This is a genomic window from Arthrobacter sp. Y3224198 (genome assembly GCF_059090025.1).
In genome coordinates this window covers 1-57,499 of record NZ_JBNHFG010000015.1, presented here as the reverse complement: position 1 = coordinate 57,499, position 57,499 = coordinate 1, and the positions used below count along the sequence as shown (strand labels likewise).

The window sequence follows — 57,499 nt, the reverse complement described above, 5'->3', positions numbered from 1 at the left end:
GCCCGAGGCGGCCCTGGCCCTCGTCGGCTCCGCCCGCCGCATCGGCATCGCCGCCAAGGCACGCGAAGTGCGCGGCGTGGACCGGGTGGTCATCCGCGACGGGGATACCATTGCCGCGCTCCTGACCCGCATGGGCGCACACGATGCGCTGATGGTCTGGGAGGAGCGCCGCATGCGCAAGGAGGTCCGGGCCACGGCCAACCGGCTCGCGAACTTCGACGACGCCAACCTCCGCCGCTCCGCGCAGGCCGCAGTTGCGGCCGGAGCACGGGTGGAGCGCGCCCTGGAAATCCTCGGGGAAGACGTTCCCGAACACCTGCGCTACGCGGGTGAATTGCGCGTTGCGCATAAACAGGCCAGCCTTGACGAACTCGGACACCTGGCTGAACCGCCCATGACCAAGGACGCCATTGCCGGCCGGATCCGCCGACTGCTGGCGATGGCGGACAAACGTGCCGTGGAATTGGGCATTCCGGGTACCGAATCGAGTGTCACTCCTGAAATGTTGGATGAATAAGGCCAAATGTTGGCGCCTTAGCGGAATTGCATAGGATGGACTAAGCATGCTGCCGTTCGGCGGCACGAAATGTTTCCGGACGGGAAATCCGTCCGGATCATCGATCCGACACATCAACGGAGGATTTTCGTGAACGAATACACACTGCCGGAACTCCCGTACGACTACGCAGCCCTGGAACCGCACATTTCCGCGCGCATCATGGAGCTGCACCACGACAAGCACCACGCAACGTATGTGGCGGGCGCCAACACCGCCCTGGCGCAGATGGCCGAAGCCCGCGAAAAGGGCGAGTTCGGCACCATGACGAAGCTGTCCAAGGACCTGGCCTTCCACCTGGGCGGCCACACCAACCACAGCATCTTCTGGAACAACATGTCCCCGGACGGCGGTGACAAGCCCGAAGGCGAACTCGCCGCAGCCATCGACGAGTTCTTCGGATCCTTCGACAAGTTCCGCGGCCAGTTCACCGCCGTGGCGAACTCCATCCAGGGCTCCGGCTGGTCCATCCTCGCCTACGAACCCCTGGGCAAGAACCTGGTCATCGAGCAGCTCTACGACCAGCAGGGCAACGTCCCCGTCGGCACCATCCCGCTGCTGATGCTGGACATGTGGGAGCACTCCTACTACCTGGACTACGCCAACGTGAAGGCGGACTACGTCAAGGCATGGTGGAACATCGTCAACTGGGCCGACGTCGCCACCCGCTTCGACGCCGCCCGCCAGGGCGCACAGGGCCTGATCCTTCCGGCCTAGTCTTCCGCGCATAACCGCACATTTGTGCGGCGCCCCGGTCCCTACGGAGACTGTGACGCGTAAGATAAATCCGTAGGTCCCCGTCCCGCCGCCCGTCAGGGAGTCCCTCCGTTTCCACGGTCCGGACGCCCCGAACCGGGCGGCAGGACGGGGCTACCGAGCAGCGGCCCAAGGGGTTTCCCAGCGGAACGTGCCAGGCCGCAGTCAGTCCGGTGGCTTCATACCCGAGGTCACACAGTTCTCAATTGACCCCCTATCAAGGAGACAGCAAAGTGACTACTCGTGTTGGAATCAACGGATTCGGGCGTATCGGCCGCAACTACTTCCGCGCCGCCCTGGAGCAGAACGCAGACCTCGACATTGTCGCCGTCAATGACCTGACCAACCCCGAGACCCTCGCCCACCTCCTGAAGTATGACTCCGTGACCGGCCGCCTGGGAGCCGACGTCGAAGTCAGCGAAGGCAACATCGTGGTGGGCGGGAAAACCATCCGGGTACTGGCGGAACGCGATCCGTCCAACCTCCCCTGGAAGGACCTGGGCGTGGACATCGTGATCGAGTCCACCGGCTTCTTCACCAAGGCAGAGGACGCCAAGAAGCACATCGACGCCGGGGCAAAGAAGGTCCTGATCTCCGCACCGGGCAAGGGTTCCGACATCACCATCGTCATGGGCGTGAATGATGGCGACTACGACCCCGCCGCGCACAACATCATTTCCAACGCCTCCTGCACCACCAACTGCCTGGGCCCCCTGGCCAAGGTCCTCCACGAGGCCTTCGGCATCGAGCGCGGCCTGATGACCACGGTCCACGCCTACACCGCAGACCAGAACCTGCAGGACGGCCCGCACCGTGACCTGCGCCGCGCCCGCGCAGCGGCCCTGAACATCGTGCCCACCACCACCGGAGCAGCCAAGGCCATCGGCCTGGTCCTGCCCGAACTCGACGGGAAGCTTGACGGCTTCGCCCTGCGCGTCCCCGTCCCCACCGGCTCCGTGACCGACCTGACTGTCACGGTCTCCCGGGAAGCCACGGTGGAAGAGATCAACGATGTCTACCAGACCGCGGGCAGTGGTCCGCTGGCGGGCATCCTGCGGTACACGGACGAGCCGATTGTCTCCTCCGACATTGTCACCGACCCTGCCTCGTGCATCTTCGACTCGGGCCTGACCCGCGTGATGGGGAACCAGGTGAAGGTAGTGGGCTGGTACGACAATGAGTGGGGCTACTCCTGCCGCTTGGTGGACCTCACCAAGCTCGTGGCCTCCAAGCTTTAATCCAACCGAGTACGCAAAGGTAGACATGACTGTCAAAACACTCTCCGACCTGATCAGCGACGGCATCAACGGCAGGTACGTCCTGGTCCGTTCGGACCTGAACGTGCCGTTGGACAACGGACGGGTCACCGACGACGGCCGTATCCGCGCCTCCATTCCCACGCTCCAGAAGCTGGTGGAGCACGGCGCGAAGGTCATCGTGATGGCGCACCTTGGACGTCCGAAGGGCACCCCGGACGAGAAGTACTCGCTGCGTCCCGCCGTCGACCGGCTCGACGAGCTCTCCGCCTTCCCGGTGGAGTTCGCCGCAGACGTGGTGGGGGACAGTGCACGGGAGCTGGCCGGATCGCTGGCCGCCGGTTCCGTCCTGGTACTGCAGAACATCCGGTTCGATCCGCGCGAGACGTCCAAGGACGACGCCGAGCGCCAGGCCCTGGCACGCGACCTGGCGGCCCTGACCGGCGACGGCGGCGCGTACGTGGACGACGCTTTCGGCGCCGTCCACCGCAAGCACGCCAGCGTCTACGACATCGCGCAGGTCCTGCCGGCCTACGAGGGCGATCTGGTCTCCACCGAAGTCCAGGTCCTCAAGCGCCTGACCGAAAGTCCGGAAAAGCCCTACGTGGTGGTCCTGGGCGGATCCAAGGTCTCGGACAAGCTGGCCGTGATCGAGAACCTGATGGACCGGGCCGACTACCTCCTGGTAGGCGGCGGCATGGTCTTCACCTTCCTGGCAGCACAGGGCCACAAGGTGGGCGCGTCCCTGCTGGAGGCGGACCAGATCGAGAACGTGAAGGGCTACCTCGAACGGGCCAAGGAGGTCGGCTGCGAGTTCGTGCTCCCCACCGACATTGTGGTGGCCGACCGCTTTGCCGCCGACGCCGACGTCGAAACCGTTCCGGCCGAGGCGATGGAAAGCAGCCGCTTCGGCGCCTCGGGCATCGGCCTGGACATCGGGCCCGACTCCGCGGCGAAGTTTGCCGAGCGGATCCGCCACGGTAAGACGGTGTTCTGGAACGGCCCCATGGGCGTGTTCGAATTCGAGGCTTTCGCCAACGGCACCCGTGCGGTGGCGGAAGCCCTGAAGGAATCCGACGGCTTCAGCGTTGTGGGCGGCGGCGATTCCGCTGCGGCCGTCCGCAAGCTGGGCTTCTCCGAGTCGGACTTCGGGCACATTTCCACCGGCGGCGGCGCAAGCCTCGAATACCTGGAAGGTAAAGCCCTCCCGGGCCTTACCGTCCTGGACCAGTAGTTTTTCGGTGCGGGTCCGCGGCCGCCGGCTGCGGGCCCGCACCTGCATGTCCCATCCCGCCCGGCCCCGGAGGCCGGTGCAATGCGAGTTAGAAACCGGAGCAACCATGACAACCTCCACGAACGGCAAGTTCGACCGCACACCCCTGATCGCCGGCAACTGGAAGATGAACATGGACCACGTCCAGGGCATCACCCTGCTGCAGAAGCTGGCCTGGACCCTCAGCGACGCCCGCCACGACTACGGCCGCGTGGAGGTGGTGGTCTTCCCGCCGTTCACGGACCTGCGCAGCACGCAGACCCTCGTGGCCGGTGACAAGCTGAAGGTGGAATACGGCGCACAGGATCTTTCCCCGAAGGACTCCGGTGCCTTCACCGGCGACATTTCCGGCCAGTTCCTTTCCAAGCTTGGCTGCAGCTACGTCCTGGTGGGCCACAGCGAACGCCGCTCCGTCCACGGTGAAACCGACGAACTGCTCAACGAAAAGCTCAAGGCCGCTTACCGCAACAACCTGGTCCCCGTCCTGTGCGTGGGTGAAGGCCTGGAAGTCCGGCAGGCGGGCAATCATGTGGAGCACACCTTGGAGCAGGTACGCCGGGACCTCGTCGGTTTGGATGCCGAGCAGGTGTCCTCCCTGGTGATTGCCTATGAACCCGTCTGGGCCATCGGCACCGGCGAGGTGGCCGGACCGGAGGATGCCCAGGAAATGTGCGCCGCCATCCGCGCGGAAATCGCCGATCTGTATGATGACGCCACCGCCGCCAAGACCCGCCTGCTCTACGGCGGCTCGGTGAAGGCCGCCAACGCGGCCAGCATCCTGGGTGAACGCGACGTGGACGGCGTGCTGGTGGGCGGCGCCAGTTTGGATGTAGGCGAATTTGCTAATATTGTCAGGTTCGAACAACATCTGGTGACTGACTGACCTGCAGCCGAAGGACGCCGCAGCGGCGTCCCCGATCCATGAGTCACCCGAAAGGCCGTAAGTGGAAATTCTGAAGATCATCCTGCTGGTGCTTCTTGCCATCACGAGCCTGCTGCTGACGCTGCTCATCCTGCTGCACAAAGGACGCGGCGGCGGCATGTCCGACATGTTCGGCGGTGGCATGACCAGCAGCCTGGGCTCCTCGGGTGTTGCCGAAAAGAACCTGAACCGCTTCACCGTGGCACTGGCGCTTTCCTGGGGCCTGGTCATCGTCGCCCTCGGACTGATCCAGCGTTTCGCCGGCGAATCCTAGCCCGGCAGCACGCCACACAAAGCAGCAGGCCCCCGGATGGAAATCCGGGGGCCTGCTGCGTTAAGCGCGTGCTGACACTGCGCACCCGTCCGTCCGGCGGGACTACTCGTCGTCGTCGTCCTCGCCGGCGTGTTCCTGGTCGGAGTCCAGCAGGCGGCGGGACAATTGCGCGGCGGCCGCCTGGTCGATCAGCCAGCGGGTCTTGGTGCGTCCGCGGGCACCGGCAGCCGGAACCTGGATTTCGCCGGCGCCGGCCAGCGCCAGGCCCACGGCCCCGGCCTTGTCGTCGCCCGCCACCCCCAGCCAGACTTCCTGTGCCGTATTGATGGCCTCGAGGGTCAGGGAAACCCGTTGCGGCGGGGGCTTGGGCGCGTCCCTGACGGCCACCGTGGTTTCACCGACGGTCCGCACCCCGGCGGCTTCGGGGAACAGCGAGGCAATGTGCGCGTCGGGGCCCACACCAAGGAGCAGCACGTCGAAGCGGGGCAACCGCGGATCAACGGGTTCGAAGCCCGCGGCCAGTTCCTCGGCCGCCGCGGCCTCGGCCAGCCGGCGGGCGTAGTCCGCTGCGGCGTCTTCCACGGTAGCCGCTTCATTGGCCGTAGCCACGGCGTGGATCCGGCCGGCCGGGACACCCAGCGGATCCAGCATGGCCCGGCGGGCCTGTCCGGAATTCAGGTCCGGGTCACCTGCGGGCAGGAACCGTTCGTCTCCCCACCAGAAGTTGACCTTGGTCCAGTCCACTGCGGTCCGGGCCGGGTTGGCCGTGACTGCCTCCAGGGTGGCGATGCCCACCGTACCCCCGGTCAGGACCACGGTGGCCTCCCCGCGGCGGCTCTGCACATCCACCAGCTTGGTGATCAGGCGGGCGGCCGTTGCGGAAACGAGGGCCTGCGGATCGGGGTGGATGCTGACGCCGTTGGGGGAGTGCTTCATGCCGTCGCCCCTTCCTGGGCCAGGCACGCAGCGAGGCCCTCAGTAAGTACTTCTCCGAAGACTTCGTCGGGGTCCAGCCGCCGCAGTTCCTCGGCGAGGCAGTCGCGCAGGGTCCGGCGGGGGAGGGAAATCTGCTGTTCCGGCTGGCCCGGCTGGGTCAGGTGCGCAGTGACCTGGTCCGGCCGGGCGAGTTCCACGTCTCCCTCGGGACGGCGGAACACCACGCGGTGGATGCCCGTACCGGGCTCGCCCTCCACAATCTCCACCGGCACGTCCAGGGCCTTCTTCAGCCAGGCCGCCAGCAGGAAGGTGCTGGCCGAGTCGGACGCACCGCCCACGGTCACGCCTTGGACAGGAGATGATCCGGCGCCGTCCAGCACGGCAGCCAACTGGATGCGCCAGTTGGTCAGCCGGGTCCAGCTGAGGTCGGTATCGCCTGCAGCATAGGTCTCCGCCAGGCGCAACAGGGCCTTCTTGGGGTTGTCCTCGGTGGCGGCGTCGGTAATCCGGCGGTGTGCAATGCAGCCCAACGGCGTGTGCGCGGGATCCTCGGGAACGCCGTGCGGCCACCAGGCCACAATCGGGGCGTCGGGGAGCAGCAGCGCGGATACCAGCGATTCGCTTTCCCCGGCCAGCTCCCCGTGCCCGGAGAGCACAATCACCTCGGACGCGCCGGCGTCGCCGCCCACCCGGATCTGGGCGTCAAGGCGGGTCTTGTCCGCCGGGGAACCCTCGGCCAGCACAATGATCCGGCACGGGTGCTCGCGGCTGGCCTCGTTGGCGGCCGCAATGGCCTCTTCCACGAAGTCCGGCTGGGTGTCGACCACCAGGGTCAGGACACGTCCGAGGGTGACGACGCCGCCGCGCTCCCGCATGGCGACAATTTCCTTGGACACCTTGGAAGTGGTGGTGTCCGGCAGGTCTACTATCACGGCCTTCTCCAGGTCCTTCCGTCTCGGGCAAGCAGTTCATCGGCGGAGTCCGGACCCCAGCTGCCCGGAGCGTACGGCTCCGGCTGGCCCGGGAGCGTTGCCCAGTACTCCTCGAACGGATCTACGATCTTCCAGGACAGCTCCACTTCCTGGTGCCGCGGGAAGAGCGGAGGCTCGCCCAGCAGCACGTCCAGGATCAGCCGTTCGTAGGCTTCGGGGCTCGACTCGGTAAACGAGTGTCCGTAGCCGAAGTCCATGGACACGTCCCGGACCTCCATCTGGGTGCCGGGCACCTTGGAACCGAAACGGATGGTGGCACCCTCGTCCGGCTGCACGCGGATCACCACGGCGTTCTGCCCGAAGTCATCTCCGCTGTGTTCACGGAAGAGCAGATTGGGGGAGCGTTTGAAGACCACCGCAATCTCGGTAACGCGCCGGCCGAGCCGTTTGCCGGCCCGCAGGTAGAACGGCACCCCGGCCCACCGGCGGGTATTGATGTCCAGCCGGATGGCGGCGAAGGTTTCCGTGGTGGATTCCGGGTTGAACCCTTCCTCCTCCAGGAAGCCGGTGACCTTCTCCCCGCCCTGCCAGCCGCCGGTGTACTGTCCGCGGGCGGAACTGCGTGAGAGGTCCTTCGGCAGCCGGACGGCGGCCAGGACCTTCTCCTTCTCGGCCCGCAGGTGGTCCGCGTCGAAGGAGATGGGCTCTTCCATGGCGGTCAGGGCCAGCAGCTGCAGCAGGTGGTTCTGGATGACGTCGCGGGCCGCGCCCACGCCGTCGTAATACCCTGCCCGTCCGCCGATGCCGATGTCCTCGGCCATGGTGATCTGCACGTGGTCCACGTGGTTGGCGTTCCAGATCGGTTCAAACAGCTGGTTCGCGAACCGCAGGGCCAGGATGTTCTGCACGGTTTCCTTGCCCAGGTAGTGGTCGATCCGGAACACCGAATCTGCCGGGAAGACCGATTCCACCACGTTGTTCAGTTCCCGCGCGGAGGCGAGGTCGTGGCCGAACGGCTTCTCGATCACCACGCGGCGCCACTTGCCCTGCGAGGTCTTGGCCAGCCCGTGCTTGGAAAGCTGCTGGCACACCTGCTCGAATGACTTCGGCGGCACCGAAAGGTAGAACGCGTGGTTGCCCCGGGTACCCCGCTGTGCATCGAGGTCCTCCAGGGTTTCCTTGAGGTGTTCAAAGGCTTCGTCGCTGTCGAAGCCGCCCTCGACAAACCGGATGCCTTCGGCGAGCTGCTTCCACACGTTTTCGTTGAAGTCGGTGCGGGCGTGGGCCTGCACCGATTCCTTCACCTGCGCGGCAAATTCCTCGTTGCTCCAGGGCCGGCGGCCGAAACCGACCAGCGAGAAGCTTGGCGGCAGCAGCCCTCGGTTCGCCAGGTCGTAAACCGCCGGAATGAGCTTCTTCCGGGCGAGGTCCCCGGTTACCCCGAAAATCACCAGGGAGGACGGCCCGGCGATCCGGCTCAGGCGCCGGTCGCGCGGATCCCGGAGGGGGTTGCCCGTTCCGGATTTTTCCTCAGGGGACATTTACTTGTTTCCACTTTCTGCGGCCAGGGACCGCACAACGTTTTCGATTTCGCGGATGCCCTCGCCCTGGTTGAGCAGGTGCAGGCGCAGCACCGGACGGCCCTGCCCGGCGAGGACGGAGGCGTCGCCGGCGGCCTGTGCGCTGATCAGTTCACCGAAGCTGAAAGGCCGATCGGGGATGCTGACGTCCCCGGCGGGACGGCCGGTGATCTGCAGGTAGACGCCCTGTGCAGGGCCGCCCTTGTGGAACTGTCCGGTGGAGTGCAGGAACCGCGGTCCCCAGCCGAAGGTGACCGGGCGTCCCGTTGCTGCCGCCAGTTCGCCGCGGATGTCCGCGAGCCCGGCCTGCGTGAACCGGTCCAGGTAGGCCTGGATGCTCAGGTAGCCGTCCGGGCCGAGCCGGCCGAGCAGTGCCGTCAGCGCACCGCGCAGGGTGCCGGCAGTGCCCAGCAGTTCCGATGGTCCGCGGACCTCCACCGAGCCGTCCACGAAGGCCGGATCCGTGGGTTCGGGAGTGGCATCCAGCAGGCCGCGGGCAGCCTTCTTGGCGGCCTCCACATCCGGCTGGTCGAAGGGATTGATGTTCAGCAGGCGTCCGGCCACGGCGGTGGCGAACTCCCAGAGCATCATCTGGCCGCCGAGGCTGCCGGAGACCACCACCTGGTCGCCTTCGGGCAGTTCCTCCGAATCGACCGGGACAATGCGGACCGTGAGCACATCCGCGGCACCGGACGTCGTCTCCGGGGCGCCGGGCTCGACGACGACGGGCAGCACGCCCGTGCCGAGCTTGCCCGTGGACTCGGCAATCAGCTGCTCGGCCCAGTCCGGGAAGCCGGCCAGCCCGGAGCCTTCGTCCACGATGACGATCTTGTTGCGCAGCGGTTCGGTTCCGCCCAAGGCGGCACCGAGCTCCAGTCCAATGTTGTCCGGCGCGTCGTCCCGGAGGATCTCGGCGGTCATTTCGGCATCATCGAGCAGTGTTTCGATGTCCGCGCCGGCCAGGCCCGAGGGCACCAGGCCGAAGGCGGTCAGCGCGGAGTAGCGGCCGCCCACGTTGGGGTCGGCGTTGAAGACGGCGCGGTAGCCGGCTTCGCGGGCCGCGCTGTCCAGCGGCGAGCCCGGGTCGGTCACCACCACGATGCGGGATGCGGCATCAATCCCGGCGTCCGTGAAGGCCTTCTCGAAGACCCGGCGCTGGGAGTCGGTTTCCACCGTGGACCCGGATTTGGAGGAGACCACAATGACGGTTTCCGCCAGCCGGTCGGCCAGCGCTGCGGCCACGGCATCGGGATCCGTGGAGTCCAGGACGGTCAGGTCCACGCCGGCCGTACGGGTGATGACCTCCGGCGCCAGGGAAGAGCCGCCCATGCCGGCCAGGACCACCCGGGTCACTGACTCGGCGGCGAGCTCTTCCCGCAGCGCCGCAATCTGTCCCAGGAGCGGCCGGGAACTTTCGCCGGGGTTCAGCCAGCCGAGGCGGATGGACGCCTCCGCTTCGGCGTCGGGACCCCAAAGAGTGGGGTCCTGCGCCACCAGGCGGGAGGCAACTTCGTCTGCGACGAGCGAAGGCACCTTGGCGTCAACGGCCTCGCGGGCCGCTCCGGCTGCTTCAAAGGACAGTGTGGTCATTTTCTTCTATGCCTCTTTCGCGGTATCCAGTGCGGTCTGAACGGTCTGCAGCAGCTCGCCCCAGCTGACCACGAACTTGTCGAGGCCTTCGGTTTCCAGCTGCTCCACAACCTGGTTGTAGGAGACGCCCAGGCCGTCCAGCTGATCCAGGACCGCGTTGGATTCCTCATAGGTACCGGTGATGGTGTTGCCGGTGACCTCGCCGTGGTCGGCGGTGGCTTCGAGGGTCTTCTCCGGCATGGTGTTCACCGTGTCCGGAGCCACCAGGCCGGTGACGTACAGGGTGTCCGGCAGGGCCGGATCCTTGACGCCCGTGGACGCCCAGAGCGGACGCTGCGCGTTGGCTCCGGCAGCGGCCAGCACCTGCCAGCGTTCGGAGGCGAACTGCTGTTCGAAGACCTGGTAGGCCAGGCGGGCGTTGGCCAGGCCGGCCTTGCCCTTCAGGGCGGCGGCTTCCTCCGAGCCGATGCCGTCCAGGCGCTTATCGATTTCGGCATCCACACGGGAGACGAAGAAGGACGCCACCGAGTGGATGGTGGAGAGGTCGTGGCCGTTTTCCTTGGCCTGCTCAATGCCGACCATAAAGGCATTGATAACCTCGCGGTACCGCTCCAGCGAGAAGATCAGGGTGACGTTGACGCTGATCCCGGCAGCCAGTGTGGCGGAGATGGCCGGCAGGCCCTCCTTGGTGGCGGGGATCTTGATCAGCACGTTGGCCCGGCCGACCTTGTCGAAGAGTTCCTTCGCTTCATTGATGGTGCCCTGGGTGTCGCGGGAGAGGCGGGGGTCCACCTCGATGGACACCCGGCCGTCCACACCGTGCGTGGCCTCGTAAACGGGCGCGAACACGTCGCACGCCTGGATGACATCGTCGGTGGTGATCTCGAAGACGGCCTTGTCGACGTCGGCGCCGGAGCGGGACAGCTGCTGCACCTGGGCGGCGTAGGATTCGCCGTTGGCGAGTGCCGCTGCGAAGATGCTCGGGTTGGTGGTGACGCCAACCACGTTGCGCTCATCGATCAGCTTCTTGAGCGAACCGGAAACGATGCGTTCCCGGGAAAGATCGTCCAGCCAGATGGAGACGCCGGCGTCGGAAAGCGCGGCGGTGGGAGTTGAAGTCATGATGATGCTCCTTTGTGGGGTTTACTGCTGGTCGCCGGTTTCGGTGGACTGTGCTCCGGAGGCCGCTCCGGTGGTGCCGGCGGGTGCCGATCCGGTGCCGGAAACGGCGGTGAGGGAGTCACGCGCAGCCTGTGCCACGGCGTCGGCGGTGATGCCGAACTCGCGGTACAGCGTCTTGTAGTCGGCGGAGGCGCCGAAGTGCTCCAGCGATACGCTGCGGCCGGCGTCGCCGATGATCTCGCGCCAGCCCATGGCAATGCCGGCTTCCACGGATACCCGGGCGCGGATATCCTTCGGCAGCACGGATTCGCGGTAGGCCTGGTCCTGCTTGTTGAACCACTCAATGCTCGGCATGGACACCACGCGTGCGGCGACGCCTTCGGCGGCCAGCGTTTCGCGGGCCTCAACGGCCAGCTGGACCTCGGAGCCGGTGGCTACGAGGATGACGTCGGGGGTCACCACGCTGCCGTCGCGCACAGCCTCGGCAAGCACGTAGCCGCCGCGGGCCGCGCCCTGGGCGGAGGCGAACTTGTCGGCCGTGGCCGCACCTTCGCCGCGTGCGTAGGTGGGGATGTTCTGCCGGGTCAGCACAATGCCGGCCGGGTTCTCGGTGTTCTCCAGGATGGTCCGCCAGGCCACGGCCACTTCGTTGGCATCGCCCGGGCGGACGACGTCGAGGCCGGGAATGGCGCGCAGGGAGGCGAGCTGCTCCACCGGCTGGTGGGTCGGTCCGTCTTCGCCGAGACCGATGGAGTCGTGTGTCCAGACGTAGATGGCCGGGACGCCCATCAGTGCGCCGAGGCGGATGGCCGGGCGCTGATAGTCGCTGAAGATCAGGAAGGTGCCGGAGAAGGCACGCGTGTTGCTGTCCATCGTGATGCCGTTGACGATCGCGGCTGCGGCGTGCTCACGGATACCGAAGTGCAGCACCCGTCCGTACGGGTTTCCGGCCCAGGCGTTGGTCTGCTTTCCGGCGGGAATGAAGGAGGGTGAGCCTTCGATGGTGGTGTTGTTGGATTCGGCGAGGTCCGCGGAGCCGCCCCAGAGCTCGGGCAGGGCCGGGCCGATGGCGGAGAGGACCTTGCCGGAAGCGGCACGGGTGGACATGTCCTTGCCGGCTTCGAAGACGGGCAGGGAAGCTTCCCAGCCTTCGGGCAGTTCACCCTTTTCGAGGCGGGCCAGCAGGGCGGAGCCCTCGGCGTTGGCTTCCTGCCAGGCCTTGAAGCCAACATTCCACTGCCGGTGTTCCTCGGCGCCGCGCGCCACCGCCTGGCGTGCGTGGTCCAGGACCTCCGGGTCGACGTCGAAGCTCTTGGCCGGGTCAAAGCCCAGCGTTTCCTTCAGTGCGGCAACTTCGTCGGCGCCCAGGGCGGAGCCGTGGATCTTGCCGGTGTTCTGCTTGTTCGGTGCGGGCCAGCCGATGATGGTGCGCAGCGAGATGATGGACGGCCGGCCGGTTTCGGCCTTGGCGGCCATCAGCGCGGCGTACAGCTCATTGACGTCTTCGACGTATTCGCCGGTCTTGGTCCAGTCCACCCGCTGCGTGTGCCAGCCGTAGGCTTCGTAGCGCTTGAGCACGTCTTCGGTGAAGGCGATATCGGTGTCGTCTTCGATGGAGATGTGGTTCTCGTCGTAGATCACCACGAGGTTGCCCAGTTCCTGGTGCCCGGCCAGCGAGGAGGCCTCGGCCGTGACGCCTTCCTGCAGGTCGCCGTCGGAGGCGATGACGAACACTGTGTGGTCGAACGGGCTGGTGCCCTCGGGGGCATCGGCGTCCAGCAGGCCGCGCAGGCGGCGCTGGGCGAAGGCGAAGCCAACGGAGGACGCCAGGCCCTGGCCCAGCGGGCCGGTGGTGATCTCGACGCCGTCGGTGTGCCGGTACTCGGGGTGGCCCGGGGTCTTGGAGCCCCACGTGCGCAGCGACTGCAGGTCCTCGAGTTCCAGGCCGTAGCCGGAAAGGAACAGCTCAATGTAAAGGGTCAGGGAAGTGTGCCCGGGGGAGAGGATAAACCGGTCGCGGCCGATCCAGTGCGGATCGGAGGGATCGTGCCGCATCACCTTCTGGAACAGAAGGTAGGCGGCGGGGGCGAGGCTCATGGCCGTGCCCGGGTGGCCGTTGCCGACCTTTTCCACGGCGTCGGCCGCCAGGACGCGGACGGTGTCCACTGCCTTGCGGTCCGTTTCGGTCCAGGTCAGTTCTTGCTCTTCCATATGTGGCACGTTTACCGGGCCCCTCTCTGTGCAGATAACCGGCGCCGCACAGCGCCGGACATGCCCGGAAGCCCCGTCGCAACAGGACGCCTCCGATGCCTTTACCACTACAACCAACTGCAGGCGGAAATCGATACCGCATCTCACGGCTCTTTTGCTTCCGCCTTTCGCAACGTGCGTTGCGGAGACTGAAAAATACTTCGGGTTTCTTTGTCTTGCCTCTTTATCCTCCCGCCGCTGTGTTTTCGGCGGAAAGATCCGTTCCAACCTTATCCTCTGCGGCTCCTTCGTGCCTGCCCTGCGTCACAGCTGCAGCCCTTCGGCAGGGGAGAGCCCGGGGATCCCGCGCCGGATAGTTTCGATGGCTTGTGCCTGCGCGCCCGCATGCGCGTCCGATACTTCGATTTCTACAGCCGATAGAGGTTATGATGGGGACGGATTTTTCGTTCCAGATTGGATAAAGTGATCGCTTCGTGACTACCCAGCATGCCGAATCCCCTACCTACACGGGGAAGATGACGGCGGGCCGCAAGGTCCGGGCTTACGTGGCGCTCACCAAACCGCGCGTCATCGAGCTCCTGCTCGTAACCACCCTGCCCACCATGATTTTTGCGCAGCAGGGCCTGCCCTCGCTGGGCCTTATCCTGGCCACGATGGTGGGCGGCGCCCTGGCGGCCGGCAGTGCCGGTGCCTTTAACTGCTATATCGACCGCGACATGGACAAGTTGATGAAGCGGACGAAGAACCGTCCGCTGGTCACCGGCGAAGTGTCCCCGCGGGAGGCCATGGTCTTCGCCTGGGTCCTGGGCCTGGTCGCGATTGCCCTGCTGTGGTTCGGTGCAAACCCGCTCACGGGCCTGCTGGGTGTGGGAGCCATCCTGCTGTACGTGGTCTTCTACACGCTGATCCTCAAGCGCCGCACCACCCAGAACATTGTCTGGGGCGGGGCCGCCGGCTGCATGCCCGTGCTCATCGCCTGGGCCGCCGTCACCAACAAGGTGGAATGGCCGGCGATCATCCTCTTTATGATCATCTTCCTGTGGACGCCGCCGCACTACTGGCCGCTGTCCATGAAGTACGGCGAGGACTACCGCAACGCCAGCGTTCCCATGCTGGGCGCCGTGGCCGGTGCCAAGCTGGTGTCCGTACAGGTTGTCCTCTACGCCTATGCCACGGTGGCCTGCTCGCTGCTGCTGGTTCCCGTGGGCGGCGCCGGCTGGGTCTACACCATTGCCGCCGTGCTCTCGGGTGTCTGGTTCATCGCCGAGTCGCACAAGCTGCATTCCCGGGCCCAGCGTGAAGAGCTCAACGACAAGTCGGCCATGAAGGTCTTCCACCTGTCCATCAGCTACCTCACCATCCTGTTCCTGGCCCTGGCCGTGGACCCCTTTGTGGGCAGCGCGCTGGTCTAGTTTGCTGCTTTGGTGGCCGGAACCCTGCGGGGTTCCGGCCACTGTTGTTTTAAGGGCGGGTTGAGGGGGCCGGCAGTTCCCCAGTGGGGTCGGCGACGGCGTACGGCGGGCGGTGGCCGGGGGAGACGGCTGCGTACGGCGGGCGGCCCACAGGGGAGACGACGGCGTACGGCGGGCCGTGCCCGGGGGAGACGACTGCGTACGGCGGGCGGCCCACAGGGGAGACGACTGCGTACGGCGGGCGGCCCACAGGGGAGACGACTGCGTACGGCGGGCCGTGCCCGGGGGAGACGACTGAGCAGGTATCGGGCTTTTGGCCGGGGTTTACCCCCGTGATCCGCTCACCCGATGCAGGCCAGCCCCGGAAATCCCCGTGATCTGCTCACCCGATGCGGATGAAGCCGCCGCCAGGTATCCCCGTCAGCTGAACGATTTCCTCATCCGGGCAAACCTGACCCCGCTGTGGGTTTTGTACCGGCGCGCGTCCGTGAGGGGGAGACGACTGAGCAGGTATCGGGCTTTTGGCCGGGGTTTACCCCCGTGATCTGCTCACCCGATGCAGGCCCGCCCCGGAAAGCCCCGTGATCTGCTCACCCGATGCAGGGCCGCCCCGGAAAGCCCCGTGATCTGCTCACCCGATGCAGGGCCGCCCCGGAAAGCCCCGTGATCTGCTCCCCAAATAGCCACACCGGCATCAATGCCGCGGACAGCAGAAAGGCCGGACCCCACACGGGATCCGGCCTTTGTGCGCGATGTAACTACCGGGCTGCGGGGAAGCCGGCCTCGGCATCAGCACCGCTGCCGGGAACCTGCTTGGCGAATCCGGTGAACACCGTCTGCGCCGCAGCCGCGGTGAGCAGGCAGGCACCGAGCATGTGCAGGGCCACCAGCGCGATGGGAAGGTGCAGGAAGTGCTGGACGTAGCCGATCACGGCCTGCGCGACGACAACCACGGCCAGCAGCACCACAGCGTTGCGCACGCGTGGATCCGCACCCCGGCGGTAGACCAGGTAGAGGGCCACGGCCAGGGAGAAGACCAATAGGTAGACGGGCACCACGTGGATGCGGGTAATCAGGTCGGCATTCAGGCCGTTGCGGGCCGCGCCGTGGTCGCCCGCGTGCGGACCCGAACCGGTCACCATCACGCCCAGCACCACGGTGATGGCGGACAGCACGCCCATGGCGCCCAGCAGCGGACGCAGCGTCCGCCCGGCCAGGGGTTCATGCCGGACTGCCAGGTCACCGGCGGAGAGCCAGGCGCGGTTCACCATGACCACGGCTGCCACGATCAGCACCATGGAGATGATGAAGTGCAGTCCCACTATCCAGGGGTTCAGCCCGGTCAGGACGGTGATGCCGCCTACCACGGCCTGCGCCGGAATCCCGGCCAGCAGGCCGATGGAAAGCCACCACAGGTCGCGGCGTTCGGCCCGTACCCGCCAGACCGAGAAGAGGGTGGCGAAGGCAATGGCGGTCAGCACGAAGGTGAGCAGGCGGTTGCCGAACTCGATGATGCCGTGGACGCCCATTTCCGGCGTCGTCACCAGCGAGTCCGCGGTGCACAGCGGCCATTCCGGGCAGCCGAGACCGGATGCGGTGAGCCGCACCGCGCCGCCGGTCACCACAATGACGATGTTGGCCACCAGTGAGGCCACGGCGAGGGAGCGGATAAGCCGGCCGGTCGCAGGAGGACGGCTGACGGACTGCCGGGCGGGAACACCGGCCGAGGTTGATGACACGGTAGCTAACTCCATTTGAACCAGCGGACGGCACCCAGGCCGCCCAGTATTGTCCACGCCAGAAGGATCAGCGCGGCGGAAATATTGAACTGCGAGTCAATCAGCGCGGACCGCAGGGCGTCGCCGAGGGCGGCTGAGGGGAGGACTTCGATGAACGGCTGCACGATGCCGGGAAGATGGCCTGTCGGGATGATGATACCGCCGGCGGCTGCGAGCAGGATCCAGAGCAGGTTGGTGATGGCCAGGGTGGCCTCAGGCCGCACTGTGCCGGCCACCAGCAGCCCCAGCGCGGTGAAGGCGATCGCGCCGAGGACCAGCAGCAGTGCCGCCGGCAGCAGCCCCGACGGTTCCGGCCGCCAGCCGATCAGCAGGGCGACCGCGGAGACCAGCACCACCTGGATCACCAGCACGGCCAGTACGGCGATCACTTTCCCGGCGATGAGTCCGGCGCGGCCCAGAGGGGTCGTGGAGAGGTAGCGCAGCACGCCGTACCGGCGGTCGAACCCGGTGGCAATGCCCTGCCCGGTGAATGCGGTGGACATGGCACAGAGGGCGAAAATGCCCGGAGTGGCCATGTTGATCCGGCTGGTGCCGTAACCGTCCAGCAGGGGAGTGACCACCAGGGCCACCATGGCCAGCAGCGGCAGCACCACGGCCAGGATCAGCTGTTCACCGTTGCGCAGCATCATCACGGCTTCATAGCGGCCCTGGTTAAGGATGCGTGCCGGAAGCGAAGCGGGAGCGCTCAACGGATGGTCCTTCCGGAAAGGTCGAGGAAAACGTCCTCCAAAGTGCGGGAGGCCATGTGCACCGAGGACGGCAGGATCTGCCGCCCGGCCCACCAGGCAGCGACGGCGGCAAGGTCGTCCGGGGTCAGCGCACCGCGGAGGGTGTAGTGGCCGGGCGCGGCTTCGACGGCTTCCAGGTGCTGCAGCGCACCGGAGGCGAGGGCCGCGATGTCCAGGCCGGGTTCGGCGTCGAACGTCAGGAGGCGCTGTTCGGCCTGGTGCCCGGTGGCGGAGGTCAGCTCCGCCACGGTGCCGGAAGCCACCGTCTTGCCGGCGTCGATGATGTAGACGTAGTCGGCAAGCTTCTGCGCGTCATCCATCAGGTGCGTGGTGAGGATAATGCCCAGGCCTTCGGCACGCAGTTCGGCAATGAGGTCGAAAACAATTTGCCGCGACTGCGGGTCCAGTCCCGCGCTCGGCTCATCGAGGAACAGCACTTCGGGCCGTCCGATCAGGGCCGCGGCCATGGCCAGGCGCTGCTTCTGTCCGCCGGAGAGACGGCGGATGCCGGTGTTGGCGAAACTGCGGATACCCAGCCGGTCCACCAGCTCGGCCACCGGGCGGGGCGACTCGTACATCCGCGCCACATGCTCGAGCAGGGCAACGGGACGGGCCGACGGCGGCAGCCCGCCGTCCTGCAGCATCACGCCTACCCGGCTGCGGAGCCGGGCGTCGGCGCGGTACGGGTCCTGTCCGAGCAGGCGGATTTCTCCGCCGTCAATGGACTGCAGGCCCTGGGCGCACTCGAGGGTGGTGGTCTTGCCGGCGCCGTTGGCGCCAAGCAGGGCGGTGACCTGTCCCCGGCGGGCAGCGAAGTCAACGCCGGCGAGCACGCGGATCATCTTGCCGTCCAAACCAGCAACCGGGCCACAGTCCTTGATCAGACCTTTAATGGTCAGGCAGGGTTCATCGTTAGGCACCTGCATATTCTACGTTAGGTAGTACTCCGTGCGGCACGGTCGCTACAGGGTCCGGCACGGCCGTGGCAAGGCCTGCCTTAGTGGAATCGGGGAACAGATTAGGTCATGCTTGTGTTGTGTATTCTGTGAGCAACTCTGAGACGAAGGCGGCGGCCCGGCCGAGCGCTGCCCGCGAAGCGGAGGAGCGCACCCGGGACAAAGTGCTGGGTGCGGTTCTGGAGCACGGCCCCGTCAGTGCGGCCGAGCTTGGGGAACGGCTGGGGTTCACGCCCGCCGCCGTCCGCAGGCACCTTGACGCACTGTCCACTAAGGGCCTGATCCAGGTCAAACTCGTCCGCAACTCCTCCTCGGGGGCCGGACGGCCGGCCAGGCGGTACGTGCTGAGCCCGCAGGGCCAGGCGTATCTGGGCAACGACTACCTGGACATCGCCACCGAGGCCCTGCGCCAACTCGGTGCAGCCCTGGGCCCGCAGGCCATCGAGGCCTTCGCCGCCGAGCGCTTCGGCCGGATGGAGGAACGGTACCGTCCCGTCGTCGAGGCCGCCGGCCCCGACGTCGCCGACCGCGCCGAGGCCCTCGCCGCGGAACTGACCAAGGACGGCTTTGTCGGGTCGACCACCATGATCGGCGCCGGCGCGGAAAAGAGCACGCTCCTGAGCGTCCAGCTGTGCCAGGCGCACTGTCCCATCCAGGGGCTCGCCACGGCCTACCCGGTCTTCTGTGACAAGGAGACCGAAGTTTTTGCCCGCCTTTTGGACGTGGACGTCCGCCGACTGTCCACGCTCTCCCGGGGCGGCCACGTTTGTACGACCCACATCCCCGTGGGGCGGAACCGATCCGCGCCGCAGGTTCCCCTGCACGCTGAGACCACCCAGTCCACATCCATTCATCAGCAAGAAAGGCCGTGATGACGGATCAAGTAACCCAGAAGCCAACGGCACCTTCCATGGTGCCGGAGTCTGTGATTTCAGACATCCTGGAAAAGAACCCCGAGCTTGAGGGCATCGGTACATATGAGTACGGCTGGGCCGACTCCGACGTCGCCGGCTCCACGGCCCGCCGCGGCCTGAGCGAGGAAGTCGTCCGCGACATCTCCGCGAAGAAGAACGAGCCGCAGTGGATGCTGGACCTGCGCCTGAAGGGCCTGAAGTACTTCGACCGCAAGCCCATGCCGACCTGGGGTGCAGACCTCTCCGGTATCGACTTCGACAACATCAAGTACTTCGTGCGTTCCACGGAGAAGCAGGCGGCGTCCTGGGAGGAACTCCCGGACGACATCCGCAACACGTACGAGAAGCTCGGCATCCCCGAGGCCGAGCGCAACCGCCTGGTCTCCGGCGTGGCCGCTCAGTACGAATCCGAGGTGGTCTACCACCAGATCCGCGAGGATCTCGAAGCCCAGGGCGTTATCTTCCTGGACACCGACACGGCCCTGAAGGAACACCCGGAACTGTTCCAGGAGTACTTCGGCACGGTCATCCCCGTCGGTGACAACAAGTTCGGTTCACTGAACACCGCCGTGTGGTCCGGCGGATCCTTCGTCTACGTCCCCAAGGGCGTCCACGTCGAAATCCCGCTGCAGGCCTACTTCCGCATCAACACGGAAAACATGGGCCAGTTCGAGCGCACGCTGATCATTGCGGACGAGGATTCCTACGTCCACTACATCGAAGGCTGCACCGCGCCCATCTACACCTCGGACTCGCTGCACTCCGCCGTTGTGGAGATCATCGTGAAGAAGGGCGCCCGCGTCCGTTACACGACCATCCAGAACTGGTCCAACAACGTGTACAACCTGGTCACCAAGCGTGCCATTGCGCACGAGGGCGCCACCATGGAGTGGATCGACGGCAACATCGGTTCCAAGGTCACCATGAAGTACCCGGCTGTCTACCTGGTTGGCGAGCACGCCAAGGGTGAGACCCTGTCCATCGCCTTTGCCGGCGAGGGCCAGCACCAGGACACCGGATCCAAGATGGTCCACATTGCCCCCAACACCAAGAGCTCCATCATCTCCAAGTCCGTGGCCCGCGGCGGCGGCCGTGCCGCCTACCGCGGCCTGGTCCAGGTCCGCGAAGGCGCCAAGCACTCGGCCAACACCGTGCGCTGCGACGCCCTGCTGGTGGACACCATCTCCCGCTCGGACACGTACCCGTACGTGGACATCCGCGAAGACGACGTCACCATGGGCCACGAAGCCACTGTTTCCCGCGTCAGCGAGGAGCAGCTGTTCTACCTCATGTCCCGCGGCCTTCCCGAGGACGAGGCAATGGCAATGATCGTGCGCGGCTTCATCGAGCCGATCGCCCGCGAACTGCCGATGGAATACGCCCTTGAACTCAACCGCCTCATCGAACTCCAGATGGAAGGAGCCGTCGGTTAATGTCGAAGCTTAACGACGTCGTCGAAACCGTGACCGAAAAGGTCAGCAACGTAGTGGAGGAGGTCAAGGCGAAGGTTGGCTCCTCCGCGTCCAGCCGCATCCGCATTGACGGCTTCACGGAGGAAGGCGAAAACCTTTCCCCGCTGAATGACGATTCCTCGCCCCTCGGCGGCGACAGCAGCAAATCCCACAGCCACGGCGGCGGGGAGGGCATTCCGGACAGCTCACGCGCCGGCCGGATGACTTCCTACCACCGCAGCGACTTCGGCAAACTGAACGGCCGTGAAGAGGACTGGCGGTTCACCCCGCTGAAGCGCCTGCGCGGGCTGCACACCGAGGAACTGACCGGCACGGCTCCCGAGCTTGCCGTCGTCGCCCCGGACGGCGTACGCGTGGAAAGCATTGCCCGCACCGATGCACGCATCGGCTCGGCCGGCATCCCCGAAGACCGGGTTGCCGCTGCCGCGTGGGAGGACTTCCGCGAGGCCACGTCCGTGACCATCCCCGCCGAGACCGTCATTGAAGGCAGCGTCACGCTGACCATCAACGGCGTCGGCAAGGACCCGGCCGCCCAGCACATCGTCATCACCGCCGAGAAGTTCTCCAAGGGTGTTGTGGTCCTGGACCACAAGGGCTCCGCCGTATTGTCCCAGAACGTCGAAATCGTGGTTGAGGACGGCGCCGAACTGACCGTCGTTTCCGTCCAGGACTGGGACGACGACGCCGTGCACGCCTCCGCGCAGTACGCGAAGATCGGCCGGGACGCCAAGTTCAAGCACGTTGTGGTCAGCCTCGGCGGCGACCTGGTGCGCATCACGCCGTCGTCCAAGTTCACCGCCACCGGCGGCGACGTGGAAATGTTCGGCCTGTACTACGCAGACGCCGGCCAGCACCTGGAACAGCGCCTGTTCGTGGACCACGCGGTAGCCAACTGCAAGTCCCGCGTGATGTACAAGGGTGCCCTGCAGGGCCGCGACGCGCACACCGTGTGGGTTGGCGACGTCCTGATCCGCAAGGAAGCCGAAGGCACTGACACCTACGAGGTCAACCGCAACCTGCTGCTGACCGACGGCGGCCGTGCCGATTCCGTTCCGAACCTGGAAATCGAAACCGGCCTCATCGAGGGTGCCGGCCACGCCAGCGCCACCGGCCGGTTCGATGACGAACACCTGTTCTACCTGATGGCACGCGGCATCCCCGAGGACACCGCCCGCCGCCTGGTGGTCCGGGGCTTCCTCACCGAGATCATCCAGCAGATCAAGGTGCCTGCCCTGGAAGAGCGTCTGACCGACGCCGTCGAGCGCGAGCTCGAAGCCTCCGGAGCCTACTAGGACCTTCCGCGGGTGCCGGCCGGTTGCGGCGCCCGCGGTTTGTGCCGCCTTCCATCCCAACGCTTTAGTTACGCACCACAGGGTGCAAAGGAGAAAGCCAACTCGCATGTCTACTCTTGAGATCAAGGATCTTCACGTCAGCATTGAGACCGAACAGGGCCGCAAGCCGATCCTGAAGGGTGTCAGCCTGACCATCAACACCGGTGAGACGCACGCCATCATGGGCCCCAACGGCTCCGGCAAGTCCACTCTGGCCTCCACCATTGCCGGCCACCCGCGCTACACCGTGGACAGCGGCTCCATCACCCTCGACGGTGAAGACGTCCTGGCCATGAGCGTGGACGAGCGGGCCCGCGCCGGCCTCTTCCTGGCCATGCAGTACCCGGTTGAGGTTCCCGGCGTCACCATGACCAACTTCCTGCGCACCGCCAAGACCGCGCTCGACGGCGAAGCCCCCTCGCTGCGCCACTGGACCAAGGACGTCAAGGCCGCCATGGGTGACCTGCGCATCGACGCCGACTTCGCCCAGCGCAACGTCAACGAAGGCTTCTCCGGCGGCGAGAAGAAGCGCGTGGAGATCCTGCAGCTGGAACTCTTCCACCCGAAGTTCGCCATCCTCGACGAGACCGACTCCGGCCTCGACGTCGACGCCCTGAAGATCGTTTCCGAAGGCGTAAACCGCGAGCACTCCAAGGGCGGCATGGGCACGCTGCTGATCACGCACTACACGCGTATCCTTCGTTACATCAAGCCCGATTTCGTCCACGTTTTCGTTGACGGACACATCGCCGAGCAGGGCGGCCCCGAACTGGCCGACCGCCTCGAAGAAGAGGGTTACGACCGCTTCACCGGCGCCAACGCCGCGGCCGGCGCGTAACCGGAACAGCTGAAGGAGCAATAATGAGCGAGTCCGATCTGGCCTCTACGTCCCTGGAGGACGTCGAAGAGGCCCTCAAGGACGTCATTGACCCCGAACTGGGGGTGAATGTCGTTGACCTGGGCCTGCTGTACGGCCTGAAGTACGCCGAGGACGGCGCGCTGCTGATCGACATGACGCTCACGACGGCGGCCTGCCCGCTGACCGACGTCATCGAGGAGCAGACCGCCCAGGCACTGGACGGCGTCGTGGACGAGTGGCGCCTGAACTGGGTATGGATGCCGCCGTGGGGACCTGAAAAGATCACCGACGACGGCCGCGACCAGATGCGGGCCCTCGGCTTCAACATCTAAGCGCCTCACCAGAGAAGGGCCGCTTCCGGATACCCGGGGGCGGCCCTTTGCGTGTCTGCACCGGGGCGGGCCTGTCCGCTGCTAGCGTTCGCGGCATGGCAAACACCTCCAGTACCGATCACTTCCACAACCAGTACCTGGCCGCATGGAACCAGGCCATGGCGACAGGGGACAGCGCACCCATAGAAGCCTTCCTGGCCCCCGGCTACCACGGCTGGCTGGGCTCCGCCGCTGAATCTGCGGAGCCTTTCGACGGCGATACTGCCCGCAAGGGTTTCCGCGACACCGTCGAAGCCTTGCAGGGAAGCACGGTACACGCAGCTTTCCGTACCGTGGCACCGCGCGGCCGGGACGAGGCCGTCGTCTTCTATGAGATGACATATCGGACCGGAGCCGAGACTACCGGCCGGGCACTGATGCTGGAGTCCTGGCGGTTGGAGGACGGGCAGTGGCTTCTCTGCCGGGACACCACCGAGGTCAACGTCGGAAGTCCCGCTTAGCGATGGCCGGGCTGTCGCGTCCTGGGACGTGGTACCTGTTCGACTACGGCATGGTGATTTCCACCGCTCCTGCTGACGCGGACTGGCAGCTGCTGCAACGTGAGACCGGTCTGGATTTACGGCCCGCCACGAGCTCCTATTGGGCACACCGGGAGGATTTCGACGGCGGACGGCTAAGCCCCGCCGCCTATTGGGCCGCTGTTCTGGGTCTCCCGGAGGTGCACCCGGACCGGACCGGGTCGAGCTGTTGGAAACCCTCGATGCCGCTCAGTGGGCACACCTGAATCCGTCCACGTTGGATGACCTGGCGACGCTGAGCCGCGAGGGTGCCAACCTTGCCCTGCTGTCCAACATGCCGGCGGAACTGTCTGCCCGGTATCTCCGTGAAGCGCCGTGGGCCGGGTATTTCCGGAAGACCTATTTCAGCGGACGCCTGCAGCTCACCAAGCCGGACCGCCGCATCTTTGAGCATGTCCTGCGGAACCTCGGGGCAGCACCGGAAGACGTGGTTTGTATTGACGACAATGCAGCGAATATCGCCGCCGCGCAGGGGCTGGGCCTCCGGACCATCCATTTCCAACCGCCCGGGGTCCAGGGGAGCCGACCGACCTGCGGCGATTGCTGCCGGAAGCGTAGGCTTCGCCGGGGCTGCCGCTGGGCAGTTTTCCTGGATTCGCGGGCAGGTAGTCCGGTCGTAAAGACGGGTATTCCGTGTTCTCTTCGGGGCGGATTTTGGCCTGTTTTCGGGCCGGAAATGTCGGTGGCGGATGAAATTCTGAGGTCATGGACCAGCTCGGGAACACCGAACGGATACCCAAAGAGGCAGGCAACGACGCCGGCAGTGCGGGCGGCAGCCGTGTCGGCGACCGTGCGCGCGCCGGCAGTGCCGGCGGCAGCCAGGTCGGCGACGGTGCGTGCCCCGGGGGAGGGGCTCACCTCGGTGATCTGCCCGGCGATGCCTGCACTCTGGCGGTGTTCCGCGCCGGGATAAGTGCGGACGGGTTCACCGGGACGCTGGCCCTGCAGAACCCGGAGTCCTTCGACGAGCGGACGGCAGGCGAAGCCCTGGGACGGGTCGCGCACCTGATCGCCTGGGCCCAGGCCCAGCAGGCCCGCCTGATGCACCGGATGGAAATGATCTTCCGGGAAGGCTTCATCGTTGCAGGTGGACCGGGTGACGCTGGCAGGCCGGGCGACGCAGCCGGGTCGGGCGAAGCAGGCCGGCGTGTCAAGGTGGACCCCGGACTGGCATTCAGCCTCGCCGCCGCCGAATGCGCCACCATCCTGAACCTTCCACAGATGACCAGCCAACGGCTGCTGGATGAAGCCGCACGCCTCTGCACCACCCATACCGCCACTCTGACCGGTCTGGTGGCGGGGCGGTTCTCCTACCCGCACGCCCAAGTCGTGCTCGACCAGTGCGACAACATCCCGCCCACCCGGCTCCCGGAATTCGAAACAGCCCTGCTGGCCGCTGTGCCAGGGCAGACCCGTGCCCAGTTCGCCGTCCGTGCCCGCCGGCTGCGGGAGAAAACGCATCCCGAAACCGTCACCAAACGGCACCTGAGCGCGTTCGGGAAACGCCGGGTGACCCTGGACCGGGAAGAGGACGGCATGTCCTGCCTCTCCGCACATTTACGTGCGGCCGAGGCCCAGCAGATTTACACCGCCCTGGGCAACACTGCGCGCGGGGAGCAAAGCCAGGGGGATTCCCGCACGGCGGACCAGTTGCGGGCGGACGTCCTGGCCCAACTGCTGATGGGCGGCCTCAGCCGCGGGGCAGGCCGGAGCCCAAGCACGGGTCGTGCCGGCCGGAGCCCAAGCACGGGTCGTGCCGGCGGGAGCCCAGGCACGGCTGGTGCAGGCGCAGGACGACCAGTCACTGACGCCGCTACGGGCGCAGGAAGACCAACAGCCCATACCGCTGATGATCCAGCCGGCACAGTCCCTCGCGCGGAGATCATGGTCCTGATCACCGCCGAAACCCTCTTCGGCGCCGATGACCAGCCCGCCGAACTGCACGGCTACGGCCCCATCAGTGCAGAAGAGGCCCGCCGGCTGGCCCGCACCGCCCTGGGCTGGACCGGACTGGCCCTGGACCCGGAGACGGGGGAGATCCTCGGGGTCGGGCGGCACCGGAAAGTCCCGGCCGGGCTGCGCCGCTGGTTGCGGGCACGGGACGGGACCTGCCGGTTTCCCGGCTGCCGGGTCAGCACCGCAAGTGCGGACATCGACCACACAGAAGACTGGGCAACCGACGGACCCACGGACCACGGGAACCTGGCACACCTGTGCCGGCGGCATCACCGGTTCAAAACCCTCGGATACTGGAAGGCCCGCCAACCGGCACCGGGAGTGCTCGAATGGACCTCGCCCACCGGCCGGGTCTACCGGACCGAGCCCTTCCTGAAACTCGACCTGCCGGAAACGGTGGCGGACCTGAAATCAGGGCCGCAGGTGGAACAGGCAGGGCGGGTACGCGAGAACGTTCTGCTGGATGAGGCTCCGCCATTCTGAGTGTGCTGGGAATCCTGAGACGGGAAGCCGTACGCCGCCCGCCCCGTCCGGCCGGCCCCGGTTGCGCTTACGGGTTGGACAGGTCAGTACTGCTGAAGGTGTCGCAGGTTTCCAAGCCGCTGCCGTTGTAGCCGGCCAGGAACCAGGCCTGACGCTGCGCGCTGGAACCGTGTGTCCAGCTTTCCGGATTCACCTGCCCGGTCCCGGAGGCCTGGATCCGGTCATCGCCTACGGCCGAGGCCGCCGAAAGCGCGTCACTGATGTCTGCGTCCGTAAAAGGCGCCAGGAAGGGAACATCGCTGCCCGGGGCCGGGGTGGAGGCGGCATGACGTGCCCACAGCCCGGCATAGCAGTCGGCCTGGAGTTCGGTACGTACCGAGGCCGATTCCGCCCCCTGCGGATCGGCATTCCGGCCGGCGGACGAACCGGTGAGCTGCTGGATGTGATGGCCGAATTCATGGGCCACCACGTACTCCTGGGCCAACGGACCGCCGGAAGACCCGTAGCTCGTGACCAGATCGGAGAAGAACGCCGTGTCGTAATAGGTCTGCGCGTCGGCGGGGCAATAGAAGGGGCCCACGGCGCTGGTCGCGGAGCCACACCCGGTAGTGGTCCGGTCGCTGAACAGCACCACCCCAGGTTCCGTGTACGTAACGCCGTAACCGGCCAGCTCCGGCTCCCAGAAGCTGTCCAGGCTCTCGGCCGTACCCAGGATCCGGCAGTCCAGCCGTTCGTTGGCGTCCCCGCCGTCCAAACAGGTGCTGATGCTTTCGGACTGTCCCTGGCCCGCACCGGGACTTCCGCCGTCGCTCAGTCCCAGCCCGTCAATAACATCGGACCCGAAAAACAGGGACAGGATCAGCAGCAGACCGCCGCCCAGCCCGCCGCCGACGGCGATGCCTTTGCCTTTGCCGCGCCGGTCGCTGACACGCGAGGAATCAAGGCGTGCATTCTCGTTAAAACTCATGCCTCCGATTATCCCCGATCATCAGGTTGCTTCCGTTCGGGGTGCGGCGCCGTTCCGCCGCTGCGGCCCGGGCCGGGCGGTTCGCCTCCCTGGGTGACGCCCCGTTCCCGGACCACCGGGCCGCGCTCTCCGAGTCCCCGTGCGGCCAACGCCTCCCCGGTCTGCTGGGCATACGCTACGGCCCGAATCACCACCGGAACAGCCAAAGCCCGCGGGTTGCGTTCCAGGCCCCGCGCCATAGCCGACTGGCGGACTTCTCCGGCGGCACCAAGCAGGAACGGGATGCTGCGCATCATCAGGGTGAGAGTCAGGCCGAACCGTTCCGGATCCGCGCCCAGGAACCGCAGGGGCCGAACCAAAGCCACCAGCCCGTCCAGCAGTTCCCGAGGGGAGGTGGTCAGCGTCAGCAAGCGTGCCGCCACAACGCACACCACAATGCGGCCGGTCACCAGCACGGCTGCAGCCGGTCCGCCGGCCCAGACCTGGAAGGCGGCCAGCAGCAGGAGCACCGGCCACATCAGCCGCAGCGGCACCCAGACCTCACCGACCAGTCCTGCCACGGCGTAGGCCGCCAAAACAGCGACGGCAGCACCGGCCAGCACCGCAACGCCGGCAGGTACGAGCAGGGACGGCCCGGACAGGACCATCACGCTGAACACCACCAAAACCCCCGCTTTGAGTCCCAGCGGTGCCCGGTGGACCGGCGACGTGCCGGGCCGGTACCCGTCGAAGAGGTCGGCAGCAGCCGCGCGGCCCGCAGTGCGCTTCCTCACCGCACGCCCAACGCCATCGCCCGGTACCGTGCCACGGCTTCCCGGGGGCCGCCGTCGTACACAATCCGCCCGCCGTCCATCACCAGGACCCGGTCCGCGTCGGCAGCGAACTCAAGGTCGTGGGTGGTGAAAACCACCTGCTGCGGCAGCCCTGCGAAAACCTTCCGCAACCGGTCGGTGTTGCGCAGGTCCAGCAGGGTGCTGGGCTCATCCGCCACCAGGACAGCGGGTTCCACGGCAAGCACGGACGCCAGCGCCATGAGCTGGCGTTCGCCGCCGGACAGGTCGTAGATGCTGCGGTCGGCCAGGGCCAGCAGGCCCAGGGAGTCCAGGCGCGCCTCCGCGGCAGCTCGGCGATCGGCACGATTCCTGACCGACGCCCGCAGGGAAAGTTCGACGTCGTCCCGCCCGGTGGGCATGACCAGCTGCGCGAGCGGATCGGTGAAGACAAAACCCACCCGGCGGCGTACCACCGGGCCCTGCCGCAAGGTATCGAATCCGTCCACGGTCACGCTCCCGGTATCCGGCAGCACCAGTCCGTTGAGGAGTCTCAGCAGCGTCGATTTCCCGGAACCGTTGGCACCGATCACTGCGGTGCGGGGATTGGCCAGTTCCAGGGAGAAAGGGTGCAGGATGGGAGCCGCCTCCGGTCCGGCAGCCGGTGGGAGCACACTGACGTCCTCCAGGCGGATCCGTCCCATCAGGAGCGCTGCCGCCGGGAAACCGGAACCAGCCGCGGGAAAGCCTTGAACACGCTGACGGCAACCGCCCCGGCCAGCAGGTTCTTCACCACGTCGCCCGGCCAGAACGCCATGTCAGCTGCCAGGGCGGCGGGGAAGGGCAGGTCCGCATTGATCATCAGTCCGGCAATGCCGGCCGGATGCACCACCAGGAAACTGGTCGCCAGGCCCGCTGCAAAGAGCAGCACAAACCGTGCCCGCCGGGCCCGGCGGAGCACGACGCCGGCGAGGAGACCCGCCACAAACGCCGCCACCGGGAAGGACAGCAGATAACCGGCCGAGGGCCCCGCGAGCACCCCGGGGCCACCGCGGAACCCGCTGAACACCGGCAGCCCGGCAAGGCCTGCCAGCAGGAACAGCCCGACGGCGGCGGCACCGCGCCCGGGGCCCAGGAGGATCCCGGTGAGAATAACCGCCAAGGTCTGCAGCGTGATGGGGACGCCTGCACCCAAGGGAATCCCGGGAAGGATGGAGAACACCGCGGTGAGTGCGGCAAACACGGCAATCAGGGACAGGTCCGCAGCTGACCAGCCCCGCCGCGTGGTCGCGCGGTTGGCTTTAACGTTGGAAGTACCGGCAACCGGGGGAGTACCGCCAGCGCCGGAGCCCGTCTGGGGGGCGCCGGCAGCATGGGCCCCGGCCGGGCCGGGGAGAGGTGCGTTCACCGGTGTGTTGTCCATCTCTGCTCTTTCGCCTGGGGAAGAAATCCGAACCGTCCTGCGTTTTGAACACTAACGGCGCGATGACGGGATTCCATTGGAGGTTTTCTACAAACCGGCCATGGCGGCTACACTGGGAAGGCTGTTCCGGCCAACAAGGCCTGCCTTCGGTCACTGTGACCCTTCCCGCCTCGGTGGATATTCCCCCGATATGAGGCCCGCGCCCCGCGCAGCGATTTTCCGCAACACCAAAAACCTTCGAAAGGTCCACTGAGTGATTTCCGTATCTGGTCTCGAGCTGCGCGCAGGCGCACGCCTTCTCATGGAAGCGGTTTCGTTCCGTGTGGACAAGGGAGACAAGATCGGGCTGGTGGGCCGCAACGGTGCCGGCAAGACCACCCTCACCAAGGTCCTCGCAGGCGAATCCCTTCCCGCTGCCGGCAGCGTCAAGCGCGTCGGCGAAATCGGCTACCTGCCGCAGGATCCCCGCACACCGGACATGGACCAGCTGGGCCGGGACCGCATTCTCTCCGCCCGCGGCCTGGACAAGGTCTCCGCCCAGCTGAAGAAGTGCCAGGACGAAATGGCCAGCGACGACCCCAGGATTTCGTCCAAGGCCATGAACCGCTATGACCGGCTCGAAGCGGAGTTCCTTTCCGCCGGCGGGTACGCCGCGGAGTCCGAGGCGGCCACCATCTGCGCCAACCTGGCCCTGCCGGACCGCCTGCTGAACCAGCCGCTCAAGACTCTCTCCGGCGGCCAGCGCCGGCGCGTGGAACTGGCCCGGATCCTCTACTCCGACGCTGACACCATGCTCCTCGATGAGCCCACCAACCACCTCGACGCCGATTCCATCGCCTGGCTGCGCGAGTTCCTGAAGAACCATACCGGTGGCCTGATCGTCATCAGCCACGACACCGAACTGCTGGAAGCCACGGTCAACAAGGTCTTCAGCCTTGATGCCAACCGCGCCACCATCGACATCTACAACATGGACTGGAAGCGCTACAAGGTCCAGCGCGAGACGGACGAGCGTGCCCGGAAGCGTGAGCGCGCCAACACCGAAAAGAAGGCCGGAATCCTGCTGGCCCAGGCCAACAAGATGAAGGCCCGTGCCTCCGGCGCCTCCGCTGCCCAGAGCATGCTCAAGCGCGTGGACCGCCTGATGGGCGGGCTGGACGCCGTTCGTGCCACCGACCGCGTGGCAGCACTGCGCTTCCCGGACCCTGCACCCTGCGGCAAGACCCCGATGATGGCCGAAGGGCTGAGCAAGAGCTACGGCTCGCTGGAAATCTTCACCGACGTGGACCTGGCGATCGACCGCGGCTCCAAGGTGGTCATCCTCGGTTTGAACGGTGCCGGCAAAACCACCCTGCTGCGGATGCTCGCCGGCGTCGACCAGCCGGACACCGGCCGGATCATCCCCGGCCACGGACTGAAGGTCGGCTACTACGCCCAGGAGCACGAAACCCTGGACACGGACCGGACGGTGCTGGAGAACATGCGCTCTTCCGCACCCGACATGGACGACGCCGAGGTGCGCAGCGTGCTCGGCTCGTTTATGTTCAGCGGTGACGACGTCGACAAGAAGGCCGGCGTCCTGTCCGGCGGCGAGAAGACCCGCCTGGCGCTGGCCACCATCGTGGCCTCCTCCGCCAACGTCCTGCTGCTGGATGAGCCCACCAACAACCTGGACCCCGCCTCACGTGCGGAGATCCTGAGCGCCCTGAGCAACTACACCGGCGCCGTGGTCATGGTCAGCCACGATGAGGGCGCCGTGGCCGCTCTGAACCCGGAGCGCGTGGTGCTGCTGCCCGACGGCGACGAGGACCACTGGAACGAGAACTACCTGGATCTGGTGACCCTGGCCTAGGGGCAATCGGGAAAGGGCCGGAGCGCAATGCGCTCCGGCCCTTTTTCACTATCCGGGTGGTTTGACGCGAAAGCTAGAAGCCCTGGGCGTCCAGGATCGCGTCCTCTTCCTCTTCGCCGGTCGGGCCGCGCTTTTTCCGCGGCGGACGACGGCGGGAAGGTGCGGGATTGGCGGCGATGATCTCGTCTTCGTCGTCCTCCTCGTTGTCCTCCACGCCGTCGTAGTACCGGTTCAGTGCCTCCTGGCGGGCGGCATAGGCAAGGCCCAGGAACATCATCAGGCCGAATCCGTACCACTGCAGGCCGTAGGACAGGTGCAGGCCCTCATCGACCTCCGGACGCGGGGCCGCTTCGGGCGCCACAGCCACTGAAGGATCCTCGCTGGCCATCAGCCCGTAGGACCCCTGGTGCAGCGGATAGTCCAGCTGCTCCGCGTACGCCGCCAGGTCGATCGACGGCAGCTGCCCCTCCGGCGCGCTGCGCGTCAGGGCGGGCTCTGCAGGCTTGATCCGTGCCACCACGGTAACCCGTCCTTCGGGGGCGGCCGGGATCGTGTCCGGGCGGCCCGCCTCGTCGTCACCGATCGGCAGCCAGCCGCGGTTGACCGCGACGGCGGATCCGTCGTCGAGCTTCAGCGGCACCAGCACCTCGTAGCCCGGCCGGCCCTTGAGCGGCCGGTTGCGCACAATCCGCTGCTCGGCGGAATCGTAGGATCCGGTCAGGGTGACGGGCTTCCACTCCGCAGATTCATCAAAGGAGTCAAAATATCCGCGCGCATCGGAAAAGGGGACCGGCGCGGCGTCGTAGTTGGATTCGATCCGTTCGGAGTCGGCCAGGGAATCGGCACGCCGGTCCATCTGCCACAGGCCAAGTCCCACGCAGGCGGCGGCCAGGATGCAGACCAGCACGAACCAGCCCAGCCAGCGGGCGGAGAGCAGGAAGCGGTACATCTACTTGGTTCCGGCTTCGGTATCCGGCCCGAGCGGGAGGGTTTCTTTCCAGAGGCCGCGGGTGCGCAGGTAGTCCTCGAGCCAGTCGCGGTGCTCCGCACAGGCGAGCCACGTCTTCCGCCGCTCGGGAGTGTGGATGCGCGGGTTGTTCCACAGCAGCCGCCAGCTCGCTTCCTGCCGGCAGGCCTTGCGCGAGCAGATGGGGGTGCCTTCGGTGCCGGCCGGAGAGGCAGCACCGGAGAGTGAATCCAGGAGGTTCATGCGGTGGTTCAGGCCTTGTCTTCGTCGTCGTTGTCTATGATCTCGCCCTGCACCACCGAGGTTTCGGGGGAGTCCGGTTCCTCCCCGGACTCAGGGGCGGCCGGCGCCTCAATGGCAGTGGCCGGAGGCTGGCTGATCATGGCATCGGAGGCCGTCATGTTGCGCGTGTCGGCGCCGCCGTTGGCCATGATGACAGCGAAATACGGCAGCACCACGGCGCCGGCAATCACCACCCACAGCAGCCAGCCGTGCACAAAAAACATCAGGAACAGGCAGACCACACGGATGCCCATGGACACGCCGTATTTGATCATGCGGGCGTGCATTTCATCTGTGTGCGGGTTGGGTGCGTCCGTGATTCTGGGAACGCTTTCCCCGCGGTTTGTGTCCTTGGCCATCAGCAGCAGTCTCAACTCTCCAAACAGGTTCGTTCATTCTCTCACTACCGGCGGCGTTGTAGAAGTTGAATCCAGCCCACGTAGGATCGAGGCAACCCCCATCACAGGTCGAAAGAAGGAACGTCCGTGCAGAACACCACAGAAAACCCCTCCGGCCGCAGCGTCCTGGTCACCGGCGGAAACCGCGGTATCGGGCTTGCCATCGCGCAGTCGTTCCTGGCGGCGGGAGACCGGGTGGCCATCACCTACCGCAGCGGCGAGGTGCCCGAAGGCATGCTGGGCGTCAAAGCGGATGTGACGGACATGGCATCGGTGGACGCGGCGTTTACCGAAGTGGAGGCCGCCCACGGTCCGGTGGAGGTGCTGGTGGCCAATGCCGGCATCACCCGCGACACCCTGCTGCTGCGGATGAGCGAAGAGGACTTCGCCGACGTCATCGACACCAACCTCACCGGAGCTTTCCGCGTGGTCAAGCGCGCTTCCAAGGGCATGCTGCGCATGAAGAAGGGCCGCGTGGTGCTGATCTCCTCGGTGGTCGGGCTGTACGGTTCGCCCGGCCAGATCAACTACGCAGCCTCCAAGTCGGGACTGATCGGCATTGCCCGGTCCCTGACCCGCGAACTCGGCTCCCGCAACATCACCGCCAACGTGGTGGCACCCGGCTTCATCAACACGGACATGACCCGCGCCCTGCCGGAGGACACGCAGAAGAACTACCTCTCCTCCATCCCCGCAGGCCGGTTCGCCGAGCCTGCCGAAGTAGCCAACGTGGTCCGCTGGATTGCCGGCGACGAGGCCGCCTACATCTCCGGCGCCGTCATCCCCGTGGACGGCGGCCTGGGCATGGGGCACTAGCCACCCCTCAACGTCCCGCCCGCATTCGTTGGAGGATTCCTCAACTGTCTGCGGGCCGGACGGCTGGCAGGATGGGTGTCGGAGCGAGATGCTTAGACACTTTCTACAAAAAGGAGTTCCCATGGGCCTGCTGGAAGGCAAAGCCGCGATCGTCACCGGATCGTCGCGCGGAATCGGCGCCGAGGTGGCGAAGTACCTGGCCGCAGAGGGCGCCGGGGTGGTGGTCAACTACCGCCAGAAGGCTCCGCGGGCCAACAAGGTGGTTGCCGCCATCGAGGCCGACGGCGGCCGGGCGGTGGCCGTGGGGGCAGACCTGACGGTCCCGGAAGGCCCCGCTGCGCTGGTCGCCGCGGCGACCGAAAACTTCGGCGGCCTCGACGTCCTGGTACTGAACGCCTCCGGCGGCATGGAAACCGGCATGGAAGAGGACTACGCGCTCAAGCTCAACCGGGACGCGCAGGTCAACATGCTCACGGCCGCACTGGACGTTATGCCGGCCGGCTCCCGGGTGGTCTTTGTGACCAGCCACCAGGCGCACTTCATCGCGTCCGTGCCGACCATGCCCGAATACGAGGCCGTGGCCCTCAGCAAGCGCGCCGGCGAGGACGCCCTGCGAGCCATGCTGCCGCAGCTCGAGGAAAAGGGCATCACACTGGTGGTGGTCTCCGGCGACATGATCGAAGGAACCGTCACCGCCACCCTGTTGGACCGGGCCAACCCCGGTGCCATCGAGGCACGCCGCGAGGAAGCCGGAAGGCTTTACTCCGTTGCGGAGTTCGGTGCGGAGGTGGCCCGGATGGCCACCGCCAACGTTCCCTCCGGCCACACCGAATACGTGGGCGGTGCCGACTACCTCGGCAGCAACGCCTAGAGCTTCACGAAGTGCTGCACCACGTCCAGGTTGGGCAGGTTCAGCACGGCATCCGCGGCGGCCTGCACTGCCGGCTTGGCGTTAAAGGCCACGCCCAGCGCAGCCGCCGCAAGCATGTCCAGGTCATTGGCGCCGTCGCCCACGGCAATGGTCTGCCCGGCACCGATGCCCAGCTCCGCCGCCCACTGGTTCAGTGAGCGGGCCTTGACGGCGCGGTCCACCACTTCGCCGGACACGGCTCCCGTCAGCACCCCGTCCTGGATTTCCAGCAGGTTCGCCCGTGCGAAGGTCAGCTGCAGGCGGGCCGCCAGCGGATCCAGCACCTGGCTGAAGCCGCCGGATACCACGGCCACCGGGTGACCCGCCGCCAGGAATTCCTTCACCAGGCTCTCCGCACCCTGCGAGAGTTCAATCCGTGCACCCACCTCGTCGATCACCGAAGCAGGCAGGCCGGCGAGTGTCTTCACCCGCGCATGCAGGCTGGCGGCAAAATCCAGTTCGCCCCGCATGGCGGCCTCCGTCACGGCGGCAACCTCGGCCTCACGGCCGGCATGCGCGGCCAGCAGCTCGATCACTTCCTGCCGGATCAGCGTGGAGTCCACGTCCATCACCAGCAGCTTGCGTGTCTCTTCGAGCAGCGACGGCGGCACGACGGCGCTTTGCTCACCGCCGTTTTTCACCGGTACCGCCGCCGAAGCGGCTGCCACGGCGCGCTGCAGGCGGCCGGGGGCGCCATCCCAGGCCACAAACAGCTTGGACACCGTGTAGCCGTCGCCGGCAGCGTTCTCCAACTCCAGGATCCGCGCCCCCACACCCGCCACGGCACCCTGCACCGCACCCAGGTAGGCGTCGGACAGGTCCCGGCCGTAGCTGACAACACTGTATTCGGGGGCGTTCGGCATGGCATCCGTTCTGTTCGGTGAGACGTCGGGTACCTGTTCGGTACAGGGAATGCGGGCTGCGCTGCAGCGGCCGCTGCGGCGTATCGTTTCGCCAATGTCCCTTTCTTTAGCCTAGTGTCTAGTGCTATGAGTGATGTTCTTGAATTTGCCGGCGTGAGCGTGGTTCGCGGCGGTAAGACCCTGTTGGACGGCATTAACTGGCAGGTCAAGGAGGGGGAGCGCTGGGTCATCATGGGGCCAAACGGCGCCGGAAAAACCACGCTGCTGCAGATTGCCGGCGGCCGGATGCATCCCACCCGCGGCGTCGCGGGAATCCTCGAAGAAGTCCTCGGTGCGGTGGACGTCTTCGAACTGCGCCCCCGGATCGGCCTGGCCTCGGCGGCGCTGGCCGGCCAGATCCCCGAAGACGAGACGGTCCTGAACGTAGTGGTTACCGCTTCCTACGGTGTCACCGGACGCTGGCGCGAAAAGTACGAAAAGCTCGACGAACGCCGTGCGTTCCATCTCCTGCATGAGTGGGGGATGTCCACGTTCCTCAACCGGCGGTTCTCCTCGCTCAGCGAAGGCGAACGCAAGCGCGTCCAGATTGCCCGTGCCCTGATGACTGATCCGGAACTGCTGCTCCTGGACGAGCCGGCTGCAGGCCTGGACCTGGCCGGCCGTGAAGACCTGCTCTTCCGCCTGGGCCAGCTGGCACGTGACGAGGAGGCCCCGGCGATGGTGCTGGTGACCCACCACCTCGAAGAGGTCCCCACCGGTTTCACCCATGCCCTGCTGCTGCGCGACGGCGGAGTGGTGGCAGCAGGCGCCATCAACGATGTCTTCACCGAGGAACACCTGAGCACGGCATTCGGTTTGCCGCTCGAGGTCAGGTACGACGGCGGCCGCTGGGCTGCCACCGCCCGCCGCAGCTAGGCCCGGGACGCCTCCGTGACCCTCGAGTACCTGCAGTCCGCCGACGATCCCCGGGTCCACGACTACACCTCCCTGACCGACACCTCCCTGCGGCGGCGCAGGGAACCGGAGGAGGGCATGTACATTGCCGAGTCCTCGAAGGTGCTGCGCAGGGCCGTGGATGCCGGACACCGGCCGCGGTCCTTCTTCCTGGCCGAGAAATGGCTGCCGGACCTGCAGGACATCCTGGACCGGTTCCCTGACGTCCCGGCCTTTGTGGGCACCGCCGATGTGCTGGAGGAAATCACCGGCTTCCACCTGCACCGCGGCGCACTGGCCGCCATGGAACGCCCGGCACCGCTGGACCTGGCGGCAATGCTGGCCGGTGCCAGGCGGGTGGCGGTCCTGGAAGACATTGTGGACCACACCAATGTCGGTGCGATCTTCCGTTCCGCGGCAGCCCTGCAGGTAGATGCGGTGCTGGTGACGCCCCGCTGCGCCGACCCGCTGTACCGCCGCGCCATCCGCGTCAGCATGGGAACCGTCTTCCAGGTGCCGTGGGTTCGCCTGACCGACTGGCCGGGCCAGCTTGACCAGCTCCGCGCGGCCGGATTCGTGACCGCCGCCCTGGCGCTGCGCGAGGATTCACTCACCCTGGACCAGCTCAGTGCGCGCCGGGACGAGCGCCTGGCCCTGGTCCTGGGAACCGAAGGGGACGGGCTTGCTGAAACGACCCTCGCCGGCGTGGACCTGGCGGTCCGCATCCCGATGAGCTGCGGCGTCGATTCACTGAACGTGGCCGCGGCCAGTGCGGTGGCATTTTGGGAGTGCCGCCCCTGACGGAATACCGTCCCGTTATTGCTCTTACCCTTCGGGCGCCCGGGTGCCAGACTGTGCCCAGTCACCCACCCCCTTGAGCATCCAGCGGAGCGGCCATGAAACACCGGACCCGGCCCGGCACAGTTGCGGCACTGTGCGCGGCAATGCTGCTGCCGCTGGCGGCGTGCGGTCCGACGGCGGAGCAGCTCCAGGCCCGCAGCGCTTCGCCCACTCCTCCGCCGCCGCCCCTGCGGACGGCACCGCCACCCGAACCGATCCCATCCGCAGCCCCGCAGGAGACAGCCCCGCCCGCGCAGGTGGGTGTTACCGGCAGCCAGATAGGCATGCCCCAGGCCGTGCAGGATGCCTGCCAATGGCTGTTGCGCCGCGACGCTGAACCCATGCCGGGCACGGAAGCCGGCACCTGCCTTACCGCCGCCATCAGCGCCGGCGGGGGAGCGGTCCAGTCGCTGCAGACCAGCACCAGCTGGCTGCCTTCGGGCCAGTACACCATCCGGTTTGCCACGGACCCGGGCTTCGCCATGGCCCTGCATGGGGACAAACTCGACATCGAGATCCGGGAGGGCAGCCGGATCCTGCGGCAGGGCACCGAGGAGATCACAGCCAAACCGGAGGGATCCGCCGAGGAGTCCTATGCCGCCGTATTGGCAGACGCCGCGGAGCTGACCGTCCGGCCGGAACGGCTGGCCGGGATGCTCGCCGCGGCGGACCGGGTGGACGTGGAGTACGACGTGCTGCAGGCCGGAACCGCCTATACCCGTATCAGCGGCAGCTTCGCCGCCGGTCCGGACACCTCCGGGGCCCCTGGATCCTCCGCAGTCATCCCGGAAGGAAACTTCACCATTGACCTGGACGGCTATTACCGGCCGGTGCGGATCGGAATCTCCGGGCTGAACCAGGGCATCCCCTCGCAGCTGACTGCAATAAACTCCCAGTGGGGCACCGGGCCGTTGTCCTGATGCGGCCGGGCCTAACAGTCGCCTGACGCGGCGCCAGACACGGCGTCCGGCGCTGTTTCCTGCCGGGGAGGGAAATGCGCTAGTATGGGTTGCTGGCCGAAACACCGGCCGATAAAGCTTTTAACCACCTGTGCCTGGCAAAATCCAGGCACCAAAAGAAGGTAAAACTGTGAAGTCTGATATCCACCCCAAGTATGCTCCGGTTGTCTTCCGTGACCTCGCGTCCGACACCGCTTTCCTGACGAGCTCCACCGCCACGTCCTCCAAGACGATCGAGTGGGAAGACGGAAACACCTACCCGCTCATCGAGGTGGAAATCTCCTCCGCATCGCACCCGTTCTACACGGGCAAGCAGCGCATCATGGACTCGGCCGGCCGCGTCGAGCGCTTCAACGCCCGCTTCAAGGGCTTCGGCGGCAAGAAGTAACGCGCCGGAAACAGTACTAACACGTGGAGAAAGGTCCGCCGGCATCAGCCGGGCGGGCCTTTCCCCGTATCGGGGGGACCGTCCGGTCCCGGAACGGTCAAGCAGAGGAGTGGTGATGGCAGGCGAAAACGGCAGCCGGCGGCACGGGGAATACAAGGTCCCCGGAGGCAAGCTCGTAGTGGTGGACCTCGATGTCCGGGACGGAAAGCTGGCGGATGTCTCCCTCGGCGGGGACTTCTTCCTGGAGCCCGATGAAGCGCTGGATGACATCAATGCGGCTTTGGAAGGGCTGCCCGCCGAAACCGGGTTCGGCGACATTGCCGCCGCCATCCAGTCCCGGCTCTCCCCGGATACGGTGCTCTTCGGCTTCTCACCGGAGGCCGTCGCCACCGCCGTCCGCCGGGCGCTGGGCAAGGCCACCGGTTGGGGAGACCACCAGTGGGAAATCATTCCTCCCACCCCGCTGTCCACACACATGCATGTGGCCATGGACGAGGTCCTGGCCGAGGAAGTGGGTGCCGGCCGCCGGAACCCCACCCTGCGGTTCTGGGAATGGGAGTCCCCGTCCGTGGTGATCGGCAGCTTCCAGTCGCTGAAGAACGAAGTGGATCCCGGGGGAGCGGAACGCCATGGTGTGACCGTGGTCCGTCGCATCACGGGCGGCGGTGCCATGTTCATGGAGCACGGCAACGCCATCACCTACTCCCTCTACGTGCCGCAGTCCCTGGTGGACGGCCTGAGCTTTGCCGACTCCTATCCGTTCCTGGACGCCTGGGTGATGGAGTCCCTCAAGAAGCTCGGCATCCAGGCCTGGTACGTCCCGCTCAATGACATGGCCACCGACCAGGGCAAGATCGGCGGCGCCGCACAGAAGCGCTTCAGCAGCGGGGGGATGCTGCACCACGTGACCATGTCCTACAACATCGACGCCGACAAGATGGTGGAGGTGCTGCGGATCGGGAAGGAAAAGCTCTCCGACAAGGGGACCACCAGCGCCAAGAAGCGGGTGGATCCGCTCAAGCGCCAGACCGGACTCTCCCGCGAGGACATCATCGCCACGATGATCGACACCTTCACCGCACGCTACGGGGCCGTGCAGGCCGGAATCAGCGACGAAGAGATGAAGCTGGCCGAACAGAAGGTCCGGGACAAATTCGACACCCAGGAGTGGTTGAACCGCGTCCCGTAGCACCGTAAGGTACCGCGGCGGCCGTCCCGCTACCCGGGTGCGGCCGCCGCGGCCTACACTGCGGGCATGGAGAAAAAGTCGCTCACCGCCCTTGTCCGCCGGCAGATGGAAACCGCGGGCCAGGCCGCCAGCGGCCGTAGCGCCGCCACGGTGTACGGCGGGCATGAGCATATCCTGCGCCAGACCGTCATCGCCCTGCAGGCCGGATTCCGGCTGGACGAGCACGAGAACCCGGGCGAGGCCACCGTGTTTGTGCTCAAGGGCCGGATCAGCCTGGCCTCAGGGGAGGTCAGCTGGGACGGCTCCGCAGGAGACCTCCTGATTGTTCCGCAGGCCCGCCACTCCGTTCATGCCCTGGAGGACTCGGCGATTCTCCTGACCGTGGCCAAGCCGCAGCTGGCCTGACACCGCCCGGCTCCGCTGGCGGGCCGGGCGGCGTGGGGCGTTACTGGCCGGCGGCCTGGACCCGCAGGGAGCGCAGCAGCTGGTCCTGCTGCTCGATGATGATCCGGCGCAGCGCGGCCGGGGCGTGCGGATTCTGCTCCAGCCATTCCACGGACCGCTGGACCACCGGGTGGTCCGCCGGGACCGTGTCCGGCGCCGCGTCCTGGTGGCCCGGGTAAAGTCCTCCCACCACCCGGGACGCCAGTTCGATGCTGCGGCCGGACCAGACGTCGGACAGGGACGCGAAGTAATCGGGAATGTAACCGTCCAGCAGCTCGTGGCTGCCCAGCCCGAACCCGGTGATGGTGGCGGACAACAGTTCATTCGAGAGCCGCTCGGAATGCACGGCGGCCTGCCAGGCGGCGTCCTTCACGGCCGGGTCGGGGAACGCGGCGGCGGCGGTGGTGTGCCCCACCCGGCCCGACGCCGTGTTGTCCCGTTCCAGTTCGGCGTCGAGCTCGGCCCGGGTTGCGGAACCGGTGGCCGCCAGCGCGAGCCAGATCCGCCAGCGCAGGTCCGAGTCCACGGCCAATCCGCTGATGCCCGCGGTACCGTCCAGCAGTCCGCGCAGCAGCGCGTTGGAGCCCGTACTGCGTCGCCCGGCAGCGGCAGCCGCCCGCGCCCAGATAATCTGCCGGTCGCTGCCCGGGGCGGCAGCACGCAGCTGGGTGGCAATGCAGTCCTGGAATTCCGCACGCAGTGCATCACGGCGGGAGGCCGGTGCGTAGTACTCAATGGCGCTCAGCGCGTTGTCCAGCACCACCTGGAGCACGCCGGCACCGGTTTCATGCGGGGCGGCACGCTGGATGAGGTGCACGTAGTCCCGGGCGCTGAGCACCCCGTCGCGCACGCTGTTCCACAGGGCGGACAGTGCAATGGCCCGGGCCAGCGGGTCGGCGAGGAGGTGCAGGGATTCCAGCAGCGTGGCCAGGGAGGCAGGATCAAAGCGGATCTTGGCGTAGGTGAGGTCCTCGTCATTAAGCAGCAGCAGGGCCGGCCGCGGCCTGCCGGCCAGTTCCGGCACCTCGGTGCGCGGCCCGGCCACATCCAGTTCAATGCTGTCGGTGCGCACCAGGGCGCCGGCATCGTCAAAGTCGTAGAGGCCGATGCGGAGGCGGTGCGGGCGGGGAACCTGTTCGCCGCTGACCGGGTCCGGGGCGTCCTGCCGGATGACCACGGAAGTGTAGGCGCCGGCGTCGTTGGTCTCGGTTTCGGGCACCAGCACCGGCACCCCTGCGGTCTGCAGCCACTGCCGGGACCACAGGCCCATGTCCCGGCCGGAAGCGGCGGCAAGGGCGGCGAGGAGGTCCGCCAGGGTGGTGTTGCCGAAGGCGTGGTCGCGGAAATATCCCCTGGCGGCCGCGATGAAGGTGTCGAAGCCGACGTAGGCCACCAGCTGCTTCAGTACCGATGCGCCCTTTGCGTAGGTGATCCCGTCAAAGTTCTGCTTGGCGGCTTCCAGGTTGGGGATGTCCGCCACGATGGGGTGGGTAGTGGGCAGCTGGTCCTGGACGTAGGCCCAGGCCTTGCGCCGGTTGGCGAAGCTGACCCATGAGTTGGTGAACCCGGTGGCGCGGTCCACGGCCAGCGCACCCATGTAGTCGGCGAAGGATTCCTTCAGCCACAGGTCATCCCACCACTGCATGGTCACCAGGTCGCCGAACCACATGTGTGCCATCTCGTGCAGGATGGTGTTGGCCCGTGCCTCGTACTGCGCCTCGGTGGCCCGGGAGCGGAAGACATAGGCCTCGGTGAAGGTCACCAGGCCGGGGTTTTCCATGGCGCCCAGGTTGTACTCGGGCACAAAGGCGGAATCGTATTTGCCGAACGGGTAGGGGTAGGCGAACAGCTCGTGGAAGCAGTCAAGGCCCTGCTTCGTGACGGCGAAGATGTTCTCCGGGTCGAAGTACTCCGCAAGGGAAGCGCGGCAGTAGGCAGCCAGCGGGATCCGCAGGTCCGTGCCGTCCTCCAGCCGGAGGGACCACTCGTCGTCGGCCCGGAAATAGGGTCCGGCCAGCACGGTGGTGATGTAGGTGGAAATGCGCTGCGTGGGCGCGAAGTCCCAGCGGCTGAGGGTGCCTCCGGCCAGCGGGGTGCATGCGGTTTCGACGCCGTTGGACGCCACCTGCCAGCCGCTGGGCGCCGTGACGCTGAAGGTGAACTCGGCCTTGAGGTCCGGCTGTTCGAAGTTGGCGAAGACCCGGCGGGCGTCGGCCGGCTCGTACTGGGTGTACAGATAGGTGCGCCCGTCGGCAGGGTCGCGGAAACGGTGCAGGCCCTCGCCGCTGCGGCTGTACAGGGCGGTTCCGTCCACCGTCACGGTGTTCTGCTCCTGCAGGTCCGGCAGATGGATCCGGGAACCCTCCACGGCTTCGGCCGGGTCCAGTTCGCGGCCATTGAGCACTACGGACCCCACGCCGCCGTGGATGAAGTCCAGGAAGGTTGCCGCGCCCGGCTCGGAGCAGCTGAAGGTGATGGTGCTCCGGGAACGGAAGCCTGCGGCGTCCGGGTCTTCGGCGTTGCCCACATCAAGGTGGACGTCGTACGACGATACGGAGAGCAGTCGGGAACGCAGGGCGGCTTCATCACGGGTCAGGTTCTGGTTAGGCACCTGATCATTCAATCACTTCTACGCCCGCACCCGCTGGAGCACGGTCTCTCCCTTTCCGCAGCCGTTCAACGACAGCTTGGCAGGACAGCGCCGCCAGGATGATGAAATACGGTGAGTAGAGGTAGAGGAATCGTGCCCTGCCCTCAAAGAGCAGGACAAACATCAGCAGCCCGAGCAGTGCAATCCGCAGGGCGGAGATGTCCGGCCGCATCAGGAACGGAGTCCGCAGCAGCAACGGCAATGCCACGAGCAGCAGGACGGCGAACCACGTGCCCTGCCACACCGACAGCATCCATTGGAAGTGCGGTCCGGTGTTGTTGAAAAGGTCCTGCAGCCACCGGTCCCCAGCAGCCGTCGACAGGAAATCACGGCCGGTCAGCCGTCCTTCACCCCAGGTGAAGAAGGAACCGTCTCCGGTGACCCACAGCAGCTTGTCGTTCAGGAACCGCAGATACCCGCCGGGCCCCATGGCATCCACCCGGTCCAGGTACGCGTCCAGGCCGGCATGGAACTTTTCGCTGCTGCCCCTGATGGCCAGGGTCTGCTCATAATCAAACTGGTTGTAGGACCCGTACAACGGACCGTAGGGCCCCTGTGCGGTTTGCGCACCGACTTTGAGGAAGTGTCCGGGATTCATGGCATCCGGGCTGTTCCCGGGGTCGAAGCCCACCGCCGGCGTCCGCTGCAGAAAGGCCGCAATCAGCCGGTTGCCCAGGATGAAGCTGCCGCCGACCACGGCCGAAGCCGCCAGCAGCACTGCCGTGTTTTTCCTGCGGACAAGCAAACATGCGACCGTCACACCGGCTGCGATGAGGCAGATGGCAACAGTCGGCTTGATCCCTACGCCTATTGCACCTACGCCGCCCGCCAGGACCCAGAGGGCGACGCGGCCGTAGGTCCGGCGGGTGCGGCAGGAGGCCACGAGCAGAAACAGGATCAGCACTGTGAACAGCGTTCCCGCAGTGTCCGAGTAGAGCACCCCGGCCCAAGGCGAAAAGCCCAGGAATACCGTTGCCGGAAGCACCGTGAGGGCCGCTGCCACCGGCCCGCCCATCATGCGCGCAGTCAGGTACGTCAGTACCGTTGCAACGCACAGGATCACGCCGTTCAGAAAAGCCGCCGCGGTTGCCAGGTCCTTGACGCCCAGCGCCAGGGCGCCGGCGTCGTAGCGGGCCAGAAGCAGTGTCAGGAGGAGGTTGTTCGGGTTGATCCGGAAGTACGGGGTCACGGCGTCCATGGACCCGTTGGCCAGCCCGGCGGCGGACTCGTGGATTGCATGGACGTCCCAGTCCGGAGGCAGCCGCACGGCATAGGCGACCCGCAGCTGGACCACCAGCAGGGCGCTCCAGATCAAGATTCCCGCGGCGGTCTTCCATCCCCGGTGCCGGACCCTGCCCGGTACCGGACGGTCCAGCAGGAGACAGAGCGCGGCGGACACGAGCAGGAACGCGGCCCCGGCCGCGAGGGACCAGTCCATCCGGTATCGGGAGGCGCCGAAATGCGGGTTAATGAGATTGCCTGCCAGGGCCCAGAGGATCACGGCGCAGAACACCAGCCCGGCACCTGCCGGCCAAGCCGCGGGCCCCCACCGCAGCTTCCCGCGACGGCTCAGACGCGGCAGCGTGCGTCTCGATCCGGAGCCGCTCTGTGCGAAAGGCATGGACAATGTTAGCCAGCCGGCGACCCGTGGGAAGAGGGTCCTGACCGTTGCCCGCCCTCCGACAGCCTAAGTGGCCCTCCCGGGGCCTACCGTGCCAGGAAAAGCGCCAGGGCGAGGCCAAGCCCTGCCACCCAGGCCCACGAGGCCAATGCCGCGGCCACCGCCCGGATCCCCGAGGCAAAAAGGGTGCCGGCCCGCACCCCGGCGCCCAGTCCGAATAGGGCTGCGGCGAAGAGCAGCTCCTGCAGGCCTGCGGCGGCTGCCAGCAGGGTTTCGGGCAGCAGCCCGGTGGTGCGGACCAGGATCATCGCGAGGAAGCCAAGGACAAACAGCGGTACCAGCGGCGGCCTCGTGCCGCTGCCGCCCGCGGCAGGCCCGTTCCCTGCTTCAGCGGCACCGGCACGGGCACGCCGGGCCAGCAGGCCGGCGGCAGCGGTCATGGGGGCCAGCAGCACCACCCGTGCCAGCTTCACGACGACGGCGGCGGCCAGCGCGGCGGTACCGGCGGTCTGGGCGGTGGCCACCACCTGGCCGACGTCATGCACCGACGCTCCGGCCCAGGTCCCGAAAACCTCGGGCGGAAGGCCCAGCAGCCCCCCGGCCAGCGGCAGCGCCGCGATGGCAAGGGTTCCGCAGAGGGTGACCAAAGCGACGGGGACCACGGTGTCCGCGGTCCGGCTGCGCCGCACGGCGGCCATGGCGCCGATGGCGGACACGCCGCAGATGGAAAAGCCGGACGCGATCAGCAGCGGTTCCTCCCCGGGCAGCCGGAGGAGCTTGCAGATGGCGTATGTTCCGGCGAAGGAGGCCAGGACCAGGGCCACGATCAGTGCCAGGGCCATCCAGCCCAGCCCGGCGATGTCCACCAGTGAGACCTTCAGGCCCAGCAGCACGATCCCGATGCGCAGGAACCGCCTGGCGGCCAGGGCCAGCCCGGGCCGCCAGGCTCCCGCGGCGGCGGACGCGGCACCGGGCAGGTTGGCCGCCAGCAGGCCGAGAACCACGGCAGCGGTCAGTACCGGCACGGCAGGCACCAGTGCATGGACCAGATAGGCAACAGCGACGGCGGCAGCAGCCGTGAGCAACCCGGGGGCCGTCCGCCGCAGCGCGGCTCCGACGGATTTGCGCGGGGACGCGGAGGGCGGCGGGACGGCGGGAGAGTTCGGCACGAGTCCACACTGCCGCAGTCCGGGCCGGATTCCAAAGCCCGGATCCGTGCGTAACGGGAGCTCCCACGCCCCCGGTCGTACTGCTGTCGGATGTGACGTTGCTACCATTGGTGCACCATCCTCAAGCAACAGGGGCAGCATGAGTTCACCCAACAACGCCGGCAGCGCCCCTACCGCGGTGGAGCCGGCCCTGGACGCCCCGTGGCTCTTTTCCGCCGGGGAGGTTGCCGCGGCCCTGGGCACCGACCCCGCGGCAGGCCTTTCCCCTGAGGAGGCACACCAGCGGATACAGCGCTACGGCCCCAACCAGCTGGCTGAAGGCAAACGGGTTCCGGCTTGGCGGAAGATCCTGCGCCTGCTCTCGGACCGGCTGACCATCGTCCTGATCTTTGCCGCCGTCATCAGCGCCGTGGTATCCCGCGAATGGGAGACGCCGGTGGTGATCCTGCTGGTAATCATCCTGAACACGGCCCTGAACTATGTCCAGGAACAGCGTGCCGAGTCCAGCCTGGAAGCACTACGGAACGCTTCGGTGGACAACTGCCGGGTACTGCGCGGCGGGAACCGGACCACGGTGGAAAGGAAGGATCTGGTCCCCGGCGACGTGGTGCTGCTCGAGGCCGGCGACAGTGTTCCGGCGGACGGCCGGCTGCTCGAGGCAGTGCGGCTGCAGGTGGCCGAGGCGGCACTTACGGGGGAGTCCAAACCATCCAACAAGGTGGCAGGGGCACTGTCGGACCCGGAACTGCCGGTGGCGGACCGCACCAATCTGCTCTACATGGACACCGATGTCACCCGCGGCCGCGGCGAGCTGCTGGTCACCGGCACCGGAATGGACACGCAGATCGGCACCATCGCCCATCTGCTGGGCAGCACCACCGAGGAAAAAACCACCCTCCAGCGCAGCATCGATCAGCTGGCCCGGGTGCTGACCTGGATTGCGCTGGCCGTGGTGGCCCTGGTCTTTGTGCTCGGGCTGCTGCGCGGAGACAGCTGGGAGGATCTGTTCCTTACTGCCGTGTCGCTGGCCGTGGCCACCATTCCCGAGGGGCTGACCGCCGTCGTGGCGTTCACCCTGGCCATGGGGGCGTCCCGGCTGGCTGCGCGCGGGGCAATCATCAAGCAGCTGGCCGCCGTGGAGACACTGGGCAGCACGTCGCAGATCTGCACCGACAAGACCGGCACGCTGACCCTGAACGAAATGACGGTGCGCCGGCTCTACGCCCCGGACGGGCGCCGTTTCCGGGTGACCGGCAACGGCTATTCAACGGACGGCAAGATCCTGAGCCCGGACGGGCAGCCGGTCCCGGTGCTGACCGAGGCCTACCTCGCCATGTCGCTGTGCAACGACGCCTCGGTGGAAGACGGCCGGCTGACCGGCGATCCCACCGAGGGTGCCCTGGTGGTGCTGGCAGAGAAGGGCGGCATCGACGTGGCCGGTGCCCGGGCAACACACCGGCGGCTGGCGGAGGTGCCGTTTGATTCCGAGTACAAGTTCATGGCGACCTTCAACCATTCCGACAACGGCGCGGCGCTGCATTGCAACGTCAAGGGCGCACCCGGGGTGGTGCTGGACCGTACCGCCTTCCTGATGACCACCGACGGGCCCGTGCCGATGGATCCCGAGGACCGCGCCCGGATCAGCCGCGATGTGGACGCCCTGGCCACCGCCGGGCTGCGCACCATGGCCGTGGCGGGCCGGGTGCTGGATGCGTCCCTGCCGTCCGGGCCCGAGGCCCTCGCCGCCGAGGCCGCCAACCTGGTGCTGTACGCCGTCGTCGGGATCATGGACCCGCCGCGTCCGGAAGCCGGCGAGGCAGTGGCCCGCGCCCGCGCGGCCGGAATCGACGTCCATATGATCACCGGCGACCACCTCGTGACCGCCTCGGCCATTGCCCGGGACCTCGGCATCGAAGGAAAGGCGGTCGCGGGTACCGCACTGGATGCCATGGATGACCGGCAGCTGCGCTCCGACGCCCCCGGCCTGGGGGTGCTGGCGCGGGTATCTCCGGAACACAAGATCCGCATGGTCAGTGCGCTGCAGTCGGACGGGTACGTGGTGGCCATGACCGGCGACGGCGTCAATGACGCCCCGGCACTGAAGCGCGCGGACATCGGCATCGCCATGGGCATCACCGGCACCGACGTGTCCAAGGGTGCGGCCAAAATGATCCTGACCGACGACAACTTCGCCACCATCGTGGCAGCCGTCGAAGAGGGCCGGGGCATTTATGACAACATCCTGAAGTTCGTCCGGTTCCAGCTCACCACCGCGTGGGGGTTCGTGCTGATCTTCCTGGCCGCGGCCACCTTCGGCTTCGCCGGGGGAGCGCCGTTCACTGCCCTGCAGATCCTGTGGGTCAATATCATCATGGACGGCCCGCCCGCCCTGGCCCTGGGAGTGGACCGCACGGACCCCGACGTGATGTCCCGCCCGCCGCGGCGGGCATCCGAGCCGCTGCTGACCGGCCGGCGGATTGCCATCCTGACCCTGCTGGGCATCGTGATGGCGGCCGGCACCTGCACGGTGCTGGTCACGGCGCCGGACCTGTTCCCCGAGAGCGCCGGCAGCACCAACTTCGCCACCACCATGGCTTTCACCACGTTCGTGTTCTACCAGGTGTTCAACCTGCTGAACGTCCGGTCCGAGACCGGCAGCGTATTCACCCTGCGGACCTTCACCAACCGGGCCATCTGGGTCTCGCTGGCCGCGGTGGTTGTGCTGCAGGTGCTGGTGGTGCAACTGAGCATCTTCGAGGGATTCTTCGACACGGTGCCGCTGACCAGCGCACAGTGGTTCCTTTGCCTGGCCGTGGGCTCCAGCGTGCTGGTGGTCTCCGAGATCGGCAAGGCAGTGCAGCGGGCCGCCCGGCGCCGTGCGGCTGCCCGCCCGGAACGCCTACCAGGGTGAGGGCTTGTAGTCCTTGAGGAAGACGCCGTACTGGTCCTCGCCCTTTTCGCCCATGACAATCGGGTCGTAGACGCGGGCGGCACCGTCCACCAGGTCCAGCGGAGCGTGGAAACCCTCCTCCGCGAGGCGCACCTTCGTGGGGTGCGGCCGTTCGTCCGTGATCCAGCCGGTGTCCACCGCGGTCATCAGGATGCCGTCGGTGTCCAGCATCTCCTGCGCGCTGGTGCGGGTGAGCATGTTCAGGGCCGCCTTGGCCATGTTGGTGTGCGGGTGGCCGGGCCCCTTGTAGCGGCGTGAGAACTGCCCCTCCATGGCGGAGACGTTCACGATGTACTTCCGGCGCGCGGGGGAGGCGGCCATGGCCGGACGCAGCCGGTTGACCAGCAGGAAGGGCGCCGTGACGTTGCACAGCTGCACTTCGAGCATTTCGAGCGGATCCACCTGGTCCACCACCTGGGTCCAGCTGTTGATCGGCGCCGTGTCCGGCACCAGCCCGCCGGCGTCGATCGCGGTGCCGGCCTCCATCCGGGCCAGCGAGGAGGAACCGGCCGTCAGCGCAAGCGAGGTGACGGCGTCGGCGGCCAGCACCGGGTGCGCGGCAACAGACCCCGCCAGTGCCGTGGGGTGCGCGTCGTAGGTATGGCCGAAGGTGACCAGCTCGGGCATGGGGCCGTCCGGCAGCGGTGCCAGTTCGGCGTCAGTCAGCGGCCGGTAGGCGTTGGCTGAGCGGCGGACGGTCTGCGCGGCGTTGTTGATCAGGATGTCCAGCGGTCCGGCCTCGGCCACGGACTCGGCCAGGGAGATCACCTGCGCCGGATCACGCAGGTCAATGCCGACAATCCGCAGCCGGTGCAGCCAGTCCCCGGAGTCCTCCATGGCAGCGAAGCGCCGGGCGGCGTCCTTGGGGAAGCGGGTGGTGATGGTGGTGTGCGCGCCGTCGCGCAGCAGCCGCAGTGCGATGTACATGCCGATCTTGGCCCGGCCGCCGGTCAGCAGCGCACGCTTGCCGGTGAGGTCGGTGCGGGCATCACGCTTGGCGTGGCTGAACGCGGCGCATTCGGGGCAGAGCTGGTGGTAGAAGGCGTCCACCACGGTGTAGGGCTGCTTGCAGATGTAGCAGTTGCGCGGCCGCAGCAGGGTTCCGGCGGAGGGCCCGTGCGCGGCGCTGGTGAGCTGGGCACCGCGGGTTTCATCGTCAATGCGGTCCGCGGCGCCGGTGGCGGTCAGCGCGACGACGGCGCGGTCCGCTTCGGCCACGGCCGAACGCTTTTCGTTCTTCCGGTGTTTCTTCACGGACTTGAACATCTTGGCGGTGGCCCGCCGGACCGCCACGTAATCGGGATCTTCCTCGTCCAGGACGTGGATGGAAGCCAGGACCTTCAATGCGGTCTCGATCTCTTCCGGGCTTAGTTCTTCCGGGACTTCTGGGGTGCTCATCTGGGCCTTCTGGGGTATCAACACCGGCGGATTCACGGCGCGGCACAACTGGAGTGCGCACTTCGAGGATACCGGAGAAGGGCCCAAGAACCCGTATCGCGCCAGGGGGCGCCGGGGAGTCCAACCCCGGCGCCCCCTGGCGCGATGCCGTGCCGGCCTCTGTGGGCCTAGCCCTCCGGTTTTTCCACCGGAACGCGCTGGCCCTTGCTCAGCACGGTGAGGCCGGACTCGGTCACGGTGAAGCCGCGGCTGAGGTCCAGTTCCCGGTCCACACCCACGGTGGCGCCGGCAGGGATCCGCACGTTCTTGTCGATGATGGCCCGGCGCACCACGGCGCCTTCACCCACGTGCACCTTGTCCATCAGCACGGAGTCGGAGACCACGGCGTTGGATGCAACGTAAACGTCCTGCGCCAGGACGGAGCCGGTGACGGTGCCGCCGGAAATCACCGTACCGTCCGAAACAATCGAGTCGAACGCGGTGCCGGCCTGGTCAGAGGCGCTGCGCACGAACTTGGCCGGCGGGGAAATGCTCTGCCGGGTGTAGATGGGCCACTGCAGGTTGTACAGGTTGAACGCGGGCAACGGGGAGATCAGGTCCATATTGGCGTCGTAGTAGGAGTCCAGGGTGCCCACGTCTCGCCAGTACTGGTGGTCGCTGCCCGTGGCGCCGGGGATGACGTTGGTGGTGAAGTCGTAGACGGCGGCATCGCCGCGCTCCACGAAGTACGGGATGATGTCCCCGCCCATGTCGTGCTTGGTGATCAGCCGCTCGGCGTCGGCCTGCAGTGCGGAAACCAGGGCATCCGTGTTGAACACGTAGTTGCCCATGGAGGCCAGGAAGCTGCCGGGGTCGTCCGGGAGGCCGGGCGTCGTTTCGGGCTTCTCCACGAAGGCGCCGATCCGTCCGGGGTTCTCCGGGTCCGTTTCAATGACGCCGAACTGGTCCGCCAGATGCAGCGGCTGCCGTACGGCGGCAACGCTCACCGAGGCACCGGAGGCAATGTGGGCTTCGACCATCTGTGAGAAGTCCATGCGGTAGACGTGGTCGGCACCGATCACCACCACAATGTCCGGCTGGGCGTCGTCGATCAGGTTCATCGACTGGTAAATGGCATTTGCGCTGCCCAGGAACCAGCTTTTGCCCACGCGCTGCTGCGCAGGGACGGAGGCCACATAGTTCTGCAGCTGCGTGGAGAGCCGCCAGGTTTCGGAAATGTGCCGGTCAAGGCTGTGCGATTTGTACTGGGTCAGGACCACGATCTGCAGGTACCCGGAGTTCACCAGGTTTGAGAGTGCGAAGTCGATCAGCCGGTAACGCCCGGCAAAGGGAACTGCGGGTTTTGCGCGGTCTGCAGTGAGCGGCATCAGGCGTTTGCCTTCGCCGCCCGCAAGGACAACTGCCAGGACCTTCTTTGGCGCCATGGTCATGAACCTCTTCCGGAAGTAAGTCTACTGACTTCACACTAGATCACAGGTTGCCCGGTGCACTACGTTGGTTTAGTGCGAGTAGATATTGTGTCGAAGGAATTCCCGCCGGAAATCTACGGGGGAGCAGGCGTCCATGTTGCCGAGCTCAGCCGGGTCCTGGCCGGACAAGTTGATCTGAATGTGCATTGTTTCGGGGCCCCGCGCCCCGGCGATTTCCACGGTGCCAAAGTGACTGCCTATGCGGTGCCGGCGGAGCTGGACGGAGCCAATCCGGCGGTCCAGACCCTGGGCACGGACCTGGAGATCCTGGGCGGGCTGGCAGGGGCGGACCTGGTCCACTCGCACACCTGGTATGCCAACATGGCAGGCCACCTGGGGTCGCTGCTGCACGGCATCCCGCATGTGCTCAGCGCACACAGCCTGGAGCCGCTGCGGCCATGGAAGGCCGAACAGCTCGGCGGCGGCTACGCCGTCTCCTCCTGGGTGGAGAAAACAGCCTACGAGGCAGCCGCAGCCATCATCGCCGTCTCGCACGGCATGCGCGGGGACATCCTGCGCAGCTACCCCGATGTGGACCCGGAGAAGGTCAAGGTGGTCCACAACGGCATTGACGTGGACCAGTGGCAGCCGGACCCGGACTCCGACGGCGTGCGCGCCTTCGGGATTGATCCGGACCGGCCCAGCGTGGTCTTCGTCGGCCGGAACACCCGGCAGAAGGGCGTGCCGTACCTGCTGCGCGCCGCCGCGCTGCTGCCGCCGGAGGTGCAGCTGGTGCTGTGCCTGGGCGCTGCGGACACGCCGGAGCTGGCGGCCGAAACCGCCGTCCTGATCGAGGACCTGCGGCGTACGCGCACCGGCATCGTCGTCATCGAGCGGATGCTGCCGCGCGCGGAACTGATCAAGATCCTGTCCGTTGCCACCGTGTTCGCCTGCCCGTCGGTGTACGAACCGCTGGGCATCGTGAACCTTGAGGCCATGGCCTGCGGCACCGCCGTGGTGGCCAGCGCCACCGGCGGCATCCCGGAAGTGGTGGATTCCGGTGTCACCGGCCTGCTGGTGCCCATCGAGCAGGTCACCGACGGTACGGGCACCCCGCTGGACCCGGAAGCGTTCGTCCGCGATTTCGCTGCCGCACTGACCACCGTGGTCACCGATCCGGAGATGGCCGAACGGATGGGCCGCGCCGGCCGTATCCGGGCCACCGAGCAGTTCTCCTGGGAGTCCATTGCCGAGGCCACCCTGGCCGTGTACCGCTCCGTCCTGCCCTAGCCGCGGGCCAACCAAAAAGGCGCCGCCGCCCTGCTTTTCCTGCAGGGCGGCGGCGCCTTTTCTCTGCCCGGGGCCTTCGCCGCCGGTTGCGGTGCTACTTCTTGCCGGGCTTCCGTCCGGCCTTCTTGGCTGCCTTCTCACGGGCAATCAGTACCTTCTCGTCCACGGGGGCCGCACCGCTGGCACGCAGCAGGCGCTGGTATTCCATGGCCTCGTCCTGGCGGGCCTTCTCGGCACCGGAGGCAATCTTCGCGCGCAGGTGCTCCTGTCCGTAGCCGAACGAGTCGACCAGGTCCAGGGCGTGCGGGCGGATCTTGGCCAGCAGGCGGTTGATGTACGGGCCCAGCGTGCGTGCCCGCTGCGCGGACAGGCGGCCGTTCATCAGGTACCAGCCCAGGTTCTTCTCGATCAGGCACAGCCCGAACAGGTCACGGACCCAGGTCATGACCTGGCGTGTGCCGGCGTCGTCAATGCGGTCCAGGGCCCGGGTGAAGCCTTCCCACTGCAGCAGCTCGGCGTGGGCGCGGGCGGCTTCGATCAGGGCGTGCTGGTTTTCGTTGAAGACCGCCGCGCCCTTCTCCTTGGGCATGTTGCGGGCGGCCTTCAGCGCGCCGGCAACCTCGGCCACCATGGTGCTGACCCGGTCGGCCAGCAGGTCGTGCTGGGCCCGGGGATCACGCAGGGCGATGGCGGACTTCTTCTCGGAACCGGAGTCGGCAACCGTCTGCGCAATGCGGCGCAGGCCGGTGCGGTGGACGGTCACATCGGCAGCCTGTCCCACCACGTAGCGGGCCAGCACGCCGAAGTCGGCACCGGCGAATTCCTTGGCGTAGTCGGCCAGCAGGCGCTTGGCCACAAGCTGGAGCAGCACCGTGTTGTCACCTTCGAAGGTGGCGTAGATGTCCAGGTCGGCGCGCAGGGCAGTGAACCGGTTCTCGGCCAGGAAGCCGGCACCGCCGGTGGCTTCGCGGCATTCCTGCAGCGTGTCCAGGGCGTGCCAGGTGGAGAGGGACTTCAGCGCTGCGGCGAGGGTCTCCAGGTCCTGGCGGTCCTCGTCGGTGTCGTGGGCGCCGGAGAAGACGTCGTCGAACTTCTGCAGCAGTTCATCGTGGGCGAAGGACGCCGCGAAGGTGGTGGCGAGCAGCGGCAGCAGGCGGCGCTGGTGCTGCTGGTAGTCCATCAGCACCTCTTCGCGGATGTCGGAGGAACCGTTGAACTGGCGGCGTTCGGTGCCGTACTGGATGGCGGTCTTCAGGGCCAGTTTGCTGGCGGCAACGGCGGCGCCGTCCAGGGAGACGCGGCCCTGGACCAGGGTGCCGATCATGGTGAAGAAGCGCCGGCCCGGGCTGGAAATGGCGGAGGTGTAGGTCCCGTCCTCGGCAACGTCGCCGTACTTGTTGAGCAGGTTGGTCCGGGGAATGCGCACGTTGGAGAAGTGGAGCCGGCCGTTGTCGATGCCGTTCAGTCCGCCCTTGACGCCGTCATCCTCGCCGCCCACACCGGGCAGGAACCCGTTGTCGTCGCGCAGTTCGACGTAGAAGGCGTGCACGCCGTGGTCCACGCCCTTGGTAATCAGGTGGGCGAAGACCACAGCCGCTTTGCCGTTGACGGCGCCGTTGCCGATGTAGTCTTTCCACGCCGCACGGAACGGCGTGTTGATGATGAACTCTTCCGTCTCCGCGTCGTACTCGGCCGTTGTGGCGATGCTGGCGACGTCGGACCCGTGGCCGGTTTCGGTCATGGCGAAGCAGCCGGGAATCTCCAGGCTCATGATGCCGGGCAGCCACTTCTCGTGGTGCTCACGGTTGCCCAGGTGCAGCACGGCGGAACCGAAAAGACCCCACTGCACACCGGCCTTGATCTGCAGCGACGGATCGGCGGTGACCAGTTCCGCGAAACCGGCAACGTTTCCGCCGTGGTTGTCCTCGCCGCCCACGTACTTCGGGAAGGCGCGGTGGACGGCACCGGCGTCCACCAGGATCTTCAGCTGGCCCATGACCCGTTCACGGTGTTCGTGGTGGCTCAGGCCGGCGGGGGTGTGCAGTTCCGGGTGGCCGGCCAGCTCACGTGCCTGCAGGCGGATGTCCGCCCACTTGCCCAGCAGGGCCCGGCCCAGCGATTCGGTATCCACCACAGCGGCGTCGTTGTCGCTGATCGTTGCGCTGGCCGGCAGCTGGCGCTCGGTCGGGGAAAGTGTCTGCGTCATTGCGTTTTCCTTTAGGGGTTGTGGGGCCTTGGGGTAGGGGTAGCTGTATTCCTGGACAGGGGCGTATGCCCCTGGTCATAGCCGATGCCGTCGAACAGCCAGGCAGTCAGCTGATCGGTCATTTGCTCTTCGGTAGGCTTGCCGGGGCCCGGCGGCGCCGCAATCCAGCGTTCACCGGCGGCACGGATCATGCCCAGCGCCGCGGTGGGCCAGTACTGCGCGGTGGCGCTGGCTTCCGGCGGAACTTCCCGGCCGGCCAGATAGTGGCGCATGGCCGAATCCATCATGGCGGTGATGGTTTCGAAGAAATGGGACAGCGTGGTGTCCACCTGCTGATCAGGGCCGCCCTCGGCGAGCCGTCCGGTGACGAACAGGTAGACGTTCGGTGAGGTCTCCGCCATCTGGAGATACGCGGACACCATGGCACGCAACCCGGAACGGGGAGAGGTGGCGGTGCGTCCGGCATCCAGGATCTTCTCCTGCATGCGGGCGACCGCCGTTTCGCCCATTGCCTTCTGCAAGCCGGCCTTGTCACCGAAATACCGGTAGAACACGGACTTGGACGTACCCGAGGCCGCCGCAATCTCCTCCATGGATGCCGAGTACCCGAGCGTGTGCACGGCGCGCCGCGCCGTTTTGATGAGGGTACGACGGCGTGCGGCCCGGTGCGCTTCCCAGCGGAGCGCCCGGCCGTCCCCGGCAGGGGAGCCGGGGGAAGAATCCTCAAGTGCGTTGTTCACGATACCCAGCGTATCAGGTACGCTGGGTAACAGTAACTACCGTCACACTCAATGTGTCACCCAAACCCCCATGGACTCCCAAGGAGATCGACGAATGGCTGCACAGCCCGAACCCCTCGCCGCAACGCCCAACGCCGCGCCTGCCGTGCGCAAGGCAGTTGTGATCGGCGGCAACCGCATTCCCTTCGCCCGCTCGGGCGGAAAGTACACCTACAGCTCCAACCAGGACATGCTCACGGCAGCCCTCGACGGGCTGGTTGCCCGCTTCGGCCTGCAGGGCGAGCGGATCGGCGAAGTGGCCGGCGGCGCCGTCCTGAAGCACTCCCGCGACTTCAACCTCACCCGTGAAGCCGTCCTGGGCTCGGCACTGTCGCCGGAAACCCCTGCCTACGACGTCCAGCAGGCCTGCGCCACCGGCCTGGAGACCGTGGTCAGCCTGGCCAACAAGATCAAGCTGGGCCAGCTGGAATCCGCCATTGCCGGCGGCGTCGACTCGGCCTCGGACGCCCCGATCGCCGTGAGCGAAGGGCTGCGCCGCGCACTGCTGGACCTGTCCCGTGCCCGCACCACCAAGCAGAAGCTGGCCGCCGTCGCCAAGATCCGGCCCAAGGACCTGTCCCCGAACGCCCCGTCCACGGGCGAGCCGCGCACCGGCCTGTCCATGGGCGAGCACCAGGCCCTGACCACCGCCCAGTGGAAGATCACCCGCGAAGCACAGGACGAACTGGCGTTCAACAGCCACCGCAACATGGCCGCCGCCTACGACCGCGGGTTCTTTGACGACCTCGTGACCCCGTACCGCGGCCTGGCCAAGGACGCGAACCTGCGCCCGGACACCACCATGGAGAAGCTCGCCAAGCTCAAGCCGGTCTTCGGCAAGTCCCTGGGCGACGCCGCCACCATGACCGCCGGCAACTCCACCCCGCTGACCGACGGCGCGTCCGTGGTGCTGCTGGGCTCGGAGGACTACGCCCGCGAACACGACCTGCCGATGCTCGCCAACGTCGTTGACGCCGAAGCCGGTGCCGTGGACTTCGTACACGGCAAGGACGGACTGCTGATGGCCCCGGCCTTCGCCGTCCCGCGCCTGCTGGCTCGCAACAACCTGACCTTTGACGACTTCGACTTCTTCGAAATCCATGAGGCCTTTGCCGGCACCGTGCTCTCCACCCTGGCCGCCTGGGAGGATGAGGAATTCTGCCGCACCCGCCTCGGACTGGACGCACCGCTGGGCAGCATTGACCGCAGCAAGCTCAACGTCAACGGTTCCTCGCTGGCGGCGGGCCACCCGTTTGCCGCCACCGGCGGACGCATTGTGGCCTCGCTGGCCAAGATGCTCCACGAAAAGGGCTCGGGCCGCGGACTCATTTCCATCTGCGCTGCCGGCGGGCAGGGCCTCGTCGCGATCCTGGAGGCGCGCTGACCATGACTGATACCTACCTCAAGCTGGTCAACACCGGCATTACCAAGGACCTGTCCAAGAAGCTCGGACTGCCCCGGCCGGCCATCCTGCGCCGCTTCGACCCGGCCAAGCCGCTGGTGCCGGGACCGGTGCTGGTGCTGGGCAAGGGCGAGTCCGCCGATGACCTGGCACAGCTGCTGCTGTCCTGGGACCAGGATGTCCGCCGGCACGCGATGCCGAAGGAAAAGCTCGGCGCCATCCTCATTGTGCTCGACGACGCCGCGAACCCCGCCGACCTCGGCGAACCGGTGCTGGCTGCCGGGTCCGCCCTGCGCGGCCTGGCTCCGGGCGGCCGCGTGGTGACCGTTTCCCGTCCGGCCGCCGAGGCCCAGGATCCGGCGGCCGCAGCGGCCCGCCAGGGCGTGGACGGCACGC

The 57,499-nt window shown here is 67.0% G+C and carries 50 protein-coding genes and 2 pseudogenes (1 of these 52 cut by a window edge); 28 read left to right on the top strand and 24 right to left on the bottom strand.

Annotated features, from left to right (window positions below):
• The 6 genes from whiA to secG all read left to right on the top strand — a co-directional run.
• On the top strand, positions 1-517 hold the 3' portion of the coding sequence (gene whiA / locus AC5RUF_RS10255) for a DNA-binding protein WhiA (protein ID WP_494130499.1). Its footprint begins 464 nt before the window's first position; only the last 517 of its 981 coding nucleotides appear in the window; its start codon lies beyond the left edge, outside the window; its stop codon occupies positions 515-517.
• Positions 518-646: 129 nt separating this feature from the next.
• Entirely contained in the window at positions 647-1,273 is a 627-nt protein-coding gene (locus tag AC5RUF_RS10250; protein WP_493997419.1) for a superoxide dismutase, read from the top strand.
• 272 nt (positions 1,274-1,545) lie between these two features.
• Positions 1,546-2,550, top strand: coding sequence for a type I glyceraldehyde-3-phosphate dehydrogenase (gap, locus tag AC5RUF_RS10245; RefSeq protein WP_493997420.1), 1,005 nt, complete (start codon positions 1,546-1,548; stop codon positions 2,548-2,550).
• 25 nt (positions 2,551-2,575) lie between these two features.
• On the top strand, positions 2,576-3,802 hold the full coding sequence (locus AC5RUF_RS10240; protein ID WP_494130498.1) for a phosphoglycerate kinase: 1,227 nt from the start codon (positions 2,576-2,578) through the stop codon (positions 3,800-3,802).
• 106 nt (positions 3,803-3,908) lie between these two features.
• The gene (tpiA, locus tag AC5RUF_RS10235) at positions 3,909-4,724 is read left to right on the top strand and encodes a triose-phosphate isomerase (RefSeq protein ID WP_493997422.1); all 816 of its coding nucleotides are present in this window, start codon (positions 3,909-3,911) and stop codon (positions 4,722-4,724) included.
• A gap of 61 nt (positions 4,725-4,785) precedes the next feature.
• Entirely contained in the window at positions 4,786-5,037 is a 252-nt protein-coding gene (secG, locus tag AC5RUF_RS10230) for a preprotein translocase subunit SecG (protein ID WP_493997423.1), read from the top strand.
• A 102-nt stretch (positions 5,038-5,139) separates the two neighbouring features.
• Here the strand turns inward: secG and pgl are convergent, their stop codons facing one another.
• Genes pgl through tkt form a run of 6 tightly spaced genes read right to left on the bottom strand, consistent with a single transcriptional unit; the run spans position 5,140 to position 13,408 of the window.
• Complete coding sequence (gene pgl / locus AC5RUF_RS10225) at positions 5,140-5,973, bottom strand: 6-phosphogluconolactonase (RefSeq protein ID WP_494130497.1); 834 nt, start codon at positions 5,971-5,973, stop codon at positions 5,140-5,142.
• Positions 5,970-6,905, bottom strand: coding sequence for a glucose-6-phosphate dehydrogenase assembly protein OpcA (locus AC5RUF_RS10220; RefSeq protein WP_494130496.1), 936 nt, complete (start codon positions 6,903-6,905; stop codon positions 5,970-5,972). Before AC5RUF_RS10220 ends, pgl begins: the two co-directional genes overlap by 4 nt.
• Complete coding sequence (gene zwf / locus AC5RUF_RS10215) at positions 6,902-8,446, bottom strand: glucose-6-phosphate dehydrogenase (protein ID WP_493997475.1); 1,545 nt, start codon at positions 8,444-8,446, stop codon at positions 6,902-6,904. Before zwf ends, AC5RUF_RS10220 begins: the two co-directional genes overlap by 4 nt.
• Complete coding sequence (locus tag AC5RUF_RS10210; RefSeq protein WP_493997474.1) at positions 8,447-10,075, bottom strand: phosphoglucose isomerase-related protein; 1,629 nt, start codon at positions 10,073-10,075, stop codon at positions 8,447-8,449.
• Positions 10,076-10,081: 6 nt separating this feature from the next.
• Positions 10,082-11,197 (bottom strand): transaldolase, encoded by a 1,116-nt coding sequence (tal, locus tag AC5RUF_RS10205; protein WP_493997473.1) that lies wholly within the window; start codon positions 11,195-11,197, stop codon positions 10,082-10,084.
• A 21-nt stretch (positions 11,198-11,218) separates the two neighbouring features.
• Positions 11,219-13,408, bottom strand: coding sequence for a transketolase (tkt, locus tag AC5RUF_RS10200; RefSeq protein ID WP_494130495.1), 2,190 nt, complete (start codon positions 13,406-13,408; stop codon positions 11,219-11,221).
• Between the two features lie 473 nt (positions 13,409-13,881).
• On the opposite strand from tkt, the gene AC5RUF_RS10195 reads away from it, so the two are divergent.
• Positions 13,882-14,820, top strand: coding sequence for a heme o synthase (locus AC5RUF_RS10195; protein ID WP_493997344.1), 939 nt, complete (start codon positions 13,882-13,884; stop codon positions 14,818-14,820).
• Positions 14,821-15,578: 758 nt separating this feature from the next.
• On the opposite strand, the gene AC5RUF_RS10190 is transcribed toward AC5RUF_RS10195, so the two are convergent.
• The 3 genes from AC5RUF_RS10190 to AC5RUF_RS10180 are packed head-to-tail and all read right to left on the bottom strand — an operon-like array spanning position 15,579 to position 18,273.
• Entirely contained in the window at positions 15,579-16,574 is a 996-nt protein-coding gene (locus AC5RUF_RS10190; RefSeq protein ID WP_494130494.1) for a COX15/CtaA family protein, read from the bottom strand.
• Positions 16,565-17,308 (bottom strand): ABC transporter permease, encoded by a 744-nt coding sequence (locus AC5RUF_RS10185; protein ID WP_494130493.1) that lies wholly within the window; start codon positions 17,306-17,308, stop codon positions 16,565-16,567. Before AC5RUF_RS10185 ends, AC5RUF_RS10190 begins: the two co-directional genes overlap by 10 nt.
• A complete protein-coding gene (locus AC5RUF_RS10180) occupies positions 17,305-18,273 on the bottom strand; it encodes an ABC transporter ATP-binding protein (RefSeq protein WP_494130492.1) in 969 nt (322 codons plus the stop codon). The genes AC5RUF_RS10185 and AC5RUF_RS10180 overlap by 4 nt, the downstream gene beginning before the upstream one ends.
• A gap of 110 nt (positions 18,274-18,383) precedes the next feature.
• Here AC5RUF_RS10180 and AC5RUF_RS10175 point away from each other — a divergent pair, with 110 nt between their 5' ends.
• The 8 genes and pseudogenes from AC5RUF_RS10175 (at position 18,384) to AC5RUF_RS10140 (ending at position 26,228) form a co-directional block, all read left to right on the top strand.
• Positions 18,384-19,175: a helix-turn-helix transcriptional regulator gene (locus tag AC5RUF_RS10175; protein ID WP_494130491.1), complete on the top strand. Its 792-nt coding sequence runs from the start codon at positions 18,384-18,386 to the stop codon at positions 19,173-19,175.
• On the top strand, positions 19,175-20,650 hold the full coding sequence (gene sufB / locus AC5RUF_RS10170) for a Fe-S cluster assembly protein SufB (protein WP_493997300.1): 1,476 nt from the start codon (positions 19,175-19,177) through the stop codon (positions 20,648-20,650). Before AC5RUF_RS10175 ends, sufB begins: the two co-directional genes overlap by 1 nt.
• Positions 20,650-21,981, top strand: a complete 1,332-nt coding sequence (gene sufD / locus AC5RUF_RS10165) for a Fe-S cluster assembly protein SufD (protein WP_494130490.1) — start codon at positions 20,650-20,652, stop codon at positions 21,979-21,981. Before sufB ends, sufD begins: the two co-directional genes overlap by 1 nt.
• A 106-nt stretch (positions 21,982-22,087) precedes the next feature.
• The gene (gene sufC / locus AC5RUF_RS10160; RefSeq protein ID WP_493997302.1) at positions 22,088-22,858 is read left to right on the top strand and encodes a Fe-S cluster assembly ATPase SufC; all 771 of its coding nucleotides are present in this window, start codon (positions 22,088-22,090) and stop codon (positions 22,856-22,858) included.
• Positions 22,859-22,881: 23 nt separating this feature from the next.
• Entirely contained in the window at positions 22,882-23,211 is a 330-nt protein-coding gene (locus AC5RUF_RS10155) for a metal-sulfur cluster assembly factor (RefSeq protein WP_493997303.1), read from the top strand.
• A 95-nt stretch (positions 23,212-23,306) separates the two neighbouring features.
• On the top strand, positions 23,307-23,711 hold the full coding sequence (locus AC5RUF_RS10150) for a nuclear transport factor 2 family protein (RefSeq protein WP_493997304.1): 405 nt from the start codon (positions 23,307-23,309) through the stop codon (positions 23,709-23,711).
• A 139-nt stretch (positions 23,712-23,850) separates the two neighbouring features.
• A pseudogene (locus tag AC5RUF_RS10145) lies at positions 23,851-24,225 on the top strand (HAD family hydrolase); the annotation flags it as partial.
• A gap of 269 nt (positions 24,226-24,494) precedes the next feature.
• Positions 24,495-26,228 carry an HNH endonuclease signature motif containing protein gene (locus AC5RUF_RS10140; RefSeq protein ID WP_494130489.1) on the top strand — a complete coding sequence of 578 codons (1,734 nt, stop codon included), beginning with the start codon at positions 24,495-24,497 and terminating at the stop codon, positions 26,226-26,228.
• Between the two features lie 67 nt (positions 26,229-26,295).
• Here AC5RUF_RS10140 and ypfJ read toward each other — a convergent pair whose 3' ends face one another.
• From ypfJ to AC5RUF_RS10120, 4 genes are read right to left on the bottom strand one after another with little or no spacing between them, the layout of a single operon-like run.
• Positions 26,296-27,195: a KPN_02809 family neutral zinc metallopeptidase gene (gene ypfJ / locus AC5RUF_RS10135; protein ID WP_493998851.1), complete on the bottom strand. Its 900-nt coding sequence runs from the start codon at positions 27,193-27,195 to the stop codon at positions 26,296-26,298.
• Between the two features lie 8 nt (positions 27,196-27,203).
• Entirely contained in the window at positions 27,204-27,968 is a 765-nt protein-coding gene (locus AC5RUF_RS10130) for an energy-coupling factor transporter transmembrane component T family protein (RefSeq protein WP_494130488.1), read from the bottom strand.
• On the bottom strand, positions 27,965-28,669 hold the full coding sequence (locus AC5RUF_RS10125) for an energy-coupling factor ABC transporter ATP-binding protein (RefSeq protein ID WP_494130487.1): 705 nt from the start codon (positions 28,667-28,669) through the stop codon (positions 27,965-27,967). The genes AC5RUF_RS10130 and AC5RUF_RS10125 overlap by 4 nt, the downstream gene beginning before the upstream one ends.
• Positions 28,669-29,388 carry a biotin transporter BioY gene (locus AC5RUF_RS10120; RefSeq protein WP_494130486.1) on the bottom strand — a complete coding sequence of 240 codons (720 nt, stop codon included), beginning with the start codon at positions 29,386-29,388 and terminating at the stop codon, positions 28,669-28,671. Before AC5RUF_RS10120 ends, AC5RUF_RS10125 begins: the two co-directional genes overlap by 1 nt.
• A gap of 253 nt (positions 29,389-29,641) precedes the next feature.
• On the opposite strand from AC5RUF_RS10120, the gene AC5RUF_RS10115 reads away from it, so the two are divergent.
• Positions 29,642-31,240 (top strand): ABC-F family ATP-binding cassette domain-containing protein, encoded by a 1,599-nt coding sequence (locus AC5RUF_RS10115; RefSeq protein ID WP_493997672.1) that lies wholly within the window; start codon positions 29,642-29,644, stop codon positions 31,238-31,240.
• Positions 31,241-31,313: 73 nt separating this feature from the next.
• On the opposite strand, the gene AC5RUF_RS10110 is transcribed toward AC5RUF_RS10115, so the two are convergent.
• The 3 genes from AC5RUF_RS10110 to AC5RUF_RS10100 are packed head-to-tail and all read right to left on the bottom strand — an operon-like array spanning position 31,314 to position 32,848.
• Positions 31,314-32,189 (bottom strand): SURF1 family cytochrome oxidase biogenesis protein, encoded by an 876-nt coding sequence (locus AC5RUF_RS10110; protein ID WP_494130485.1) that lies wholly within the window; start codon positions 32,187-32,189, stop codon positions 31,314-31,316.
• A complete protein-coding gene (locus AC5RUF_RS10105) occupies positions 32,190-32,450 on the bottom strand; it encodes a hypothetical protein (protein ID WP_493998523.1) in 261 nt (86 codons plus the stop codon).
• 8 nt (positions 32,451-32,458) lie between these two features.
• Positions 32,459-32,848 (bottom strand): DUF3099 domain-containing protein, encoded by a 390-nt coding sequence (locus AC5RUF_RS10100; RefSeq protein ID WP_493998524.1) that lies wholly within the window; start codon positions 32,846-32,848, stop codon positions 32,459-32,461.
• 126 nt (positions 32,849-32,974) lie between these two features.
• On the opposite strand from AC5RUF_RS10100, the gene AC5RUF_RS10095 reads away from it, so the two are divergent.
• Positions 32,975-33,703 (top strand): beta-ketoacyl-ACP reductase, encoded by a 729-nt coding sequence (locus AC5RUF_RS10095; protein WP_493998525.1) that lies wholly within the window; start codon positions 32,975-32,977, stop codon positions 33,701-33,703.
• Between the two features lie 121 nt (positions 33,704-33,824).
• On the top strand, positions 33,825-34,574 hold the full coding sequence (locus AC5RUF_RS10090; RefSeq protein WP_494130484.1) for an SDR family oxidoreductase: 750 nt from the start codon (positions 33,825-33,827) through the stop codon (positions 34,572-34,574).
• Here AC5RUF_RS10090 and serB read toward each other — a convergent pair.
• The gene (serB, locus tag AC5RUF_RS10085; RefSeq protein ID WP_494130483.1) at positions 34,571-35,476 is read right to left on the bottom strand and encodes a phosphoserine phosphatase SerB; all 906 of its coding nucleotides are present in this window, start codon (positions 35,474-35,476) and stop codon (positions 34,571-34,573) included. The genes AC5RUF_RS10090 and serB overlap by 4 nt on opposite strands.
• 126 nt (positions 35,477-35,602) lie before the next feature.
• Here serB and AC5RUF_RS10080 point away from each other — a divergent pair, with 126 nt between their 5' ends.
• From AC5RUF_RS10080 to AC5RUF_RS10055, 6 genes are all read left to right on the top strand, one after another.
• Positions 35,603-36,391: an ABC transporter ATP-binding protein gene (locus tag AC5RUF_RS10080; RefSeq protein WP_493998570.1), complete on the top strand. Its 789-nt coding sequence runs from the start codon at positions 35,603-35,605 to the stop codon at positions 36,389-36,391.
• Between the two features lie 15 nt (positions 36,392-36,406).
• Positions 36,407-37,210, top strand: coding sequence for a TrmH family RNA methyltransferase (locus AC5RUF_RS10075; RefSeq protein WP_494130482.1), 804 nt, complete (start codon positions 36,407-36,409; stop codon positions 37,208-37,210).
• Positions 37,211-37,305: 95 nt separating this feature from the next.
• Positions 37,306-38,169: a hypothetical protein gene (locus AC5RUF_RS10070; RefSeq protein ID WP_494130481.1), complete on the top strand. Its 864-nt coding sequence runs from the start codon at positions 37,306-37,308 to the stop codon at positions 38,167-38,169.
• Positions 38,170-38,338: 169 nt separating this feature from the next.
• The gene (locus tag AC5RUF_RS10065) at positions 38,339-38,596 is read left to right on the top strand and encodes a type B 50S ribosomal protein L31 (protein ID WP_493998256.1); all 258 of its coding nucleotides are present in this window, start codon (positions 38,339-38,341) and stop codon (positions 38,594-38,596) included.
• Between the two features lie 115 nt (positions 38,597-38,711).
• Positions 38,712-39,785: a lipoate-protein ligase LplAB gene (lplAB, locus tag AC5RUF_RS10060; RefSeq protein WP_493998255.1), complete on the top strand. Its 1,074-nt coding sequence runs from the start codon at positions 38,712-38,714 to the stop codon at positions 39,783-39,785.
• A 66-nt stretch (positions 39,786-39,851) separates the two neighbouring features.
• Entirely contained in the window at positions 39,852-40,190 is a 339-nt protein-coding gene (locus AC5RUF_RS10055) for a cupin domain-containing protein (protein WP_493998254.1), read from the top strand.
• 40 nt (positions 40,191-40,230) lie between these two features.
• Here AC5RUF_RS10055 and pepN read toward each other — a convergent pair whose 3' ends face one another.
• The 3 genes from pepN to AC5RUF_RS10040 all read right to left on the bottom strand — a co-directional run bounded on the left by pepN (position 40,231) and on the right by AC5RUF_RS10040 (position 45,669).
• A complete protein-coding gene (pepN, locus tag AC5RUF_RS10050; protein WP_494130480.1) occupies positions 40,231-42,840 on the bottom strand; it encodes an aminopeptidase N in 2,610 nt (869 codons plus the stop codon).
• Positions 42,841-42,844: 4 nt separating this feature from the next.
• Positions 42,845-44,392, bottom strand: coding sequence for a hypothetical protein (locus AC5RUF_RS10045; protein WP_494130479.1), 1,548 nt, complete (start codon positions 44,390-44,392; stop codon positions 42,845-42,847).
• A 194-nt stretch (positions 44,393-44,586) separates the two neighbouring features.
• Positions 44,587-45,669: a YeiH family protein gene (locus tag AC5RUF_RS10040; protein WP_494130478.1), complete on the bottom strand. Its 1,083-nt coding sequence runs from the start codon at positions 45,667-45,669 to the stop codon at positions 44,587-44,589.
• Positions 45,670-45,808: 139 nt separating this feature from the next.
• Here AC5RUF_RS10040 and AC5RUF_RS10035 point away from each other — a divergent pair, with 139 nt between their 5' ends.
• Positions 45,809-48,580, top strand: a complete 2,772-nt coding sequence (locus tag AC5RUF_RS10035; RefSeq protein ID WP_494130477.1) for a cation-translocating P-type ATPase — start codon at positions 45,809-45,811, stop codon at positions 48,578-48,580.
• Here AC5RUF_RS10035 and AC5RUF_RS10030 read toward each other — a convergent pair.
• Both AC5RUF_RS10030 and glgC read right to left on the bottom strand, forming a co-directional pair.
• The gene (locus AC5RUF_RS10030) at positions 48,569-50,017 is read right to left on the bottom strand and encodes an SDR family NAD(P)-dependent oxidoreductase (protein ID WP_494130476.1); all 1,449 of its coding nucleotides are present in this window, start codon (positions 50,015-50,017) and stop codon (positions 48,569-48,571) included. The genes AC5RUF_RS10035 and AC5RUF_RS10030 overlap by 12 nt on opposite strands.
• 167 nt (positions 50,018-50,184) lie before the next feature.
• Positions 50,185-51,447 carry a glucose-1-phosphate adenylyltransferase gene (gene glgC / locus AC5RUF_RS10025; RefSeq protein WP_493998174.1) on the bottom strand — a complete coding sequence of 421 codons (1,263 nt, stop codon included), beginning with the start codon at positions 51,445-51,447 and terminating at the stop codon, positions 50,185-50,187.
• A gap of 72 nt (positions 51,448-51,519) precedes the next feature.
• On the opposite strand from glgC, the gene glgA reads away from it, so the two are divergent.
• Complete coding sequence (gene glgA, locus AC5RUF_RS10020; RefSeq protein ID WP_494130475.1) at positions 51,520-52,716, top strand: glycogen synthase; 1,197 nt, start codon at positions 51,520-51,522, stop codon at positions 52,714-52,716.
• Between the two features lie 94 nt (positions 52,717-52,810).
• Here glgA and AC5RUF_RS10015 read toward each other — a convergent pair whose 3' ends face one another.
• Positions 52,811-54,922: an acyl-CoA dehydrogenase family protein gene (locus AC5RUF_RS10015; RefSeq protein ID WP_493997446.1), complete on the bottom strand. Its 2,112-nt coding sequence runs from the start codon at positions 54,920-54,922 to the stop codon at positions 52,811-52,813.
• Positions 54,923-54,933: 11 nt separating this feature from the next.
• The gene (locus AC5RUF_RS10010; RefSeq protein ID WP_493997447.1) at positions 54,934-55,662 is read right to left on the bottom strand and encodes a TetR/AcrR family transcriptional regulator; all 729 of its coding nucleotides are present in this window, start codon (positions 55,660-55,662) and stop codon (positions 54,934-54,936) included.
• Between the two features lie 94 nt (positions 55,663-55,756).
• Between AC5RUF_RS10010 and AC5RUF_RS10005 the strand changes: the two genes are divergently transcribed.
• Together AC5RUF_RS10005 and AC5RUF_RS10000 are read left to right on the top strand one after the other, a co-directional pair.
• Entirely contained in the window at positions 55,757-57,085 is a 1,329-nt protein-coding gene (locus AC5RUF_RS10005) for an acetyl-CoA C-acetyltransferase (protein WP_493997448.1), read from the top strand.
• Between the two features lie 2 nt (positions 57,086-57,087).
• A pseudogene (locus tag AC5RUF_RS10000) lies at positions 57,088-57,499 on the top strand (3-oxoacyl-ACP reductase); the annotation flags it as partial.

Bases quoted from the DNA above. Each gene is read 5' to 3' on its own strand.
- AC5RUF_RS10240 (WP_494130498.1), top strand. From the start codon at position 2,576: ATGACTGTCAAAACACTCTCCGACCTGATCAGCGACGGCATCAACGGC.
- tpiA (WP_493997422.1), top strand. From the start codon at position 3,909: ATGACAACCTCCACGAACGGCAAGTTCGACCGCACACCCCTGATCGCC.
- pgl (WP_494130497.1), bottom strand. From the start codon at position 5,973: ATGAAGCACTCCCCCAACGGCGTCAGCATCCACCCCGATCCGCAGGCC.
- zwf (WP_493997475.1), bottom strand. From the start codon at position 8,446: ATGTCCCCTGAGGAAAAATCCGGAACGGGCAACCCCCTCCGGGATCCG.
- AC5RUF_RS10210 (WP_493997474.1), bottom strand. From the start codon at position 10,075: ATGACCACACTGTCCTTTGAAGCAGCCGGAGCGGCCCGCGAGGCCGTT.
- tal (WP_493997473.1), bottom strand. From the start codon at position 11,197: ATGACTTCAACTCCCACCGCCGCGCTTTCCGACGCCGGCGTCTCCATC.
- tkt (WP_494130495.1), bottom strand. From the start codon at position 13,408: ATGGAAGAGCAAGAACTGACCTGGACCGAAACGGACCGCAAGGCAGTG.
- AC5RUF_RS10190 (WP_494130494.1), bottom strand. From the start codon at position 16,574: ATGGAGTTAGCTACCGTGTCATCAACCTCGGCCGGTGTTCCCGCCCGG.
- AC5RUF_RS10180 (WP_494130492.1), bottom strand. From the start codon at position 18,273: ATGCAGGTGCCTAACGATGAACCCTGCCTGACCATTAAAGGTCTGATC.
- sufB (WP_493997300.1), top strand. From the start codon at position 19,175: ATGACGGATCAAGTAACCCAGAAGCCAACGGCACCTTCCATGGTGCCG.
- sufD (WP_494130490.1), top strand. From the start codon at position 20,650: ATGTCGAAGCTTAACGACGTCGTCGAAACCGTGACCGAAAAGGTCAGC.
- sufC (WP_493997302.1), top strand. From the start codon at position 22,088: ATGTCTACTCTTGAGATCAAGGATCTTCACGTCAGCATTGAGACCGAA.
- AC5RUF_RS10155 (WP_493997303.1), top strand. From the start codon at position 22,882: ATGAGCGAGTCCGATCTGGCCTCTACGTCCCTGGAGGACGTCGAAGAG.
- AC5RUF_RS10150 (WP_493997304.1), top strand. From the start codon at position 23,307: ATGGCAAACACCTCCAGTACCGATCACTTCCACAACCAGTACCTGGCC.
- AC5RUF_RS10140 (WP_494130489.1), top strand. From the start codon at position 24,495: ATGGACCAGCTCGGGAACACCGAACGGATACCCAAAGAGGCAGGCAAC.
- ypfJ (WP_493998851.1), bottom strand. From the start codon at position 27,195: ATGAGTTTTAACGAGAATGCACGCCTTGATTCCTCGCGTGTCAGCGAC.
- AC5RUF_RS10125 (WP_494130487.1), bottom strand. From the start codon at position 28,669: ATGGGACGGATCCGCCTGGAGGACGTCAGTGTGCTCCCACCGGCTGCC.
- AC5RUF_RS10120 (WP_494130486.1), bottom strand. From the start codon at position 29,388: ATGGACAACACACCGGTGAACGCACCTCTCCCCGGCCCGGCCGGGGCC.
- AC5RUF_RS10110 (WP_494130485.1), bottom strand. From the start codon at position 32,189: ATGTACCGCTTCCTGCTCTCCGCCCGCTGGCTGGGCTGGTTCGTGCTG.
- AC5RUF_RS10105 (WP_493998523.1), bottom strand. From the start codon at position 32,450: ATGAACCTCCTGGATTCACTCTCCGGTGCTGCCTCTCCGGCCGGCACC.
- AC5RUF_RS10100 (WP_493998524.1), bottom strand. From the start codon at position 32,848: ATGGCCAAGGACACAAACCGCGGGGAAAGCGTTCCCAGAATCACGGAC.
- AC5RUF_RS10090 (WP_494130484.1), top strand. From the start codon at position 33,825: ATGGGCCTGCTGGAAGGCAAAGCCGCGATCGTCACCGGATCGTCGCGC.
- serB (WP_494130483.1), bottom strand. From the start codon at position 35,476: ATGCCGAACGCCCCCGAATACAGTGTTGTCAGCTACGGCCGGGACCTG.
- AC5RUF_RS10080 (WP_493998570.1), top strand. From the start codon at position 35,603: ATGAGTGATGTTCTTGAATTTGCCGGCGTGAGCGTGGTTCGCGGCGGT.
- AC5RUF_RS10070 (WP_494130481.1), top strand. From the start codon at position 37,306: ATGAAACACCGGACCCGGCCCGGCACAGTTGCGGCACTGTGCGCGGCA.
- lplAB (WP_493998255.1), top strand. From the start codon at position 38,712: ATGGCAGGCGAAAACGGCAGCCGGCGGCACGGGGAATACAAGGTCCCC.
- AC5RUF_RS10055 (WP_493998254.1), top strand. From the start codon at position 39,852: ATGGAGAAAAAGTCGCTCACCGCCCTTGTCCGCCGGCAGATGGAAACC.
- AC5RUF_RS10035 (WP_494130477.1), top strand. From the start codon at position 45,809: ATGAGTTCACCCAACAACGCCGGCAGCGCCCCTACCGCGGTGGAGCCG.
- AC5RUF_RS10030 (WP_494130476.1), bottom strand. From the start codon at position 50,017: ATGAGCACCCCAGAAGTCCCGGAAGAACTAAGCCCGGAAGAGATCGAG.
- glgC (WP_493998174.1), bottom strand. From the start codon at position 51,447: ATGACCATGGCGCCAAAGAAGGTCCTGGCAGTTGTCCTTGCGGGCGGC.
- AC5RUF_RS10015 (WP_493997446.1), bottom strand. From the start codon at position 54,922: ATGACGCAGACACTTTCCCCGACCGAGCGCCAGCTGCCGGCCAGCGCA.
- AC5RUF_RS10005 (WP_493997448.1), top strand. From the start codon at position 55,757: ATGGCTGCACAGCCCGAACCCCTCGCCGCAACGCCCAACGCCGCGCCT.